The 56,747-nt window shown below is 61.0% G+C and carries 48 protein-coding genes and 1 pseudogene (2 of these 49 cut by a window edge); 21 read left to right on the forward strand and 28 right to left on the reverse strand.

From position 1 onward, the window contains the following. Nucleotides 1-393 carry the final stretch of an inositol 2-dehydrogenase gene (gene iolG / locus EFD56_RS00815; protein WP_004669196.1) on the forward strand. The gene continues 600 nt to the left of window position 1, outside the view, so 393 of the gene's 993 nt are visible here — the last part of the coding sequence; its start codon lies off the left edge, out of view; the stop codon is at nt 391-393. A 100-nt stretch (nt 394-493) separates the two neighbouring features. Continuing rightward, nucleotides 494-796, forward strand: a complete 303-nt coding sequence (locus EFD56_RS00820; RefSeq protein WP_049772086.1) for a MurR/RpiR family transcriptional regulator — start codon at nt 494-496, stop codon at nt 794-796. 86 nt (nt 797-882) lie between these two features. Here the strand turns inward: EFD56_RS00820 and EFD56_RS00825 are convergent, their stop codons facing one another. Continuing rightward, entirely contained in the window at nt 883-1,518 is a 636-nt protein-coding gene (locus EFD56_RS00825; protein ID WP_010020762.1) for a TetR/AcrR family transcriptional regulator, read from the reverse strand. 108 nt (nt 1,519-1,626) lie between these two features. On the opposite strand from EFD56_RS00825, the gene EFD56_RS00830 reads away from it, so the two are divergent. Continuing rightward, nucleotides 1,627-4,092, forward strand: coding sequence for a beta-glucosidase (locus tag EFD56_RS00830; protein WP_004669190.1), 2,466 nt, complete (start codon nt 1,627-1,629; stop codon nt 4,090-4,092). A 291-nt stretch (nt 4,093-4,383) separates the two neighbouring features. Continuing rightward, nucleotides 4,384-4,854: an Hsp20 family protein gene (locus EFD56_RS00835; RefSeq protein ID WP_010025597.1), complete on the forward strand. Its 471-nt coding sequence runs from the start codon at nt 4,384-4,386 to the stop codon at nt 4,852-4,854. 226 nt (nt 4,855-5,080) lie between these two features. Here EFD56_RS00835 and EFD56_RS00840 read toward each other — a convergent pair whose 3' ends face one another. Together EFD56_RS00840 and EFD56_RS00845 are read right to left on the reverse strand one after the other, a co-directional pair. Further along, a complete protein-coding gene (locus EFD56_RS00840) occupies nt 5,081-5,617 on the reverse strand; it encodes an OmpA family protein (protein ID WP_004669180.1) in 537 nt (178 codons plus the stop codon). A gap of 14 nt (nt 5,618-5,631) precedes the next feature. Continuing rightward, nucleotides 5,632-6,306, reverse strand: coding sequence for a L,D-transpeptidase (locus EFD56_RS00845; protein WP_004669178.1), 675 nt, complete (start codon nt 6,304-6,306; stop codon nt 5,632-5,634). A gap of 655 nt (nt 6,307-6,961) precedes the next feature. Here EFD56_RS00845 and EFD56_RS00850 point away from each other — a divergent pair. Together EFD56_RS00850 and fhuF are read left to right on the forward strand one after the other, a co-directional pair. Continuing rightward, nucleotides 6,962-9,136 (forward strand): TonB-dependent siderophore receptor, encoded by a 2,175-nt coding sequence (locus EFD56_RS00850; RefSeq protein ID WP_012490165.1) that lies wholly within the window; start codon nt 6,962-6,964, stop codon nt 9,134-9,136. Nucleotides 9,137-9,140: 4 nt separating this feature from the next. After that, on the forward strand, nt 9,141-9,926 hold the full coding sequence (gene fhuF / locus EFD56_RS00855) for a siderophore-iron reductase FhuF (RefSeq protein ID WP_004669166.1): 786 nt from the start codon (nt 9,141-9,143) through the stop codon (nt 9,924-9,926). Between the two features lie 12 nt (nt 9,927-9,938). On the opposite strand, the pseudogene EFD56_RS00860 reads toward fhuF, so the two are convergent. Beyond that, nucleotides 9,939-10,855: pseudogene (locus EFD56_RS00860) on the reverse strand (cupin domain-containing protein). Nucleotides 10,856-10,950: 95 nt separating this feature from the next. Between EFD56_RS00860 and EFD56_RS00865 the strand changes: the two are divergent. Then, nucleotides 10,951-11,700: an SDR family oxidoreductase gene (locus tag EFD56_RS00865; RefSeq protein WP_004669160.1), complete on the forward strand. Its 750-nt coding sequence runs from the start codon at nt 10,951-10,953 to the stop codon at nt 11,698-11,700. A gap of 13 nt (nt 11,701-11,713) precedes the next feature. On the opposite strand, the gene fhuB is transcribed toward EFD56_RS00865, so the two are convergent. The 3 genes from fhuB to EFD56_RS00880 are packed head-to-tail and all read right to left on the reverse strand — an operon-like array spanning nt 11,714 to nt 15,032. Next, nucleotides 11,714-13,678, reverse strand: coding sequence for a Fe(3+)-hydroxamate ABC transporter permease FhuB (gene fhuB / locus EFD56_RS00870; RefSeq protein ID WP_126904430.1), 1,965 nt, complete (start codon nt 13,676-13,678; stop codon nt 11,714-11,716). Then, nucleotides 13,675-14,508, reverse strand: a complete 834-nt coding sequence (locus tag EFD56_RS00875) for an iron-siderophore ABC transporter substrate-binding protein (protein WP_037146423.1) — start codon at nt 14,506-14,508, stop codon at nt 13,675-13,677. Before EFD56_RS00875 ends, fhuB begins: the two co-directional genes overlap by 4 nt. 32 nt (nt 14,509-14,540) lie before the next feature. Then, nucleotides 14,541-15,032 (reverse strand): GNAT family N-acetyltransferase, encoded by a 492-nt coding sequence (locus tag EFD56_RS00880; protein ID WP_010014252.1) that lies wholly within the window; start codon nt 15,030-15,032, stop codon nt 14,541-14,543. Between the two features lie 164 nt (nt 15,033-15,196). Here EFD56_RS00880 and EFD56_RS00885 point away from each other — a divergent pair, with 164 nt between their 5' ends. Beyond that, complete coding sequence (locus tag EFD56_RS00885; RefSeq protein WP_126904431.1) at nt 15,197-15,853, forward strand: sigma-70 family RNA polymerase sigma factor; 657 nt, start codon at nt 15,197-15,199, stop codon at nt 15,851-15,853. Here the strand turns inward: EFD56_RS00885 and EFD56_RS00890 are convergent. The 3 genes from EFD56_RS00890 to EFD56_RS00900 are packed head-to-tail and all read right to left on the reverse strand — an operon-like array spanning nt 15,744 to nt 19,343. Then, nucleotides 15,744-16,931 (reverse strand): PLP-dependent transferase, encoded by a 1,188-nt coding sequence (locus tag EFD56_RS00890; RefSeq protein WP_037146419.1) that lies wholly within the window; start codon nt 16,929-16,931, stop codon nt 15,744-15,746. The two genes, EFD56_RS00885 and EFD56_RS00890, sit on opposite strands and share 110 nt — an antisense overlap. A 10-nt stretch (nt 16,932-16,941) precedes the next feature. Continuing rightward, the gene (locus EFD56_RS00895; RefSeq protein WP_085744586.1) at nt 16,942-18,360 is read right to left on the reverse strand and encodes an MATE family efflux transporter; all 1,419 of its coding nucleotides are present in this window, start codon (nt 18,358-18,360) and stop codon (nt 16,942-16,944) included. Continuing rightward, nucleotides 18,357-19,343 (reverse strand): GNAT family N-acetyltransferase, encoded by a 987-nt coding sequence (locus EFD56_RS00900; protein WP_170967824.1) that lies wholly within the window; start codon nt 19,341-19,343, stop codon nt 18,357-18,359. Before EFD56_RS00900 ends, EFD56_RS00895 begins: the two co-directional genes overlap by 4 nt. A 194-nt stretch (nt 19,344-19,537) precedes the next feature. Between EFD56_RS00900 and EFD56_RS00905 the strand changes: the two genes are divergently transcribed. From EFD56_RS00905 to EFD56_RS00915, 3 genes are read left to right on the forward strand one after another with little or no spacing between them, the layout of a single operon-like run. Continuing rightward, nucleotides 19,538-19,756, forward strand: a complete 219-nt coding sequence (locus tag EFD56_RS00905; protein WP_126904432.1) for an MbtH family protein — start codon at nt 19,538-19,540, stop codon at nt 19,754-19,756. An 18-nt stretch (nt 19,757-19,774) separates the two neighbouring features. Continuing rightward, nucleotides 19,775-23,767, forward strand: a complete 3,993-nt coding sequence (locus EFD56_RS00910; RefSeq protein ID WP_126904433.1) for a non-ribosomal peptide synthetase — start codon at nt 19,775-19,777, stop codon at nt 23,765-23,767. Continuing rightward, nucleotides 23,764-25,122, forward strand: a complete 1,359-nt coding sequence (locus EFD56_RS00915) for a lysine N(6)-hydroxylase/L-ornithine N(5)-oxygenase family protein (RefSeq protein ID WP_126904434.1) — start codon at nt 23,764-23,766, stop codon at nt 25,120-25,122. The genes EFD56_RS00910 and EFD56_RS00915 overlap by 4 nt, the downstream gene beginning before the upstream one ends. Here EFD56_RS00915 and EFD56_RS00920 read toward each other — a convergent pair. The 4 genes from EFD56_RS00920 to EFD56_RS00935 are packed head-to-tail and all read right to left on the reverse strand — an operon-like array spanning nt 25,095 to nt 28,931. Then, a complete protein-coding gene (locus EFD56_RS00920) occupies nt 25,095-25,814 on the reverse strand; it encodes a 4'-phosphopantetheinyl transferase family protein (RefSeq protein WP_126904435.1) in 720 nt (239 codons plus the stop codon). The genes EFD56_RS00915 and EFD56_RS00920 overlap by 28 nt on opposite strands. Nucleotides 25,815-25,859: 45 nt before the next feature. Then, the gene (locus EFD56_RS00925; protein WP_010021888.1) at nt 25,860-26,657 is read right to left on the reverse strand and encodes an ABC transporter ATP-binding protein; all 798 of its coding nucleotides are present in this window, start codon (nt 26,655-26,657) and stop codon (nt 25,860-25,862) included. A gap of 10 nt (nt 26,658-26,667) precedes the next feature. Beyond that, the gene (gene ntrB, locus EFD56_RS00930) at nt 26,668-27,561 is read right to left on the reverse strand and encodes a nitrate ABC transporter permease (protein ID WP_004669136.1); all 894 of its coding nucleotides are present in this window, start codon (nt 27,559-27,561) and stop codon (nt 26,668-26,670) included. Nucleotides 27,562-27,617: 56 nt separating this feature from the next. Then, nucleotides 27,618-28,931, reverse strand: a complete 1,314-nt coding sequence (locus EFD56_RS00935) for a CmpA/NrtA family ABC transporter substrate-binding protein (RefSeq protein WP_012490150.1) — start codon at nt 28,929-28,931, stop codon at nt 27,618-27,620. 697 nt (nt 28,932-29,628) lie between these two features. Between EFD56_RS00935 and EFD56_RS00940 the strand changes: the two genes are divergently transcribed. Both EFD56_RS00940 and EFD56_RS00945 read left to right on the forward strand, forming a co-directional pair. Continuing rightward, nucleotides 29,629-31,506: a HAMP domain-containing methyl-accepting chemotaxis protein gene (locus EFD56_RS00940; RefSeq protein WP_012490148.1), complete on the forward strand. Its 1,878-nt coding sequence runs from the start codon at nt 29,629-29,631 to the stop codon at nt 31,504-31,506. Nucleotides 31,507-31,740: 234 nt separating this feature from the next. Next, nucleotides 31,741-33,504 (forward strand): putative bifunctional diguanylate cyclase/phosphodiesterase, encoded by a 1,764-nt coding sequence (locus tag EFD56_RS00945; protein WP_012490146.1) that lies wholly within the window; start codon nt 31,741-31,743, stop codon nt 33,502-33,504. A 37-nt stretch (nt 33,505-33,541) separates the two neighbouring features. Here EFD56_RS00945 and EFD56_RS00950 read toward each other — a convergent pair whose 3' ends face one another. The 9 genes from EFD56_RS00950 to EFD56_RS00990 form a co-directional block, all read right to left on the reverse strand. Continuing rightward, nucleotides 33,542-35,197 carry an alpha-keto acid decarboxylase family protein gene (locus EFD56_RS00950; protein ID WP_012490145.1) on the reverse strand — a complete coding sequence of 552 codons (1,656 nt, stop codon included), beginning with the start codon at nt 35,195-35,197 and terminating at the stop codon, nt 33,542-33,544. A 38-nt stretch (nt 35,198-35,235) separates the two neighbouring features. Further along, nucleotides 35,236-36,060 carry an MBL fold metallo-hydrolase gene (locus EFD56_RS00955; RefSeq protein WP_012490144.1) on the reverse strand — a complete coding sequence of 275 codons (825 nt, stop codon included), beginning with the start codon at nt 36,058-36,060 and terminating at the stop codon, nt 35,236-35,238. Nucleotides 36,061-36,186: 126 nt separating this feature from the next. Then, nucleotides 36,187-37,215 carry a sugar phosphate isomerase/epimerase family protein gene (locus EFD56_RS00960; RefSeq protein WP_184347199.1) on the reverse strand — a complete coding sequence of 343 codons (1,029 nt, stop codon included), beginning with the start codon at nt 37,213-37,215 and terminating at the stop codon, nt 36,187-36,189. Between the two features lie 128 nt (nt 37,216-37,343). After that, a complete protein-coding gene (gene iolE, locus EFD56_RS00965) occupies nt 37,344-38,282 on the reverse strand; it encodes a myo-inosose-2 dehydratase (RefSeq protein ID WP_126904437.1) in 939 nt (312 codons plus the stop codon). Next, the gene (locus EFD56_RS00970; protein ID WP_037146400.1) at nt 38,248-38,805 is read right to left on the reverse strand and encodes a hypothetical protein; all 558 of its coding nucleotides are present in this window, start codon (nt 38,803-38,805) and stop codon (nt 38,248-38,250) included. Before EFD56_RS00970 ends, iolE begins: the two co-directional genes overlap by 35 nt. Continuing rightward, nucleotides 38,802-39,920: a ferritin-like domain-containing protein gene (locus EFD56_RS00975; protein ID WP_037114274.1), complete on the reverse strand. Its 1,119-nt coding sequence runs from the start codon at nt 39,918-39,920 to the stop codon at nt 38,802-38,804. The genes EFD56_RS00970 and EFD56_RS00975 overlap by 4 nt, the downstream gene beginning before the upstream one ends. 94 nt (nt 39,921-40,014) lie before the next feature. After that, the gene (locus EFD56_RS00980; protein WP_037146398.1) at nt 40,015-41,886 is read right to left on the reverse strand and encodes a GMC oxidoreductase; all 1,872 of its coding nucleotides are present in this window, start codon (nt 41,884-41,886) and stop codon (nt 40,015-40,017) included. Nucleotides 41,887-41,979: 93 nt separating this feature from the next. Continuing rightward, entirely contained in the window at nt 41,980-43,407 is a 1,428-nt protein-coding gene (locus EFD56_RS00985; protein ID WP_012490138.1) for a glycoside hydrolase family 15 protein, read from the reverse strand. 263 nt (nt 43,408-43,670) lie between these two features. Then, nucleotides 43,671-44,015, reverse strand: a complete 345-nt coding sequence (locus EFD56_RS00990) for a helix-turn-helix domain-containing protein (protein ID WP_012490137.1) — start codon at nt 44,013-44,015, stop codon at nt 43,671-43,673. A gap of 179 nt (nt 44,016-44,194) precedes the next feature. Here EFD56_RS00990 and EFD56_RS00995 point away from each other — a divergent pair, with 179 nt between their 5' ends. Continuing rightward, nucleotides 44,195-44,833, forward strand: coding sequence for an acyl-homoserine-lactone synthase (locus EFD56_RS00995; protein ID WP_037146396.1), 639 nt, complete (start codon nt 44,195-44,197; stop codon nt 44,831-44,833). A 157-nt stretch (nt 44,834-44,990) separates the two neighbouring features. Beyond that, on the forward strand, nt 44,991-45,716 hold the full coding sequence (locus tag EFD56_RS01000) for a helix-turn-helix transcriptional regulator (RefSeq protein WP_004672081.1): 726 nt from the start codon (nt 44,991-44,993) through the stop codon (nt 45,714-45,716). 16 nt (nt 45,717-45,732) lie between these two features. On the opposite strand, the gene EFD56_RS01005 is transcribed toward EFD56_RS01000, so the two are convergent. Beyond that, the gene (locus tag EFD56_RS01005; protein WP_010021586.1) at nt 45,733-46,197 is read right to left on the reverse strand and encodes an Lrp/AsnC family transcriptional regulator; all 465 of its coding nucleotides are present in this window, start codon (nt 46,195-46,197) and stop codon (nt 45,733-45,735) included. A gap of 125 nt (nt 46,198-46,322) precedes the next feature. Here EFD56_RS01005 and alr point away from each other — a divergent pair, with 125 nt between their 5' ends. The 3 genes from alr to EFD56_RS01020 all read left to right on the forward strand — a co-directional run bounded on the left by alr (nt 46,323) and on the right by EFD56_RS01020 (nt 49,856). Continuing rightward, on the forward strand, nt 46,323-47,456 hold the full coding sequence (alr, locus tag EFD56_RS01010; protein WP_012490136.1) for an alanine racemase: 1,134 nt from the start codon (nt 46,323-46,325) through the stop codon (nt 47,454-47,456). A 30-nt stretch (nt 47,457-47,486) separates the two neighbouring features. Then, the gene (locus tag EFD56_RS01015; protein ID WP_004672077.1) at nt 47,487-48,755 is read left to right on the forward strand and encodes a D-amino acid dehydrogenase; all 1,269 of its coding nucleotides are present in this window, start codon (nt 47,487-47,489) and stop codon (nt 48,753-48,755) included. An 81-nt stretch (nt 48,756-48,836) separates the two neighbouring features. After that, nucleotides 48,837-49,856 (forward strand): helix-turn-helix transcriptional regulator, encoded by a 1,020-nt coding sequence (locus tag EFD56_RS01020; protein WP_004672075.1) that lies wholly within the window; start codon nt 48,837-48,839, stop codon nt 49,854-49,856. Between the two features lie 245 nt (nt 49,857-50,101). On the opposite strand, the gene aptA is transcribed toward EFD56_RS01020, so the two are convergent. Next, nucleotides 50,102-51,436, reverse strand: a complete 1,335-nt coding sequence (aptA, locus tag EFD56_RS01025) for an omega-aminotransferase AptA (protein WP_012490134.1) — start codon at nt 51,434-51,436, stop codon at nt 50,102-50,104. Nucleotides 51,437-51,578: 142 nt separating this feature from the next. On the opposite strand from aptA, the gene EFD56_RS01030 reads away from it, so the two are divergent. Beyond that, nucleotides 51,579-52,127: a cupin domain-containing protein gene (locus EFD56_RS01030; RefSeq protein WP_037114264.1), complete on the forward strand. Its 549-nt coding sequence runs from the start codon at nt 51,579-51,581 to the stop codon at nt 52,125-52,127. Nucleotides 52,128-52,216: 89 nt separating this feature from the next. Here EFD56_RS01030 and EFD56_RS01035 read toward each other — a convergent pair whose 3' ends face one another. The 3 genes from EFD56_RS01035 to EFD56_RS01045 form a co-directional block, all read right to left on the reverse strand. Next, the gene (locus EFD56_RS01035) at nt 52,217-53,404 is read right to left on the reverse strand and encodes a hypothetical protein (RefSeq protein ID WP_126904438.1); all 1,188 of its coding nucleotides are present in this window, start codon (nt 53,402-53,404) and stop codon (nt 52,217-52,219) included. 373 nt (nt 53,405-53,777) lie between these two features. Next, on the reverse strand, nt 53,778-54,563 hold the full coding sequence (locus EFD56_RS01040; protein WP_086003895.1) for a pyrroline-5-carboxylate reductase: 786 nt from the start codon (nt 54,561-54,563) through the stop codon (nt 53,778-53,780). Between the two features lie 2 nt (nt 54,564-54,565). After that, entirely contained in the window at nt 54,566-55,285 is a 720-nt protein-coding gene (locus EFD56_RS01045) for a GntR family transcriptional regulator (protein ID WP_037146392.1), read from the reverse strand. 200 nt (nt 55,286-55,485) lie between these two features. On the opposite strand from EFD56_RS01045, the gene EFD56_RS01050 reads away from it, so the two are divergent. Both EFD56_RS01050 and EFD56_RS01055 read left to right on the forward strand, forming a co-directional pair. After that, nucleotides 55,486-56,316, forward strand: coding sequence for a substrate-binding periplasmic protein (locus EFD56_RS01050; RefSeq protein WP_010008725.1), 831 nt, complete (start codon nt 55,486-55,488; stop codon nt 56,314-56,316). A 64-nt stretch (nt 56,317-56,380) separates the two neighbouring features. Continuing rightward, nucleotides 56,381-56,747 carry the start of an amino acid ABC transporter ATP-binding protein gene (locus EFD56_RS01055; protein WP_012490129.1) on the forward strand. Its footprint extends 416 nt past the window's final position, so only the first 367 of its 783 coding nucleotides appear in the window; the start codon lies at nt 56,381-56,383; its stop codon lies off the right edge, out of view.

Here is a 56,747-nt window from a genome sequence, read left to right on the forward strand (position 1 = left end):
ATCGGGGCCGAGGGCGATGTGGATACCGCCGCCGTGCAGATGCAGACGGCGTCAGGCCGCATTGCCGTGATCACCAATTCGCGCCGGGCGACCTATGGCTACGACCAGCGTATCGAAGTCCATGGAGCTGCCGGTATGCTTGCGGCGAAGAATATCCATGCGACGAGCGTCGAGCTTTCCAATGCAAACGGCGTCAGCGGCGATCCTGTTCAATATTTCTTTCTCGAACGCTATGCACAGGCTTACGCCAACGAGATCAACGCCTTCATCGAAGCGATCGACAGTGGCAACTCCTCGCCGAGGCCAGGGGGGCTCGATGGCCTTCAGGCTCAGAAATTGGCAGAGGCCGCCACTGTGAGCTGGCAGACAGGCAGGCCAGTTGCCGTCAATTGACGTCATGGCGATGCAGTCCGGTCCACACCGCTTGCTGCATCGCCCATCCCCTAAATGCGACGACTTATCCTTCGCGAATGCATCTGCCACGGAGGCGCCAATGTCAGCCATGCGTCCTTTGAGAGATCAACGTCCTCAAAATTTTCAGGAACTGAAACAGTTCATCGCTGAGGGACGAATCTTCCTCCCGCACCAGGTGGAACAGGTGGCCAGGCGGATGCTTGAGCAGCCGGACATGATTGCTTTCGAGAGCGCTGCCGCAGTCGCAAAAAACTGCGGCGTTTCGCAAACAACAGTGATGCGACTGAGCAGCCTTCTCGGAATTGGATCGTACCGAGGGTTGAAGAAACTCTGTGCCAGCTATGTTCGAGAACGCTCCAAAGGCATATCGCACCCTCATTGAGTCCCTCCGCCGCCGTCGTGCAACAATTGATCCCGTGCCCTTCAACGGGAGAAGATGACGCCCGCGCCTCCGAACCGCTAGCCATTTCAACCCTCCAGACCGAGGCTCGTCTGCAGGCGGCTGATATAGGCTTCCAGGCCGCCGACCATATCGAAGCGATCGGGGTCACGCAGCCAGAGCATCTGCAGGCCGTCCATCACCGCGATCAGTTCGGCCGCCATCGCTTCGCCGTCAATGCCGGCATTGATCGAGCCGTCGGCGACAGCCCGCTCGAAGGTCGCGGCGATATGCTTCTGCATTTCCGCGGTGCGATCGAAAAACCACGCCTTGGCGGGGTGGTCCTTCATCAGGCTCTCGGCATTCAGGATGGCAAAGGCCCTGATGACCTCGATCATTCCGGCGTTGCGGCGGAAGATTTCGACCATGCCCCTGAGCAGGCCGCGAAGATCGGCGCGATAGTGGCCGATGAAATCGGCGCTATCGAGATCGCGCTTGGCAAGAATGGCGAGCAGCAGATCGACCTTGGTCGGGAAGTGATGCAGCAGGCCGGGCAGCGACAGGCCAACATCGCAGGCAATATCGCCGATCGCCGCGTTCTGATAGCCGTCTTCGGCAAAGCGCCGCATCGCCGCCGCGAGAATCTCCATGCGGCGTGTCTCCCCCTTGCGGGAGCGGCGGCGGCGCTTTTCCTCCGCGACATTCTGTTCCGACAATTCTGCCATCGTTCCCCGGTACTTTCCCATCCTCTCTTCCATACATCAGCTTTGCCCGATTGACATCTTAAAAATACCGAGTAATCGGTAGGTTTAAGGGCTTGCTTGGAGGTTTGCATGATCGATTCCATTCTCGACCAGATGACGCTGGAGGAGCAGGTCTCGCTTTTGTCGGGCGCCGATTTCTGGACGACGGTTCCAGTCGAGCGTCTCGGCGTGCCCAAGATCAAGGTGACGGACGGTCCGAATGGAGCGCGCGGCGCCGGCTCGCTGGTCGCGGGCGTCAAGGCGACCTGCTTTCCCGTCGCCATTGCGCTCGGGGCCAGCTGGAATCCCGGGCTCGTCAGGCAGATGGGCGCGGCACTTGCCCGCCAGGCAAAGAGCAAGGGTGCCGCCGTGCTGCTCGCGCCCACGGTCAATATTCATCGCTCCGGCCTCAACGGCCGCAATTTCGAATGTTATTCCGAAGATCCGATGCTGACCGCGGAACTGGCTGTCGCTTATATCGAGGGCGTGCAGGGCGAGGGGGTGGCGGCGACGGTCAAGCATTTCGCCGGCAATGAATCGGAGATCGAGCGGCAGACCATGTCTTCCGATATCGACGAGCGGACGCTGCGCGAAATCTACCTCCCGCCCTTCGAGCAAGCCGTCCGTCGCGCCGGCGTCATGGCCGTCATGTCCTCCTATAACCGCCTGAACGGCACCTATACGAGCGAGCATCACTGGCTCTTGACCAAGGTGCTGCGCGAGGAGTGGGGCTTCGACGGCATCGTAATGTCAGACTGGTTCGGCTCTCACTCGACGGCTGAGACAATCAATGCCGGCCTCGATCTCGAAATGCCGGGCCCCGCGCGCGATCGCGGCGACAAACTGGTCGCTGCCGTGCTCGAGGGCAAGGTCGATGCCGCGACGGTGCGCGCTGCGGCGCGGCGCATATTGGTTTTGCTGGAGCGGGTCGGCGCGTTCAAGGAGAAACCCGATCTCACCGAGCGGGCGGTCGACCTTCCGGAAGACCGGGCGCTGATCCGGCGTCTCGGCGCGGAAGGCGCAGTGCTTCTGAAGAACGACGGCATCCTGCCAATTGCCAAGGCCTCGCTCGACCGCATCGCTGTTATCGGCCCCAATGCGGCCAGCGCCCGCGTCATGGGCGGCGGCAGCGCGCAGATCGCGGCGCATTATACGGTGAGCCCGCTCGAAGGCATTCGCGCCGCTCTCTCCAATGCCAACAGCATCAGCCATGCCGTCGGCTGCCGCCATAATCGGCTGATCGATGTGTTCAAGGGAAAGATCGCGGTCGAGTATTTCAAGGGGCGCGGCTGCAAGGGCGATCCGCAGCACGTCGAAACGGTCGACAAGGGCGAATTCTTCTGGTTCGAACTGCCGTCGGGCGAACTCGACCCAGCAGACTTCTCGGCCCGGATGACGATGCGATTCGTGCCGGAGGAGAGCGGCGAGCATGTGTTCGGCATGACTAATGCCGGCCTGGCGCGGCTGTTCGTCGACGGAATGCTGATGGTAGACGGCCATGACGGCTGGACGCGCGGCGAGAACTATTTCGGTACCGCGAATGACGAACAGCGCGGCACGGTCACGCTTGATGCCGGCCGGTCATATGAGATCACCGTCGAGTATGAACCATGCAAGGCGACAGAGGAGGGCATCAACCTCATCGCCGTCCGCTTCGGTGTCGAAAAGCCGCTCAGCGAGGCCGACATCGAGTCGGCCGTCGAGACCGCCCGTAATGCCGATGTGGCGCTTCTCTTTGTCGGCCGCGACGGCGAATGGGATACGGAGGGACTGGACCTGCCGGACATGCGGCTGCCGGACCGGCAGGAGGAACTGATCGAGCGGGTTGCGGCCGCCAACGCCAACACGGTGGTGGTGCTCCAGACCGGCGGCCCGGTGGAAATGCCCTGGCTCGGCAAGGTTCGCGCCGTGCTTGAGATGTGGTATCCGGGGCAGGAACTCGGCAATGCCGTCGCCGATGTGCTATTCGGCGACGTCGAGCCGACCGGACGCCTGCCGCAGACCTTCCCAAAGGCGCTTGCCGATAATGCCGCCATCACCGGTGACCCCGCCGTCTATCCCGGCAAGGATGGGCATGTACGTTATGCCGAAGGCGTCTTCGTCGGTTACCGTCACCACGACAGCCGCGCCGTCGCTCCGCTCTTCCCTTTCGGCTTCGGCCTTGGCTATACGCGCTTCCGTTGGAGCGAACCGCGGGTGTCGGCCAGCGAAATGGATGCTGACGGGGTGACCATCAGTGTCGACTTGACCAATATAGGCGATCGGCCTGGATCGGAGCTGGTTCAGCTTTATGTGCGTTCGCCCAAATCCAAAGTGGAACGGCCAGACAAGGAACTGCGCGCCTTCGCCAAGCTTTCGCTGCAGCCTGGCGAAACGGGCACGGCGGTCATGAAGGTCGTGCCGCGCGACCTCGCTTACTTTGACCCTGAGGCTGGTACCTTCCAGGCAGAGCCGGGTGACTATCAGCTGATTATTGCAGCCAATGCCGCAGATATAAAATCCGTGATCGAACTGCGGTCACCGGCCAGCTATCTGTTGCCGCCGTCGTACGCGTGATTGCCTAGCGTGGTGATGCCTCTGCTTGTCATCGGATCTTCTCCAAAAATCTTCCAGCAGTCGAAGAACATCATCAGGTGCCAAACGATTTAGGTGAACAAAAACAGACTTCAAAACGTCGTGGGCTCGCCCGAAATACGTGCAGAAATTTTTTCGACGCATCTCTTGAATCGAAAAAACAGGCAAACCAGATCATGTTCGTCGGCAGCGCAAAAGCGGGCCGGCAGCCCGCGTGGAGACATCGGTTTGCGACGCGTCTCCACCCCATGTTGCTTTACGGAGGATATGGCTATGAGAAACGAACTTGACTTTGCTCCCCTTTACCGGTCCAGCATCGGCTTCGACCGTGTCTTCAATCTGCTGAACAATGCGCAGCGGCTGCAAGCGATCGATGCGTGGCCGCCCTATGACATCGTCAAGACGGGCGAAGATGACTATCGCATTCAGATGGCGGTTGCCGGTTTCGCCGAGGCCGACCTCGAAATAACGCAGGAGCGGAACGTCCTTTTGGTGAAAGGGCAGAAGAACGAAGCGAAAGACGGCGAGTACCTGCATCGCGGCATCGCCGGGCGCACATTTGAGCGCCGCTTCGAGCTCGCGGATCACGTCAGGGTCGAGAATGCCTCGCTGATGAATGGTATTCTCTCGATCGCGCTGAAGCGTGAAGTGCCTGAGGCCATGAAGCCGCGCAAGATCGCCATTGGAGACGGCTTCTCTCAGCAGGCGCCTCTTCAGATCGATGCCGAACGTCAGGTGGCTTAAGGAGAGCTTCTTCATGAAGTCCCGGATAAAGCCGTTTATCGTGCAGATAAAGAAACGTCGCGGAAGCATCGCGAAGGATGCGGGAAAGCCTCTGCTTTTGAAGCAACTAGGCAAGCTCCGCACCGCGACCTCGGTTCTTGAAGCACGATCCTGAACAGGAATTGAACATCAAAAGGGCCGGCGCCGCGTGCCGGCCCTCAATCGTCGAAGCAGCAGGTTCCTGCGATCAGGCCGCGTCCGGTTCAGTTCGCAGATTGGTGACGACGCGCCGGTTCTGCACCTTGCAGGAGCGGTCCGTGCAGTCGCGAACCTCGCGGTCGTTTCCATAACCCTTCGCCCACATGCGCTTCGGGTCCACCCCCTTCGAGGCAAGATAGGCCATCGCCGCGTCGGCGCGCTTCTGCGACAGTGTCTGCATTTTCGATGGGGAGCCGGAATCGTCGGCAAATCCCTGCAGCTTGAGCAGCCAGGTCGGGTTTCTGTTGAGCCAGGCGGCCTGGTTATCCAGAGTTGCCATGGCGACGGAATCGAGGGTGGCGGAATCCTGCTTGAAGTAGATCCGCCGGCCGACATTGAGGATGAAATCCTCTTCGCTGCCGGCCGCGACGTTTTCGAACCCCGGCGCCGGATCATTGGTCTGGCCGGTCATCGGCGCCGCAGTCGGTTCTTCCAGGGCGGCGATCTCAGTGGTGGAGCAGGCGGCAAGCGCCAGGAGCATGGCCGCGGCGAGAAGGCGGCTCGTATATCCGGTTATAGCAGACATCAGGGTAAGGTTCCTTATTCGACCGGAGTTGTTTGGCTGACTTGCGTGGTGCTTTCGGCCTGATCGGCAATGTGCGGCAGCACCTGCACCGCCGTGCCGATCGGGCAGCGCTGATAGAGATCGATGGCGTCCTCGTTGAACATGCGGATGCAGCCGCTGGAGGCGTCCTTGCCGATGCTCCAGGGCTCCAGCGTGCCGTGGAAGCGATAGCCGGTGTCGACGCCGTCACGATGCAGATACATGGCGCGAGGCCCGAGCGGATTTTTCGGTGAACCGCCATCGACGAATTCCGGCAGTTCAGGATGGCGCTTGCGCATCTCCGGCGGTGGCGTCCAGCGCGGCCAGAGCGATTTGGCGTCGATCGTGGCGCGACCGAACCATTTGAAACCTTCACGGCCGACGCCGACGCCGTATCGAATGGCTGTCTTGTTCTCCATGATCACGTAGAGGAAATGGTGCCTTGTATCGACGACAACGGTGCCGATCGGCTCACTGCTGAAGTATTTGACGACCTGGCGGTGCCACTTTTTGTCGATTTTGGCGAAATTGGTGCTGCGATACGTGACGCCGTTATCGACTGCCGTGCCGTCAAAAAAAGAAGATGCGGCGGCGAGCGTCGGTTTGCGAACGGCGCCTGCACCAAGCAATGCCAGTCCACCAACCACAATATTCCTGCGAGTCCACACCATCGGCCAAATCCCCCCTGAAAGCCAATTAGCGAAATGTCAGTAAATCAGATTTTTCATTTGCCTCAATAGAAAACTCCTCAGCTTTTTCAGGGGCCGATAACGCGTTGGGGATCGATCGCATCGTTATCTCCCGATCGTTACTCGGCGAAGGATGATGATTTACTCAGAAACACACGAGTCTCCGGCGCCGAGGGTTGGGGCAGCTCGCTCCCGTATCGAGATGTTTGGGCGGCCCCACGGCTTGTCTCTGCCCATCTGCAGGTCCTGATATTCCGACGGCAGATCGGTTGTATCAAAAGAATTGTCTATCCCAGGCGGCACCTGTTGCATAGGTTTCATGCGACTCTCTTAGCGGGATCTTCCTATTTACCGGATTTCATCATGCCGCCGATAGCCGTTGCCGCCTTGATAGCCGCCGTCTTCTGGCGCTTCGCAATCCGACGCTACCAGGGCGTCGGCGGCTGACATGCCGCAGCTGGATCATTGGCCATCGCGGGAATGCGCTCTCAGATCTTGAGGCTGCGTGCAACCTGTTCGGGAATACCGGGCGTGCATAAATTATCGATTAAAAGATGACAAAAAAAATCATCTTATGTTGACAAGGCCCATTGCGCTCCATAGGTTCCGCCCGCATCCGTGACGCAGGGACAGAGCAATGCCGCATGTTTTTTTGAATGTTTCTAAGAATCTACCAAAAATCTATAGAGATAGCCTCGCGGCTACGACAGCGATCCTGCTGATCGGTATTTCAGCATCGCCGGCTTCCGCTCAGAGCGCCACCGACGGCGACACGGCGACGACCCTGGAACCGATCGTCATTCAAGGTGCATCCTCTGATAGCAAGACCGACAGGACGTCGGTTACCGCCAAAAACAGCGCGGGGGCGACCAAGATCAGCACGCCGCTGGTCGAGACGCCGCGTTCGATATCGGTCACCACCGAGAAGGAAATCGAGCAGCGCGGCGCGCAAAGCATCATCGAGGCGGTGCGTTATACCTCAGGCGTGACGACAGGGCCGAACGGCTTCGATCCGCGTTTCGACCAGATCTACATTCGCGGCTTCAACATCACGACAGTCGGAGACTTTCGTGACAGCCTGCGTCAGCCCTACATGAATTACGGCATGTTCCGCACCGATCCCTATCAGCTGCAGCGCGTCGAGGTGATCAAGGGACCGGTTTCCGTTCTCTACGGTGCGGGATCGCCGGGCGGCCTCGTCAACAAGATATCGAAGCTTCCAACCGAGGAACCGATCCGTGAGGTGGGCATTACCTACGGCACCAAGGACCGGCTGCAGGGGATGTTCGATTTCGGCGGGCCGATCAGCGAAGGCAACGACGATTTCCTCTATCGGATCGTCGGTCTCGCCCGTCGCGGCGACACCAATTTCGATATTGCCGACGACCGCTATTTCCTGGCGCCGTCCTTCACCTGGAAGCCCGACGAGGGCACGACGTTCACGGTGTACGGTCTGGCGCAGTCTGACGAGACCGACTCCAACGTCGGCGCGATCACGACCTTGGACGGGAAGATCCACGAGCTCAGGGAGAGCGATCCCGACTACGACTACCAGAAGGTCAAGCAGCAGCAGGTCGGCTATCAGTTCGAGCATGAATTCGACAACGGCCTGACCTTCCGGCAGAACCTGCGTTATTCGCATCTCGACCTGCAGGCCCGCTATCTCGGTGTGACCGGCTGGACCGGGACCGTCGCGCATCGCGGCACGAATGCGATCCGCGACGAAATGAATGTCTTCCAGGTCGACAATCAGCTCGAGGCGAAGTTTGACACGGGTCCGTTGGCCCATACGATGCTGTTCGGGCTCGATTACACCAATCTCCAGTCAAGCTTTGGCTACGGCGCCGGCGCGTCCGATCCGGCGTTCGACTTCGATATCGCCAATCCGACCTATGGTGTCTCGGGCGCCACGCCGGACTATAGTATCCTGGCTTCCGATGCCGACATGCGGCAGGTCGGCATTTATGCGATGGACCAGATCGAGGTCGGGAATTGGCGGTTCAACCTCGGCGGCCGGCAGACCTGGGTGAACCAGACGCGCGATGCGACTTTGCCCGCGGTCAGCTCGGAGGAGGTCGATAAGAACGCCTTCTCCTGGCAAGCCGGTGCCCTCTATCTCTTCGACAACGGCATTGCTCCCTTCGTCTCCTACGCCACCTCGTTCGATCCGGTGACCAACCGTTCGACCTCAGGCAAGATCCTGGCGCCGACAGAGGGTGAACAGTACGAGGTCGGCGTGAAATACCAGCCGCCGGGCTCCGACATCCTGCTGTCGGCCGTTGCCTATCACATCGTTGAAAAGAACAAGCCGGTGCTGGTCGATCCGCTGTTGTTTGCCTATGGATCGATCGGTGAGGTGACCGGGAAGGGTATCGAACTCGAAGCCCGCGCGGCGGTAGCCGATGGTTGGGATCTTATTGCGGCCTACACCTACAACCAGTCAGAAGTGACGGGAGGCGGTGAAAACGAGGGCAATACGCCAGCCCTGACACCCTCGCATGTCGCCAGCCTCTGGGCCAACTATACGTTCCAGGAAACCAACCCCTTCCATGGCCTGTCTGTCGGCACGGGTGTCCGTTATGTCAGTGAGAACTGGACGGATACGGCCAATACGTCGAAGAACCCCTCGAGCTTCTACATCGACGCGTCCGCCGCTTATGACTTCGGCGCGGTCGACAAGAAATACGAAGGCCTGACAGCGGCCTTCAATATCCGCAACATTGCCGATGAGCGCGACACCGTCTGCAACGAGGGCTTCTGCTACCTCGGCCAGGGCCGCAACATGACGGCAACCCTGAAGTATCGGTGGTAACGGCATGGCGGCAGAGATGAACGGGGCGGCCTCACGCCCTTCGATTGCCGACCATCCTGTCGCCCGACAGGCCGTCGACCTCGACGGCCTGGTGGGCGATGGCCCGTTCGCCTATTGCCGCGGCAAGCTGCTTGCTTCTGCGCCGCCGACCGGGATTGTCATTCCCTGCAGGGACCTTGGCGACCGGGAGGTGTTTGACGGCATCATCGCGCGCTATGCGCAGAAATTTCCGGGCAGCGACCGCCGTGCGATCGTCTCCATGTGGACGCTCTATTATTTCAGCATGCTGACGATCGCTCCGAGCGTCCATATGTTTGTAAACCGCATTGCGCTGCCATTGGACATCGACGGGCTGTCGCTGGTCTGCGATGGTGAGACAGGCGAGCCGGAAGCATTCGTGATGTCCGGCAGCCCCGAGCTTGCCACCGATCCGGCTGCCGAGCTTCACCGGCTGATGCTCGGCCATGCCGAGCCCGTGATCGCGGCGATTGCGGCCAATGCCGGCGTGGCGCCGAAGCTGCTCTGGAACAATGCCGCGGCATATCTTTCCTGGATCCTGAAAGAGATCGCCCACCGCCACGAGCCCGCTCTCGTCGAAGGCGGTCTGGCGCTGCTTGACGAAGCCGCATGGCCATGCGGCCGGCGCAATCCGATGTTCGGCATGATCCGCATGGCGCGCCAGCAATGCGGCTTCGAATTTGCTCGCCGCAAAGTCTGCTGCCTGCGCTATAACCTGCCGGGCGTTGGCGGCTGCGGTGAAGCCTGTCCGCTGCCGGACGGGCGGCATTGACGCCGCTCGGAGTCATGCGGCGGCGTTTGAAATGGTTTTTGACTGCTCGGCATATCTTGAGGGCGGTAATCCGGCAAAGCGTGTAAATGCCGTGCTGAACGCGCTTGCGGAGCCATATCCGACGCGCTCGGCGATCTCCTGAATGCCGATATCCTCCTGCCTTAGCAGGTTTTTGGCGAGCGCCATGCGCCACGATATGAGATATTCTATCGGCGCGAGGCCCACAGCGCGACGAAAGCGATTGAAAAACGCCGACCGCGACAGGGCAGCCTCGCCGGCAAGCTGCTGCACCGTCCATTCCTTGGAGGGATTTTCATGCAGCCGACGGATAGCCACAGCAAGGCGTGGATCGCCTAGGCCACGCAGAATTCCAAGCGGCGCCTTCTCCCCAGCATTCGAGCGCAGCGCCTCGACAAGCAATACTTCCAGCAGTCGCGCCAGGATCATGTTCTTTCCCGGCCGCTCGGCGCGGGCTTCGTCAGTGACGAGCTGAACGATCACGGACAGTCTGCTGTCGCCGCGGATATGGATGATCCGCGGCAGCAGGGAAACCAGCAAAGCCGCATCGGGCGAGCCGAAAGCGAAGTGGCCGACCAGCAATCGTGCATTCGGAGCCCCTTCGGGATCGCCGTGGCGCGTTTCTACAGGAAGCATGGTGACGGTGAGGGGATCGATGCCGGGCGACAATCCGTCGTCGAGGCTCGACATCGTGAAGGCATGGGCGGCCGGGATCAGGATGAAGTCGCCTTCGCGCAGCGTGAGCTGCTTGTCCTCCGCGCTCAGCCGCGCAGAACCCTCCAGGACGACGCAGTAGAAAGGCTGGCCCGTTTCCTGGCCTCAACGCGCCACGTCCCTGCGCCGCTGACGAACTTCGAATAGCGCGCCGCCGGCTGCAGCAGCGTGACCATTTCAGCCAGAGGGTCGCTCATCGATACGCCTGATAATGAAACGTGGACGATGCATGATATTCAGTAGCGATATCGCCGTCTACATCTATCGCCGTCAGCATGGATAGGAGACAGATATGAAGACGGTTCTCGTTACAGGATGCTCGTCGGGGTTCGGGCTGGAAATTGCCAGGTTCTTTCTCGCGCATGGCTGGAAGGTGATCGCCACCATGCGAACGCGGCGCCAAGACCTTCTGCCGATCTCGGACCATCTCAAGATCGTTGCGCTGGATGTCACGAGCCCTGAAAGCATCCGCGCTGCGGTTGAGACCGCTGGTCCTGTGGATGTGCTGGTCAACAACGCCGGCATCGGCTGGCTCAACGCCGTTGAGGGAACGCCAATGGAGATCGCTCGCGATGTTTTTGAGACGAACACTCTCGGAACGATCGCGATGACGCAAGCGGTTCTGCCGCAGATGCGGGAGCGGCGGGAGGGGGTCATCGTCAACATCACGTCGAGCGTGACGCTCAAGCCGCTCCCGCTCCTCTCGGTCTATACGGCCAGCAAAGCCGCGGTGAACGCCTTCACCGAGTCTGCCGCGCTCGAGCTAGAGCCATTCAATGTGCGCGTGAGGATCGTGCTCCCGGGGCGCGCGCCGGAGACGCGGTTCGGCGATACCGCGCGCTCACGGCTTCAACAACAGGGCGGCTTCCCGGAGGCTTATTCGTCGGTCGTCGCAGACGTATTCGCGTCCTGGGAGCAGCAATCGGCGACCGCTCTGACGCAGCCCGTCGACGTCGTCGAGGCAGTATGGCGCGCTGCGACCGATCCTTCCTCTCCGTTGCGCATCCCTGCAGGCGTCGACGCCGAAGCATTGACGGTATGAAGGCGGCGGCCCCTTAAGGTCGCCGGCGCAGAACGTACAGCAGCATCGGCGCCCCGACCAGGGCCGAGATCAATCCCGCAGGGACCTGGTAGGGGAAGGCGATCATGCGGCCGGCCCAGTCGGCGATGACGAGCAAGGTCGCGCCGATCAGCGCGGCGGCGAGGAGCTGGATGGAGGGACGGCGAAGTCCAAGCCCATGGGCAAGGTGCGGCGCCATCAGTCCGACGAAGCTCAAAGGGCCGACGACGAGCGTGGCGGCAGCTGTCATGATCGCCGAGAGCCCGAAGAGGACGCCGCGCGCCGGAGCAATCCTGAGGCCAAGTTCGCTCGCCGTCTCCGAGCCGAGCTGCAGCAGGGCAAGCCAGCGGCTTGCAAGAAAGGCCGCGATGATACCGGCGAGCGCAATCAGCATGGCGCTGGCCGCAACGTTGTTATCAACGAAATAGGTCGAGCCCGCCATCCAGCGGATCAGCGCCAGGCCGCGCGGATCGCCGCTTGCCGCGAGAACGCCGATCCCGGCGTCGAGGATCGCGCCGAAGGCGATGCCGGCGAGCAGCACGCGGTTCGGGCCGAAGCCCGAACGAGCGCTCAGGAGAAAGATCAGCAGCAGCACGGCAAGCGCGCCGCCGCCGGCAAAGGCAAGCTGGATGGTCAGCCCCGGTGCGGCGAAGGCGAACATGGCGGCGGCGACGCCGAGCGTTGCTCCCGCCGAAACGCCGAGCACTTCGGGACTTGCCATTTCATTTCCGGTCAGCCGCTGCAAGACCAGCCCCGTCACGCCGAGCACGGTTCCGGCGCCGAACGCAGCGGCGACGCGCGGCAGGCGAAGGGGAAGGATCTCATCCCACGCGGCGGCCGGCAGCCAGGCCCAGCTTCCGTCCGGCGCACGGCCGAAGAAGACCGCCGCCGTTGCCAAAGCGGCAACCGCGAGGAGCAGCAGGACAAGCGATGTGGTTCTGCTGCCGACTGCAATCTTTGGCGAGGCCATGCCGGGCAGGGCGCGGGTGGCGGTGGCAAGGCGAGGCAGGAGCGCAATGAGGATCGGTCCGCCGAGCAATGCGGTCACCGCCCCGGTCGGCACGAAATCGCCGGGAGCAAGCAGCTCGATCGCCTCATCGGTCAGAAGGAGCAGACTGGCGCCGGCAACGGGCGACCAGATCAATTGGCTGACGACGCGCCGTGCACCTGCCAGCCGGACGATCTGCGGGGCGACCAGACCGATGAAGCCGATGACGCCGACGGCACTGGTGACCAGCGCGCTCAGCGCAATCGCGATCGCCAGGATGAAGCCGCGCGCCCATTTGATCGGCAGGCCGAGGCTCGTCGCGCCGGCATCGCCGAGCTGGGTCAGCGCCAGCGGCCGCGTGGCGAGAAGGGCAAGAGCGGCGAGCAGCGCCACCTTCGGCAGCAGCGAAATCGGGATCGCCCAGCTTTGCTGCGAAAGCGATCCGGCGCCCCAGATGAAGATCCCGGAAAGATATTGCTCGTTCGTCAAGATCAGGATGGCGGCCGCGGCCCCGCACCAGAGACCGATGATCATGCCGGACAGGATGAGGGAAAAGGGCGAGAAGCCATGCCGGGCGCTGATCGAGAAGATCGCGAAGGCGGCAGCGGCACTTCCGGCAAGCGCCACCGCGTCGCGGCCCCATCCCGTCAGCGACGGGAAGGCAAGCATGAAGGAGACCAGCGCCAGATTGGCCCCGGCCGAAACGCCGAGCGTCGTCGGCGAAGCGAGCGGATTGCGCAGCACCTGCTGCAGGATCGTGCCCGACAGCGCGAGGGCGGCGCCGGTGATCAGGGCCGTGGCCATGCGCGGGAGCGTCGAATAGAGAAGGAGAAGGTGCTGGGCATCGTAACCGCCTGATGTCTCCAGATGCGGCAGCGCCGGCAGCACGTCGAGGAGAGCCAGGCCGAGGCCCGAAAACAGCAGCAGCGCCGCGAGTGCGGGCGCGCCGAAGCGGGAAATTTGCGCTGTCATCGGGCGGCAGTCTCCAGAACATCGACCATCAGGGTCGAAAAGCGCAGCGCTTCCTGGACCATTCCAAACATCAGCACGCCTGGAACGACCGAGATCTTCTGCCGCCGGACGAAGGGAAGGCTGGTCCAGAGCGGGCTTTCGGAAAGCCGGGTCAGGACATCGGGCGGCAGCAGCGGCGACACGACGACGAGGTGCGCCTGTTCGCCGAGTTCGGCGAGCTGCTCCAGGCCGATCGTCTGAAATCCCCAGTAGCTCGCCTCGCCCTTCCAGGCATTATCGAGGCCGATGCGGTTCATGGCGCCGCCGTAAAGTCCGGGGCCGCCATAGATGCGCGCATGCCTCTGGTCGATGAAATTGATGACGGCGACCGGCGGCGCCGACAGGCTTTTTATCCGGTTGCGCAGCCGATCGAACGTGGCGTCGGCGCGAGCGAGAAATGCTTCCGCTTCCTGACGTCGCCCGATCATGGCGCCGAGACGCAGCGTTTCGGCGTAGGAGCGGCCGAGCGCCTCGCCATTCTCGGCATAGACGGTGAAGGTTTCCACGGGCGCGATCCGCGACAGTTTCTCATCCATGGCTGCAAGAAAGGGTGTGCTGAGGATGAGCGATGGCCGCAGGCTGGTCAGGACTTCGAGATTGATCTCGGCGGTGGTGCCGATATCGACGACGCCTGATGGCATCGCCGGCTCGACCACCCATTCCGGCCAGTTTCTCAAGGATGCGATTGCGCGCGGGACGCTGCCGAGGGCCAGCATTGTCGACGCCAATCCGTAGTCGAGCGAAACGACGCCTCCGTCGTCAGCCTGTGCGATGGCGGGAGCACCGGTCATTGCCAGGGCGCCAAGAAGAAAATCTCGTCGTCTCAAAGCGTAGTCTCGCCTGGCTGCATCCCCGCGAGCGGCTTGACCATGAACAGGCACGGATGATCTTCATGCCAGAGTTTCGGAAACACCTCCGCCCTGACGAAGCCCGTCCGGTCATAAAAGCGCCGCGTCGCCTCGAATTGCGGCTCGTCGCGGCCGCGCGGCGCAAGCGTCTTGACCGTCAGCAGCCGGGCGCCGGAAGCGTAGGCGAAGCGTTCGGCCACATCGACGAGATGACGCCCGGCGCCGCGGCCGTGATAGTCGGGCCGGGTCGCGATCAGCGCGATCTCGACGGCATCAGGCAGGTGCGGCTTCAAGGCGATCATGGCGGTGACGACATCCGCTTCGACATACCCGAACACCGGCAGTTCCTCGACTGCCCGGGCGCTTGCCTCGATGACTCCGGGTTCCGAAAACCAGTCGGGCAAAGCCCCCATGATCGATCGGCAGAGCTCCGCCTTGCCGGTCAGAACCTCGACTGTCCGTCCCATTTTTTTCTCGCCTCCGCTCGGTCGATTTAAACTTGACTCCTGTTATCACCTTAAATTAGACACTGCAATCACATCGTGTACCTTTGTTCAAAAAGGAACACCGAGGCCGAACCGACCAGCAACGACAGAGCCTGATTTTCCATTTGTAAAAAGGGTACAGGACAATGCGAGCATCGCATCGTGATGTGAACGGAAATGCCGTGGTCAACGCCATGATCGAAAACAAGGATAGGCTCCTGAAGACGATCGAAAGCGTTGTTAAATCAAGGTCATATTCTGAAGATATATTTCAGGACGGCGTGATCAAAGCTTACGGGGTCAAAACCGACGACATCCGTTGCCCGATCGGTTACGCATTTCGGATGGTCTATAATCTCGCCCTCGACGAGAGCCGCCGACGGCGCCAGCGGGTGAACAACTACTGGTCGATCGACCAGGTCCAGGAAATGACGGCGCCCATCCCCACCGTGCTCGATCAGCTGGTCGCCGCCGAGACCCTTCGTGATGTGCTTGCCTCGCTCGAGGCCCTGCCGAAGCGCACCAACGACGCCTTCATCCGCCATCGCCTGAACGGCGTGCCCCAGAAGGATATCGCAGCCGAACTCGGTGTCTCCCGGACACTCGTCAATTTCATGATCAAGGCGGCGGAGCAGCATTGCCATTTGGCAATGGCCGAGCCTGCCCACCCCGATCACGAGCGCCCGCGGGATATCACCGCTTCGCGGCGTGCAGCGCCTGCTGCAAATCGTTCCACAGCAATTCCGGCTCTTCCAGCCCAACAGCGAAACGGATCGTCTGCTCGCTCACGCCGAACCGGATGAAAGTGGTCATCCGGTCGGGGATCTGCAGTGCGACCTTGGCCGGAACGACCAGCGTTTCCGGTCCTCCCCAGCTGACCCCGAGGCGGATCTCGCGAAGCGCGTTGACGAAGCGCGCGACATCGATATCGGGCGTCAGGTCGAAGGCGAAGAGCCCGGCGTAACCCGAGAGCGTCGCTCGCCCGGGATGATCCTGAAAGGCCGGGTGGCGGACACGCGCGATGTCGGGATGCTGCTTCAGCCGATCGGCGAGCAGAAGCCCGCTGCGCTCATGCTCCTTGAGGCGTACCCGCAGCGTGCGCATGCCGCGCAGCAGCAGCCAGGCCTCGAAGGGCGCGAGCTTGGCGCCCACATAGGGATAGGAGGTCGAGTTGATCTTCGCGATCGCCTCCTTCGACCCGACGACGACGCCGGCGACCGTATCGCTATGGCCGCCGAGATATTTCGAGGCGGCGTGGATGACGATATCGACGCCATGCTGGATCGGCTTCTGAAAGAGCGGCGTCGCCCAGCTATTGTCGATGATCGTCGTCACGCCGGCCTCTTTCGCCATGGCCGACAGCGCCACGATGTCCTGAAGCTCGAAGATGAAGGAAGACGGGTTTTCGAGATAGAGCAGCTTGGCGCCCGGCAGCGTCTTGCGCACCTCTTCATGATCGGAGGGATCGACGAAATCGACGGTGACGCCGAGCCGGCCGAGCAGCTTCACCAGAAGGCGGTAGACGTCATTATAGAGGTGGCGGACGGCAACGACCCGGTCGCCCGCTTCCACCAGACTGAGAATGGTTGCGGTGATGGCGGCCGTTCCGCTGGAGAAGGCGCGCCCGTCTTCGGCGCCTTCGAGGCGGGCGACCAGAAGCTCGAATTCGCGGACGGTCGGATTGTCGCCGCGCGAATAGATGAAGTTGCGCGTCCGGCCGGCGAAGACATCCTCCATTGCCTCGTAGCTGTCATAGGTGAAGAGCGACGTCTGGAAGATCGGCGGCGAGACGGCGTTGAAGGCGGCCGGGTCGACGGGCGTGAAGAGATCGTCGGCGGCCGCATGGGCGCCAAGGTCGCGGGGGCTGAACGACTGGTTCATGATAATCCTCTCATGGACAAAAGCTGGGATGGGGACGGAGAGCGGTCGGATCGTCGGCCGAGCGCTGCCGGAGTGCGCTGAGCGACCTTGCCAGGCAGACGCATGACAGCAGGCCGGTGAGCGCCGAGGACAGGAACATGGCGGCGAGCAGGCCGGAAAAGCCGAAGCAGGGCGGCAGGAGCGAGAGCAGCGGAAAGAGAAGATATCCGTTCTGCGCCAGGCCGACGGCAAGCGCGGCTTTCGGCCTGCCCTGCGCCTGGAAGAGGATCAGCACGGTTTGCCGGAGGCCGAACAGCAGGAAGGGAAGATGGGTTGCGACGATCGCCTGGCCGGCGATCGAAAGCACGGCGGCTTCGTCGGTGAAGAACGCGGCAAGGCGCTCGGAAAAAATGATCGCTGCCAGCCCGTAGACGCCGCCGACCGCGCTCGTGACCACGGAAAGCATGCGGGCTGCCGCCAGCACGCGCGATATATCCCCGCGCCCCCAGGCAAAGCTCAGGATGGACTGCGCCCCGAGCGAAATGCCGATGACCGGCAAAGCGCCGACCGCAAGCAGCCGCAAGGCGATGCCGACGCCGGCGATGCCGTCTTCACCGTGATAGGTGCCGGCGACCGACAGCATCGCGGCAATCGCGCCCGCCGTCGCAAGGCTCGTCAGCGTCGTCGGTGCGCCCACAGCAAGCACCGGCTTGAGATGCCTGATATCGGCGAACCGCCAGGAGAACGTCAGCCGAATCGTCCCGAGACGTCTCGCATGGTAGGCGCCGTAGATCGAGAGCGCCACGAGCTGAGAGAGGATGGTTGCCATCGCCACGCCCTGCAGACCGAGACCGAAGCCGAAGATCATGATCGGGTCGAGGATGATGTTCAGCGCGAAGCAGGCGACGAGCGTCCACATGCTGAAGCGGGCGTTGCCCTCGGCGATCGCCAGGAAATCGAGAATGATCTGCGCCATCGTCAGCGGTATCGAGATCGCGATGATGAGGAGATAACGCTGCGCCAGCGGCTCGATCGCCGGCGTGGCGCCGAACAGCAGGGCAGAGGGAAAGGCGACGATCGCAACCGCGCTTACCGCGCCGAAGGCGACGCCGGCGGCAAGGCTGACCGAGGCAAGGGTGCTCGCCCGCGACCGGTCACCGGCGCCGAGCGCGCGCCCGACCTCGGTCGCGACACCGACGCCGATGCCTTCACCGAAAGCGGCGACGAGCATGAGGACCGGCAGCACGATCATGATGGCGGCGATCTGGTCTTCGCCGATCATGCCGACGAAGACCATGTTGATCGTGTGATGCGCGGCATTGATCGACAGGCCGAACATGGCGGGCAGCCCGAGCCGCAGCAGCAGCCGGAACAGGTGCGGGCTGGCAAGATCTTCCGGCGCAAGCCGCCGTTTCCGCAGACTGCCGCTCATTTCGCTCATGTCGTTCATGATGCGGGCACCCAGAGACGATCGCCGAAGAAGCGCTCGCGGCTCAGCATGACGAGCAGCGCCCGCTTATGCGGAAAATCGAAATGCTTGATCTTGGCGAAGCCCGAGCGGTCGAGATTGCGGATCTGCTGCTCGTGGCTGGCGCGCGGCTCGCCGACGATGCGTTGCGTGCGGGGATCGTCGAGGAAGATGAAATGCATCAGCGAGGGAAGCCAGGCGCTGATCCATTTCTTGCCGCGATAATCAGGCTCGCCGATCGCCACATGCCAGCCGCGATCATAATCGTCGGCATCGTAGAAGGGCCCGAGCCGGTTTTCCTTGGCCCAATAGACCTCGAAATAGCCGAAGGGGATATCAGCGAAACTGCCGATCAGCGGCAGCACATGCGGATCGGCGATCCGTTCTTCGAGGATCTCGCGGTGCTTGTCGAGCGAGCCCGCATCCTCCCAGATCGTGTTGACCTGCTCGTCGTTCATCCAGCGGTGGAAGGCGGCAAGATCGGTCTCGGGATCGGCCACCCGGAAGCTGATGTCCCGCTCCAGCCAGGGAATGAATCGCTGGTAGACGGTGCCCTTCGGCTTTGCCGGCCGGCGCGGATGATAGCGGCCGGCGGTCATCTCTTGCACGGGCGGCAGCGGATAGGTCAGCTGCGGCAGCCATAGCGACGGCCATTGCCACAGGATCGCGGAATCGAGCTTTCCCGCGCTCGAAATATGCGGCGGTAAGCTCGCCTGATGCCCCTCGAAACGGACCGACTTGATCGACCGATCCTCCGCCGTCACCGCTTCGGCCGCCGCCATCAGAAGCTCCGCCGATTGCGTGGGATCACCGTGGTAGAAGGTGATTGTTGCGACGCCGGCCTCGGCCTCATGGGCGGCTTCGTGGTGCCCGTGCGCGGTCTTCAGGTGGACGATATTCGGGGCGAGCCTGATGTAGCTCCGCGACTGCAGAGTCCGCCTCTGTTTGGCGGCGTCGAAATCCATGATGTTCTCCTTGATCGGCAGGACTTTTGATGCCGCGAGCATGAAGCCCGCTCCTGTGGCGATTTGGTAGAATGACGATCCATCTCCTGCCCGATTTAGGGTTGGACGAAGAAAAAAATTCTCATCAATTTTCTAAACCGGAGCCGTCAGGATCCGTCATTTGCGCATGACGTCAATCTCTGCAGGAGCTTCGAATGGACAATCTTGAGCCCCGCGACGATCTCTGGATCGTCGTCATCGACACCGAGCACCACTATTCGGTCTGGCCGCAGGACAAGCGGATTCCGGTGAGCTGGGAGGCCGCGGGCTTTGCCGGTTCGCGCCAGGAATGCCTCGCCCATATCCGCGACGTCTGGACCGATCCCCGCCCGCTCTCCCTGCGCTCGGCCATGGCCGGCGATGCGCGTCTCTGAAAACCTCTGGATGGCAAGATGAACAAGCAGATCACCAATTTCGCCGATGCCCGCCCGACCGACGCAGTGGACGCCGTCTTCGAGAGTTTTCCGCTGACCATTGCGCAGAAGCGCATCTGGTCGCTGGAGCAGATCGGCAATTACACCGTCTTTCCCGATCAGGTCATCGGGTTGCGGCTGAGTGCCGCGATCGACATCGAGACGATTGCCGGCGCCTGCCGGGCGCTCGTGGCGGACAATCCGTCGCTTGCCTTCCGCTTCCGCCGGCTGGCGGGCGGCCGCATCGAGCAATATCGCGGCGCGTCGAGCGAAGTGCCGGTCGAGATCCTCGGAAAGGATGGCGCGGCTCTCTCCGAGCTCGATGCCTTGGCCGCACGGAAAGCCTTCCGCGACAAGCGCTTCGATCTCCTGGAGGGGCCGGGCGCACGCATCCAGATCATCCGGCTTGCCGAGGGGCAATCGCTGCTGACGATCGTGCTGCATCCGATCATCTGCGACGACCGCGAAACATCCGTCCTGGCGAGGTCGCTGGCCCGCATTCTCGATGGCGAACCGGCCGGCGACGTGCAGCCGTTGGAAATCGCCGCCGGAACGCGGGAGGCCGATTGGCTGGAGACGGATGAGGCGCGGCAGGCGCTTGCCTATTGGCGCGATGCGATCGGCCTCGACTATGCCGCCTCGACCTTTCCGACCCGCTTCAACAGCGGCGGGCTGGCAGGCGTGGCGCGCGCGGAGCATCGGTTTTCGATCGAGCCCGAGCTCTGGGGCAAACTCGAACGGCATGCGGGGCGCAAGGGCGTTCAGGTCGAGCGCGTGCTGCATGCCGCTTTCTGCGCCCTGCTGGCGCGCTACAGCGGCAACTATTCCCTGCTGACCGGCCTCCTCGTCGCGCGGCCGCGCACCAAACATTTCGCCAGCCGCGGCCGCGCCGAACAGGTTCTTCCCCTCGTGCTTTCGCTGACCTCCAGGCACTCGCTCGACGACGTCGTCGCGGCGATCTCGTCGGTGACGGAGGAGGGGCTTGCCCGCCTCGTGCCGCTGGAGCGCATCACGCAGGAACTGGTCGTCGACGAGGCCGCCGCGCAAGAAGCCGTGGTCAAGGCTCTGTTCGAATTCCGCGAGCCTTATCCGGTCCCAAGGCAGGCGACGAACCTGGAACCTTCGGGCGCACGTGCCGACAGCGAGCTTTCCCTGGTGATCGAGGCGCGTGCCGATGGCGCCGCATACGGGCTGATCGACTATGCCGGGGATCTCTATGACGGCGCCCTGATCGCCCGTGTCGCCCGGCATTTTTGCCTGGTGCTGGAGCAGATCGTCGCGAAGCCCGATCTCAGGATCAAGGATATCGAACTCGTGGGCAGCGACGAGCTCGACTGGTTGTCTGCACCCTATGAGGATGACGTCGTCAACGACGACAGGCCGGTGCATGAATTGATCGCCGCCCATTCGCGCCGGACGCCCGAGAACACCGCGATCGTCTATGGCGACGAGGAGTGGAGCCATGGCTGGCTGGAGGCGAGCACCAACCGCCTCGGGCATCGGCTGCGGCAGCTCGGCGTTCGCGCCGAAGTGACGGTCGCGATCTTCATCAAGCGTTCGCCCGAGGCGATCGTCGGCATCCTCGCCACCCTGAAGGCCGGCGGCGCCTATATTCCTGTTGAGCCCGGCCATCCGCCGGTGCGCAACCACCACATCCTACGTGATGGCGACGTCAAGATCGTGCTCACCCATAGCTGGCTGCGCCACCGCCTGCCGGAAGAGCTCGACGCGACCGTCCTCGAACTCGACAAGCTCGATCTCGACGGCGAGCCGGATACGCCGCTCTGTGTTCCGACGCACAAGGACCAGCTCGCCTATGTCATGTACACCTCGGGGTCGACAGGATTGCCGAAGGGTGTCGCCGTCGAGCACGGGCCGCTGACCCACCATCTGCAGAATACCTCGCGCGTCTACGGCATGAGCTCGGAATCCCGCGAGCTGCCCTTCCTGCCCTTCAGTTCGGACGGCGGCCATGAGCGGTGGATGAACCCGCTGATGGAAGGCGGCAGCATCATTCTTCCCGACCAGCCGCTGTGGACGCCGGAGGAGACGCTGACGGCGATGCGCAAGCATGGCGCCAACAATGCGAGCATTCCGACGACCTATCTGCAGCAGCTCGCGGAATGGGCTGACATTACCGACGGCGCGCCGCCGATGCGCCTCTATTCCTTCGGCGGCGAGGGGCTGGCGCAATCGACCTTCGATCTTCTGTCGCGGGCGCTGAAATCGGAGTGGCTCATCAACGGCTATGGTCCCACGGAAACAATCATGACGCCGATGGTCTGGAAGGTGAGGGCCGGCACCAAGTTCCAGGGCGTCTATGCGCCGCTCGGCCGCGCTGTCGGGCTCAGGCGCGTCTATGTGCTCGATCCCGACCTCAACCTGTGCCCGATCGGCGTGACCGGCGAGCTCTATATCGGCGGCGAGGGCATCGCGCGCGGCTATCTCGGCAAAGCAGATACGACGGCCGACCGCTTCATTCCCGACCCGTTCTCGAAGGAGGGCGGCCGGCTTTATCGCTCCGGTGATCTCACGCGCTGGCGTGAGGACGGAACGGTCGAATTCGTCGGCCGCGTCGACCATCAGGTGAAGCTGCGTGGTTACCGCATCGAGCTCGGTGAGATCGAGGCCGCGCTGCTCCAGCAGCCCGGCGTCGGCGAGGCCTTGGTCGTGCTGCGCGATGACGATGCCGGCGGCGAAAAGGCGCTGGTCGCCTATGTCGTGCCGAAGAAGGACGAAAGGCTTGACGTCGAGACGGTGCGCGCCGGCCTCGAACGCAGCCTGCCATCCTACATGGTGCCGGCCTCCGTGGTCGAACTGGAGAAGATGCCGACCAATCCGAACAGCAAGCTCGACCGCTTCGCGCTGCCCGCACCCCAGCCGGTCAAACGCGCCATCGTCGAGCCGGCGACGGCGCTGGAAGAGGAGGTGCTGGATGTCTGGCGCCAGGTTCTCAAGCTGGAAGCGATCAGCGTCGAGGATAATTTCTTCGCCATCGGCGGCAATTCGCTGGGCGCGATCCGCATCCTCACGCAGCTCAGGCAGCGCCGGCCGAAGGTTCCGCTGACTGTCGCCGATATCTTCAACAACCCGACCATCCGCGCCTTTGCCGGCGTGATGGAGCAGGGGGAGGAGCGCGATCTCTCCGAGGTGATCGTGCTGCGCGCCTCCGGCGCCAAGCCGCGACTCTATTGCTTCCCGGGGCTTCTGGTCAGCACCCGCGAATATGTGAAGCTCGTCGATTATCTCGGCGCCGACCAGCCGGCGACCGGCTTCATTTGCCATTCGCTGTCGGAAAAGAAGGAAGTCGGCGCGCCGATCGAAGAGATCATCGAGCCCTATGTCGATTATATCAGGACCCATAGCAGAGGCGCGCCCTGCACTTTCCTCGGCTGGTCCTGGGGCGGGCTTCTCGCCTATGAGGCCGCCCGCACCCTCGGCAACGAAGTCGATGTCAGGATGATGGCGATGGTCGACGTTTGCGATCTCGGCTCGGAATTCGCGATCGGCGCCAAGCCGCGCTTCCGCCCCGGCGAGCGCGACACGCTGCATCGCGACGTGCAGGCATGGCTGCAGAAAACGGCGATGCGGCCCGAATGGGACCGGCTGCTGTCGACCATGGACGCCGGTACCTATGAGCAGTTCCTGCGCTTCGTCGGCGACGAGAAGGATCCGCTTCCGACAGACGGGCCTGATATCAGCAGCCGCGAGCATACGTTCTGGGTGCTGATCGACAACGCCCTGATCTTCCGCAAGCATCGGCTCGTTCCCCATGACGTGCCGATCTATCCCTGGGCGGCCGACGACAGCCTCAACCGCGGCCTCAACCTGATCGATTGGCGCCGCCTGTCGCCACGGGCGCGGGCTGCCGAAATCATCACCGGCACCAACCATCTGCACATGATCGGGTCTCCCGCCTTCCATTCAAGGCTTGCCCTGCGTCTCAAGGAAACAGAGAAGGATAACGCATGACCGTCGCTTTTACCCGCAGGGACGCCCTCAACGAGCCGCTCGATCTTGCCGGGATCGGCATCGGTCCCTCCAATCTGAGCCTCGCCTGCCTGCTGGAATCCGTGCCCGAGGTCCGCAGCCGCTTCTTCGAGCGGCGCGGCGCCTTCGACTGGCATCCCGGCATGATGATGCCCGGCGTCGAGCTGCAGTCGTCCTACCTGAAGGACCTCGTCACCCCGGTCCTGCCGACGAGCCGCTGGTCCTTCGTCTCCTATCTGGTGGCGCATAAGAGGCTCTACGCCTTCCTGAACGCCAATTACGACGCCGTGCCCCGGCAGGAATTCGCGCGTTATCTCGCCTGGGTCGCCAATGGCGTCGACGGTTTGCGTTACGCAACTGACATCCACGACGTGGAGCACCGCGACGACCGTTTCGTCCTGCGCTTCGACAACGGCCAGGAGGAAGCGAAGAACCTGGTGATCGGCACGGGATCTTCGCCCTTCGTGCCCGATTGGGCGAAATCCTTCCTGGGCGCCGATTGCTTCCACAACAGCGAGGCCAAGTCGCGCCTCAAGGATCTTCGCGCCGCCCGCATCGTCGTGGTCGGCGGCGGCCAGAGCGGCGGCGAGGTGGTCGAAGCGCTGCTTGGCACTCCTGATGCGATGAAGGAGCTGATCTGGATCAGCCGGCGCCATAATTTCGAGCCGATCAACGACACGCCGTTTTCGAACCAGGTCTTCTCGCCGGAATATGTGCAGGCCTATCTCAAGCTCAGCGGCGAGCAGAAACAGGCGGCGCTGAAGAACTCGATCCTGACCAGCGACGGCCTGTCGATTTCGACGATCCACTCGATCTACCGCCGCCTCTACGCGCTGCGCTACCTCGATCAGAGCACCCTCACCGCATCCCTGTCGCCGAACCGCGACGTGATCCAGATGGAGCGGGACGGCAATGCCTATCGGCTGATCGTCCGCAACCACTTCGACGGCGGGATCGAGGTGCTGCATGCCGATGCGGTGGTGCTTGCAACCGGCTACAGGTTCCGTTTGCCGGATGCGCTCGGCTCGCTCAGCGAAAGGATAAGCCTCGACAGAAACGGCTATCCCACCTTGAACGACGACTACACGATGCAGTGGGCAGGTCCGCGGACCAACCGGCTGTTTGCGCAGAATGCCGGCCGATACTCGCACGGCATCGCCGACTCGCAGCTCAGCCTCATGGCCTGGCGCAGCGCCAAGATCGTCAACACGCTTCTCGGCCGGCAGCATTTTGATGCCGAGCCCGACAATGCGCAGCTGGTCTGGGCGACGGAGGCCGCTTCCGCCATGCCGCATCAGCTGCGGGCCGGCTATTCGGACGGCCTGCTCTCGTCCTGAAACATCCGGAGACGAATGCCGGGAGCGCCGGATTGGCAGCGGACGGCCAGCGCGACGACGTGCCGGCTGCCGCTCTCGAGCAGACGGTGATGCCATTGCCGGCCGGGTTCGGCGCTCTGAACGAGGACAGGAATGCCATCCTGCCAGGAAAAGGCGACGCTGCGGGGATCCTGGCGCAAGCCCACCCCGAGCGCCTTGAGTTGACTCTCCTTGAGCGTCCAAAGGGCAACGGCCGCACGCGGCCGTTCGCCCGCAGGCAATTGATCGAGCCAACGCCGTTCGTCCGGACTGCAATAGCTCTCCAGCGCCGCTGCTTCGATTTCGGCATCGGCGCGTTCGCAGTCGATCCCGACGCGCTCGCATTCTGAAGTGATCGCGACCGCCACCAGCCCGTCGGCATTGGAAAGGCTGAACTGCAGCCTGTCGCGGCCCTCGACCGTCAGCTTGCCGTACGCATCCGCCAGCAACACGACCTTGTCAGGCTGCGTTTCGGTATGCGCGCTCAGCAGTTGCCGCAGCAGATAGCGGCCGGCAATGAACGAGGTCCGGTCGCGTCCGAAGCGATAGGTCGCGGCGCGCTCCCGCTCATTCGGTGAAAGCGACCGTATCCAGCGCTCACTATCGCTCCCGTTCTTCGCATATTGCCAGAGCACGATATCGATGGCGGCCGGTTCATTGTCTGATTGCTGCATCAGGCCAGTATGCGTAACGCGCCCCGATTGGCAATCGCCGCGGGTCTATTCCGCGGCTTCGATGAAGCGGTGGCGTTCGTAGAGGAACTTCAGCACGGCTTCACGGCATTTCAGATATGTCCGGTCGGAGGCGAGTTCGATGCGGTTGCGGGGGCGCGGCATAGTGACGTCGAGGACTTCGCCGATGCGGGCCGCCGGGCCGTTGGTCATCATCACGATGCGGTCGGAGAGCAGCACCGCTTCATCGACATCATGGGTGATCATCACCATCGTGTTGCCAAGCCGGGCATGAATTTCCATCACCGCATCCTGAAGATGGGCGCGGGTCAGCGCGTCGAGCGCGCCGAAAGGCTCATCGAGCAGCAGGATCTTCGGCTCCATGGCAAGCGCGCGGGCAATGCCGACGCGCTGCTTCATGCCGCCCGATATTTCCGCGGGCCGCTTGTCCCTCGCATGCGCCATTTGTACGAGGTCAAGGTTGGCCATGACCCAGTCATGCCGCTCGGCCTTGGTCTTCGTTCGGCTGAAGACCTTGGAGACGGCGAGATTTACGTTCTCATAGACCGTCAGCCAGGGCAGCAGCGAATGGTTCTGGAAGACGACGGCGCGTTCCGGGCCCGGCTCGTTGACCTCGCGATTTTCCAGGAGCACGGCGCCTGAAGACACCGGCGTCAGGCCGGCGATGAGATTGAGCAATGTGGACTTGCCGCAGCCGGAATGGCCGATGATCGAGACGAATTCGCCCTCGGATATGGTCAGGTTGATATCCTTCAGGACTTCGGCGCGCACGCCGCCGCGATCGAAATGCTTGTCGATATGATCGAGCTTGAGATAGGCGTTCATCGTACGGTCCTCAATTGGCCATGGCGCCGCGGGTGACGAGTTTGCCGAGCGCGGCCACCAGCTTGTCGAGAGCAAAACCGACGATGCCGATATAGGCGAGCGCGACGATGATGTCGGGAAGGCGCGACGAGTTCCACGCGTCCCAGATGAAGAAGCCGATGCCGACGCCGCCGGTCAGCATTTCGGCCGCGACGATGGCGAGCCAGGACAGCCCGACGCCGATCCTGAGGCCGGTGAAGATGTAAGGGGCTGCCGACGGCAGCATGATCTTCCAGAAAAATTCGAGCTGGTTGAGCCGCAGCACCTCGGCGACGTTGCGATAATCCTGCGGAATATTGCGGACGCCGACGGCGGTATTGATGATCACAGGCCAGATCGAGGTGATGAAGATGACGAAGATCGCCGAAGGATTGGAATCCTGGAAGGCGGCGAGCGACAGCGGCAGCCAGGCGAGCGGCGGCACCGTGCGCAGCACCTGGAAGATCGGATCGAGGCCGCGCATCGCCCAGACCGATTGGCCGATGATCGCCCCGACGATGACGCCGGCGACGGCGGCAAGACCGAAGCCATAGGCGACGCGCTGCAGCGAAACCAGCACGCGCCAGCCGAGCCCGATATCCTGGGAACCGTAGTTGAAGAACGGGAAGGCGATGAGGTCGTAGCTATCCTGCCAGACCTGATGCGGCGAAGGCAGAGAGGCGTCCGCCGATGAACAGAGCGCCTGCCAGAGGAGGAGGATGAGCGCCAGCACGACGGCGGGCGGGACGACATTTTGAAGTGCGGTCAGAGCCGCACGGCGAAAATCGATCGGCGATCCTTGCTTGCCGGAGAATGACAGAATTTTCGCTGCCGGCTTGGCGGGTGCGACGATCGCGGGGGTTTCTTTGTTTGCCAGGGCGGACATCAGCGCGCTCCTCACGTGAATGGAAGGCCGGCGCGCCGCGCGCGCCGGAGGCGAGATCAGGAGACGGCCTTGATCGACAGGCTGTCGAGATAGGCGGAGGGATTTTCAGGATCGAAGACCTTGCCGTCGAAGAAGGTCTCCTTGCCGCGCGACGAGGAAGCGGGAATGTCGGCTGCGGCGACACCCAGATCCTTGGCGGCCTCGCGCCAGATGTCCTCGCGGTTCACCTGGTTGACCAGCGCCTTGACGTCGGTTGTAGCAGGCAGATTTCCCCAGCGGATATTTTCCGTCATGAACCAGGTGTCGTGGCTCTTGAACGGATAGGAGGCGCCGTCCTTCCAGAACTTCATATAGAGGTCGGTAGCCTTGGCCTCGCGGCCGTTGCCATAGTTGACGTCGCCCTTCAGGCGGCCGAGCACGTCCTTGGTCGGAACGTTGAACCACTGGCGCTTGCCGAGGATCTCGGCCATCTCGGCCTTGTTATCCATGCTCTCGCACCATTGCTGCGCCTCCATGACGGCCATCAGCAGGGCCTTGGCGGCATTCGGGTTCTTTTCGATCCAGTCGGCGCGCAGGCCGAGCGCCTTTTCGGGGTGGCCTTTCCAGAGCTCGCCGGTGGTCGCCGCGGTGAAGCCGATGCCCTGGTTGACGAGCTGCTCGTTCCACGGCTCGCCCACACAGAAGACATCCATGTTGCCGACCTTCATGTTGGCGACCATCTGCGGCGGCGGCACGACGATTGTGGACACATCCTTGTTCGGATCGATACCGCCGGCGGCGAGCCAGTAGCGGATCCAGAGGTCGTGGGTGCCGCCCGGGAAGGTCATGGCGGCCTTGACCTCCTTGCCCTCCGCCTTCTTTTTCTCGAAGGCGGCTTTCAGCTTGGAAGCATCGAGCTGCACGCCGGTTTCGGCATATTCCTTGGCGACCGAGATGCCCTGGCTGTCGAGATTGAGCCGGGCAAGGATCGCCATCGGCACCGGCTTGTTGTTCTGCGTCACCTTGCCTGTCTGCATGAGGTAGGGAAGCGGCGAGAGGATGTGGGCGCCATCGATGCCGTTGGCTGCGCCGCCGAGCACCAGATTGTCGCGCGTCGCGCCCCAGGAGGCCTGCTTGGCGACATCGGTTTCCGGCAGGCCATGCTTGTCGAAAAGGCCTTTTTCCTTGGCGATGATCAACGGCGCGGAGTCTGTCAGGGCAATAAAGCCGAGCTTGACGCCCTTCACTTCAGGACCCGTCCCGGCTGCAAAGGCGCCGGAGGGAAAGGCAGTCTTGACGGCGCCGATCAGGGCGGCTGCCGCAGTCGTCTTGAGCATGCTGCGGCGGGTGATGCCGGTTGTCGAAATGCCAGTAGTCGAAATCTTTTTCATCTGCAGGTTCCCCTCTGCTTGCTGAGTTCGGACGCAAAAAAACGCCGCCGGCATCTGCGTTCGGAATGGGAGATCCCGCACAGCAGAAACCTTGCGACGTCGGTGTCGAAGTCGGCGCCTATGCCGCGCCTCTCTGCTCAGTCGCCGTTGACTGGGCGTTTGGGGACTTGCAACCAGCGTGCCAATTCGCAGGAAGGCGAGTAACTGCAGGCAGCAAAACAAGAAAATCGGTAATTTGAGCAATGATTATTTATTGGGCACTTGTAGAATATGATCATCATTTGTGCGAGTGCGAATGCGTAGCGCACGTGCTAAGCGCCATATTTGTGCAGTGCACATAACTTGGCCACACCTAATTAGGTGGCTCGACCCTATGGGAGGCTGCACGCTCACGTTCATCGGCTGAAGGCATCAAACGGGGCGGTTGCGTTCCAATGCTCTCAATCTGACGAATCGCGACGCAGTGGGAGCCTGAAGGCGTCCCATTGCGCTGATTTTCGCGCCCGGAAAAGTCGTAATTCTTGTTATTTTCCAGTAACTTTTAGTGGAGCTGGCTTGAGATTGATCGCGGAAGTAATTGCGGTGACCGGAGATTTCGAAACCCGAACGAATCTCTTGGTTTAGTTAACACTAAATTGTCGAATCCGATGGGAGATTTTGCCTTAACCGGCAGCGACCGTCCCAAGAGGAGACCCGCATGAAACGCCCGAGCATCAAGCAAGCACTCATCCTAAAGCTATCCATCATCAGCATGTTCATACTTGGTCTGTCCTACGTCTCGCTGGACACCATTTCCTCGCTTCGCGCAAATGCTGAGCAGGTCGGTACCTTCTGGGTGCATCGGCTGGTGACAGCGCGTGAGATCAAAGCAAACTTTCTTGATCTGAAACTTGCCCACGCCCGGTACTTGCTCGAAGACACCGCGGAGAACGACAAAACCGAAAAGCAAGCGATCGAAGCTGCAGCCGCTGGGCTCGAGACGGTCGTCGGCGAATACGAAAAGGGCGTGCGCACGGAGCGCGGGCGCCAGTTGATCAATCAGATAAAGCCGGAAATCGACAAATATCGCGCGTTGGCGGAGCAAATGATTGCGCTCGAAGATAGCGGCAAGACAGCTGAGGCAGTCCGGCTGTTCAAGGAGAAGATGGAGCCGCAGGCCGAGTTGGTGAACAATGGGGTAGCGGATCTGGTGGCATTCATTCTCAGCCAGACCGAAGGCTTCGTGGCGGCAAGTGATGCTTCCGCGAAATCCGCTTTCATGCTGACTGCTGCGATCGCCTCGCTGGCCTTGCTCGTGGCTATCGCGGGTATCGTCTTTGGGATTTCCGGCATTGCCAATCCGATCCGCAATACGGCGTCCGCCATGAAACGGTTGTCGGCTGGAGATCTCGACAGCGATATTCCTTATGCCGGCCGTGCGGACGAAATCGGTGAAATGGCCGGCGCAGTTGAAGTGTTTCGCCAGAATGCTCTCAACGTTGTCAGGCTTGAGAAGGAAGCTGCCGAATCCCGCAGTGAGAGCGAGGCGGCGCGCGCCGCAGCCCAGCAGCGTGCCGAACGCGAAGCCGAGCAGCTGCGCTTTGCAACGACTACCTTGGGCGGAGGTCTCCGGCGCCTTGCCGCGGGCGACATATCCTTCCAGCTCTCGGAGCGATTTGCCGCTGAATACGAAGCATTGCGCGACGATTTCAATACTTCGCTGCGGCAATTGGGCGCGACGATCGGCGCCGTGCTTCAGACGGTGCACAGCATAGACAATGGCACCGGTGAAATAGCATCCGGTGCCCAGGACCTATCGAAGCGCACGGAACAACAGGCCGCTTCCCTCGAGGAGACCGCCGCCGCGTTGGACGAGATTACCTCGAATGTCGCGATGGCGACGAAACGCACCGAGGAGGCGCGCAATATCTCTGTGGAAGCCAATGTCAGCGCCCAGCGCTCGGCAAACATCGTGTCGGAGGCGGAGCAGGCCATGCGACGCATCGAGGACAGTTCGCAGCAGATTTCGAATATCATTGGCGTCATCGACGAAATTGCTTTCCAGACGAACCTTCTGGCGCTCAACGCCGGTGTCGAGGCAGCGCGCGCAGGTGAGGCAGGAAAGGGTTTTGCGGTCGTCGCACAGGAAGTCCGCGAGCTCGCCCAGCGTGCCGCGCAGGCGGCCAAGGAAATCAAAGGTCTCATTCAGAAGTCGTCGACCGAAGTCGAGCACGGGGTCAAACTTGTTCTCGAAACCGGGACGTCACTGAAATCGATCGGCGAACGCGTTGCCGAAATTAATCGAGCCATGGAGGCGATCGCCACCTCGGCGCGCGAGCAGGCGACCGGGCTTTCCGAAATCAACACCGCCATCAATCACATGGATCAGGCAACTCAGCAGAATGCGGCGATGGTCGAGCAGTCCACGGCCGCCGCCTCTTCACTAGCCTCAGAAGCAAGCCGCCTGCGCGAACTGGTCAATCAGTTCCAGTTGGATGGTGACAGAGGTCCAGCGAATGTCCAGTCCAATACTCGCTCGTTGGAAAGCCGCATGCCGTCGCAAGTGGTCGCTCTGCGGCCCGCGATGCGAAGGTAAACTTGCCGCCGTGGTCAGTCTTGTCAGTTTGAAGGGAAGACTCCCTGATGAGAATAATGGCGCCGCAGCTTCAGGCTGTGCTGCTGTGGACAAAGAGGTTCCGGAGGAAGCTCTTTGTCCACAGCCTGCCCTGGTCCGACGCCGGACATTGCCCGGCATTCGGCGAATTTGGGATCTGCAGCGGTCGGATCACGCCGGCGGGTTGCTCTCGATTAGCACTCTTTAAAATGTTCGATGCGACATTCGGGCGAACGAAATAGCGAGATCGCCTTGAGCAACAAACGATCCAGGACGAATGTCGAGCTTGAGAACCTGCTTCGCCAGCTTGGGCTGGCCCTTGAAGCGTCCGGGATCGGGATCTGGCAGCACAACATCGCAAGAAATCAGACGCGATGGGATGAACAGCTCAAATTGATCTATGGCGTTCCGAAAGCGCCGCTCGATGTCATCTGGCTGGACAGTATCCATCCTGACGACCTGGTGGCGACAAACGAAATATTTCTGCGCGCGATCGAAACCAAATCGGATTATGCATCCGAGTTTCGCATTATTCGGCCGGATGGCGCGACCCGCTATCTGCGTTCGCGCGCTCGTTATTTCGTCGATGCCGCCGGCGATCCATGCTTTGTGGGCGCCGAATGGGATGTGACGGACGACGTGCTTCTCAACAAGGAGCTGGAGCGGAGCCGGACGGAGGCGCGCTTCGCGGCCGATCACGATCACCTCACCGGCCTGTTGAACCGGCGCAGCTTCGATTTCGCCCTGTCCGAACTTGCCAGGCAGGAGAGCGTCAAGGTTGCGCTTCTTCATATAGACGTGGACCATTTCAAGGAGATCAATGACCGCTTCGGACATGCGGTCGGCGACCTCGTTCTCTGTCACGTCAGTAAAATTCTGCTGGAGGCCATTTCAGCCGGTGACGTCGCGGCACGGCTCGGCGGCGACGAATTCGCTGTCGTCATCACCGAGGACGAGTGTGACAGGACGATAGCTGTGCTCGATCATATTCAGAGACGTCTGGAAAGCCCACTTCCTGTCGGCGATCAGACGCTCATCGTGCGGTGCTCGATTGGCGTTGCCAGCGCCATGAGCGCCGATTTCGCCAGACTGCTCTCCCAATCCGATCTGGCGCTGTACCATGCCAAACGCAACGGCCGGAATCGGGCCGAGATTTTTTCCGACGAAATGGCGTCGACGCTGGCGAACGAAAGGCAGCTGGCCCAGGATCTGCGGTCCGGGCTGGCGCTCGGCCAGATCCGCCCATTCTACCAGGTGCAGGTCGACGCCAGATCTTTCCGGGTGAACGGTGTCGAAGCTCTGGCGCGGTGGCATCATCCCACTCGAGGAATTCTCGCCCCGGCGCATTTCCTGTCCATCGCCTCGTCGAATGGACTGGTTGCAGAGCTTGACGACGTCGTTCTGAAGGCTGTCCTGTCGGATATGAAATCATCCGCGCTGCTCGAAGGCATCCGCGTGTCTGTCAATCTGTCCGCCGATCGTCTCGATGATCCCGAGCTGGCGGCGAAGCTCGACGGCTATGACATCCCGTCCGGTCGATTGAGCTTCGAGCTGATCGAGACAATATTCTTGGACAGCCTGAGTGACCAGGTGCGGCAGAACATCGAGGCGATCAAGTCTTTCGGTATCGACATCGAAATCGACGATCTCGGGTCCGGGCATGCTTCCTTGCTGGGTTTGCTCGAGCTGCGGCCGGATCGGGTCAAGATCGATCGCCAGCTGGTGACGCCGATCCTGCAATCGGTGCCCAGCCGCCGGCTGGTCGGCTCATTGGTCGACATAGCGCGGGCGCTGGATATGGAAGTGATCGCCGAAGGCGTCGAAACGCTCGAGCATGCCAACGTGCTGGCCGCCCTCGGCGTCCACACCCTCCAGGGTTATGCGTTCGGACGACCGCACTCGTTTGCCGACCTGTCGGCGCGATTGGAGCAGGAGACATTCGATTGCCAGTGGGCCGACGTTGTTGGGGCCAGTCGCTAACGAGTGGTTCTGCGCTTTGCTTAAAAGCGGAGCCGCTCTAGCTTGCTTTCCAGTTCGCATTATTGGGAATTGACCGCTGAGGCACGACGACCTGGATGATGGACGGACTGTTCAGGTTTTCTTTTGCGGCGTTTATGGCGTCCTGCAGTTCGCCATAGGTGTCCACTTTCCAGCCCCGGCAGCCAAAGACCTCTGCCAACTTGCTGTAATTCCATCGGTGCAGGATGCAGGAATTGTAGAACGGCGTGTTGCCATGGAAAACCGATGCATCGGCAAGCCATTGCTCCACGCCGTAGATGCCGTTGTCCATCACGAAGATGATCGGGTTGAGATTGAAGCGGGTTTGTGTCGAGAGGCATTGAGCGGTCATCTGAAACCCGCCATCTCCGGCAAAGACCAGCAGCCTCTGTTTAGCTTGTTTCGCCAGCGAAACCCCAGTCGCGGCCGGGCCGATATAACCGATCGCCGAATAGGATGATTGGACGATGAAACCGCGGCGAACCCCCACTTCAAGAAGCAGGCTCCCGAAATAATTCAAGCTGGCGTCGGCACCAACGATGGTATTTCCGTCGATCTGCTGCTGAATGAAATCGTAGAAGCCCTGATAGGTTATTTCGCCCGCCGGATCCACAATCGGCGCTTGTCGGGCCGTTTTCGCCGGAAGGCTTTGGGCTTTGCATGTCAGCCTTTTGTCGATCAAGCCGTTGACGAGATCCGCCAGCGAAACCTGTGAGTTGAAGATCGTGCCATATTTCACCGTATCCCAGGAGGCGAATGCGGTTTTGTCGAGGTCGATGGGCCAGCCCAAATCGTTGATATCAGTCAACCAGACGCCCAGCGCCAAAACGAAGTCGGAGTCTTTGACCAGAGACTGGACATAGGGTGACGACGATTTCCCATCGAACACGCCGGCAAATTGGACATCGTCTTCCGACAGGATGGCCTTGCTCAGAAGCTCGGTCACGTAGGGAATTTTGAGGTCCCGAATGAGCCGCTCCGCCTGGTCGTGAAGACCGAACCGGTCGATTTCGACGCCGATCCAGATCAGCGGTTTGGTGGCATTCTGCAATTTATCGCTGATTTGCGCGATCGACTGATTGAGACTGTCCTCGTCGGATATGTCAGGCGCCGCTTTCAATGAAGTCGACGGGCGCGCGCATTCCAGGTCGACCATATCCTCCAGCAACTCGATATAAACCGGACGTCTTTCCGTGATGCACTGTGTCAGCGCATAATCTATGAGCATTGGCGCAAGATGAGGACTGTCGATGCGAACAGTCGCGGCCGTGATGTATTCGAACACCTGACGATCCGTTTCCCGTCCGCTGATGAAGTGATGCGAACTATAGCCGGTTTGTTCGAATCTCAGCGTTTTCTGGATGCTTGGCGCACCGTTGATCAGGACGACCGGCACTTTCTCGACGTAGGATCCGGCGATCGCATTTGTCGCACAAAGCGAGCCTGCGGAATAGGTGACGCACAGCGCGCCAATTCCTTTCAGTCTCGCATAGCCGTCGGCCGCATAACCGGCATTCAGTTCATTCACCTCTTCGATGACCTGAATATCGCTTTTCTCGACATAGCTGTTTACCCATTCGATCGAATAATCGCCCGCCACGGAAAACAGGTGTCCCAGGCCCAGTTCGCGAAGTCTGTCGACCAGATATTGTCCAACCGTGTATGTATCGCCCATGTTCCAGCGGCTCCCCTGTTGACGAGAATTGACGCATACTAGAATTCGCTCGCGTTATCGAATAAGCGCGGTATGTATATGTCGAATATTCCTGGGCATTTTCGTTCGGGAAATCTTTCCAGCAGGAAGCGCTTGAAAGCATCATTGGTGAGTCCGTTGCCGGCGGCCTCCACGGCGACGGACAAATACTCTATATTTTTGGCAACCTCGTTCTTGTCCGCCGGAAAGCCGTGACCGGGAAGGAACAGCTCATAGTCGGACAGCAGCATGCCCTGCAAAATCCCGATCCAATGCTCCATGTACTTCGTCAGATAAAGGTGCGTTCCGCTGTAGATCAGGTCTTGCGCAATAAAAACGCCCACATCCGGAAGACCGATGGTGAGGAGAAAATCGATCTCCGTATCAACGACCTCATCAAATACATATTTGACTCCGTCGATGATCTCGTGGCCGGCGCGGACGGTTTTTTCGGGAATTACCAAGCTCTTCGGAGCGAGGTTGCCCAGTTTCCAATGGTCATTCAGGGAATCCTGGCCATGCTGCCTCAGGAACTCCTTCGTTTCCGACAATGCATGAATCGGAATGTCGCTGAATGCGGCTCCCAGGCCGAACCAATGGTCGGGGTGCCTGTGCGACAGGTAGATCCGGTCGATCTCCTTGCCGATACTGTCGGCATAGGCCCTGAATTGCAGCGCATAGGGGACGAGGAATTGCCCATCGACAAGAACAAGCTTGTTCCTGCTCTCGATGATGTGCGTTGCATTGGCGATATTGTCATCCGTGAACGCTGAAATGAAAGTATGAATACGGACATCGCCTGCTCGCCTGACGATTTTAATGGGATCCGGCAATTGCGCCACCATAGGTATCTCCCTGATTGAAATGTCGTTTTCTGAGGTTTGACGTCACCCGGGCATGGCGGAGACGTGGTTCCCCAGCATTCTGGCCAGCATTCCCGGACTGTTTCCGACATGTGCGCCGGAGCGCTATCACGGCTGAGATCGACGGCCGTGGGACGCGATCTTTTCCTCCAATGTCCTCAGGGCGGCGCGCGCAACGTCGTAGGCGCTGTCGACGCCCGTCTGCGGCGCGTCCTCACCGGGCCGCCAGAAGCGTCTGCGTGTCATTCGCATCGAGCTCTCGAAGGGGGGAATCGCGTTGAAGACTTCGACGAGATAAGGGCCGGAATAGACCGGCTCAATTTCGTCCAGCATGATCTCCCAGGGAATCCAGCAGTCGCTGACAGCGCCCCGGTCCGGCGCTGAGATATGAACGTAATTCAGCCGGCTCTGCTGTACTGCCCGGGCGACATTTTTCCGGAAGGTTGCCGGCCCCTGGCTTTCCATCACGACCTGGGCTGTATCGATCGTGACGCCACAGACCGGAATGTCAGCGCTTTCGAGAAAATCCAGCGCTTCCGAGACCATTGTCGGCCCGGGCGTTTCCCAATTCTTGACGGGTTCGATGGCGAGCTTCACCCGCTTCTCGGCGGAATATTGCGCCAATTCCCGGAAGATGGAGGCGGCCGCCGCATATCGTGGCTTCATCCAATCCTGAAGCGCGTCGCTCCAGATCCCTTCACCGTCATCCGTCAGCGGAAAGACACCATAGGGGTACAGGAATGGCCCCGACATGATCGTATTCTCCCCGCCCAGCACCGAGGTGATGTCGACGCGGGATTTAAGATAGGACAAAGCCTGCCTGCGCTGTTCCTCGTAAGGCGAGGTCGGATCGAAGCTTCGCGTGGTCCCCACATTGGTTGTGAACTTCACATCCCGGAAGCCCGCCCGATCGAACGCTCGTCTGAGGCCGAAATAGCTTTCGACCTCGGCGTGATGATCGGCATGGGCCGGTCCCGGGGCGATATGCACATCGAAGCCGGTGTAGCCGATCTCGGTAAGAGCTTTCAGATGTCTGACGAGAACCTCGGTATAGCCCGCGTCATTCGGCCTCAAATCCGCTGTAAACATAAAGAAGCTGAAATATATATCTCGCCTGCGTGCCTCTTCCATCTTCATCGCTCCAGCTGTGGCTATCCAGGAATGCGTGGTTCAGGATGATGTCTCGCCCGGCATTGTGATGAGGCGAGATCCGTCCCCGCCTCCTTCACATCGCCATCCGGCTGAAACAAACGGTCGGCGCCGGGCTACCATCCAAGCAGCTTGCGCAGATATTCGCGGCCCATTTTCGCGTATTGCAGCGGATTGGCCTTGGCGGGGTCCTGCTCCGCCTCGATGCAGATCCACCCGGCGAAATCCGCCTCGGCCAACGCATCGAGGATCTCAGGAAAGGTCTCTATGGAGCCGTCGCCCGGGACGGTGAATATCCCCGCCTCGATCCCTTGCTGGAAGGACAATTCTCTGTTGTGAATGTTCTTAACAACCTCGGCGCGAATGTCTTTCAGGTGAACATGCTTGATGCGGTGGGCGTATTTTCTGGCCAGCGCTAGCGGATCGACGCCGGCAGCCGCCTGGTGCGCGGTATCGAGAAGCATGTTGACCAGGCGAGGATCCGTCTCGTCCATGAGCCGGTGGATCGCTTCCGTCTTCATCACCCCTGTTCCGAGATGCGGGTGATAGCAGAGCCGGCGGTTGCGGGCCCTGGCTTTCTCGCCGGCTGCATGCAGGCCTTCGATCAGCTGTTTCCATTGGTCCTCGGAGAATTCGGGGCAATTGGGAAACAGGGCGACCGGAAGCGGATTGACCGCTCCGCCAAACTCGGAGACGACGAGATCGGCCCTGCGCGGATCGTCGCTGCCGCCCTCCATGGCTTCGAGGAAGTCGAGCTGAGCATCGATGCTTTCAAGCGTGTGACGATTCATCGCCTTGATGGTGAAGTAGGTGCTCACCCAAGGCTCGGAAATCCGCAACCCCCTGAGTTCGAGGACGGGGCGCAAGATTTTCGGATCCGTCGGATATTTATGGCCGACGCCGCATCCGACATAGCCGGCGAGCGCCATTTCACTCAGAGCCTGCTCGTAGGGGATGCCGATGTCGATGTTGATGAAATCGTCATTCCACCAGAGCGTGGGGATGACGCCGAGCCAGACCTTAGCGGGCGTCAGTCGATGCAGATAATTCGTCATGGCGATGATCCAGTTCATTGAAGACAAGCGGAAGTGGCGTCAGGTCAGGTTTTGGAACGGGGGCCGGAGCCGGAATTTTCGGTGGAAAGGCCCAGGAGCCGAAACCCTGCCCCTTGGCGCCCGGAGGGTGGGCTCCGATTGCCTTCCAGAGCAGACCCTCGATATAGGCATCGGGAGACACGACGAAGGTGGTATTCGCAGGCCTGGGGCCAAAGCGCTCCGTCCAAGCGGAGGACAGCTCGAACCAGGTGCCGGAATACCAGAGCTTGATCAGCGCGCGGGCCACGTCTCCCAGCAATTCATTGCCGAGAATGGTCGTGCGCACGGCGTGGATACGGGCCTCGCTTTCCGATGGTGGCAGGGCGGTGAAAGCGGCCAGCAGTGCGTCGGTGATCTCGCTGCCGACCACCGTGTCGAGCGTGGCGAGATAGCGTTCTGCCAGGCCGGTTCCCAGAAGATCGAAGTAGGAGAAGGCCGTCAATTCGACCGATAGACCAAGAAATGGCTCGAAACGGCTGCTCATGCGTTCACCTCCGCCTGCCGGGTGACGGCTGGCTGTTTGATACCGCCGGGGATCTCATAGGTGGGGCTGCCATTCTTGCCGGGATGCCCCGGCAGCGGATTGCGGATGAGTTCGAGGATCATGTTGCGGAATTCGAACATCATCGGAACGGCTTCCAGCAGCAGGTTTGGCTGGCCGTTATAGGCACGCGTCAAAAGCTGGAGAAATTCGCCATAGCGCATGTTGAAGGCGATCGCCGCCTCATGCAGTTCCGAACCTTCGAGTATATCTTTTAGTTTCAGGTTCTGTTTTACAGGATAGGCGCCCTCCCAATCGACCTGCAGGTGTGGACCCGTGGGCTGGCCGGGCTGGTCGCCCTTCTGGTAGTAGCGGCCTTTGACCAGCTCCTCGAAACGATAGTAATGGGCCAGTTCGTGGTCGTCATCGTCGTAGATGCCGCCGCCGTCGCCTTCGCCCTGTTCGATGATGAGCTCGAGCGCTTCCTGGGCACTTTTCAGATCGGTCACCGCAAACAGCTCGCCGCCTCCGGAGTAATAATATTCCGAGGTGATCTGGCGCGACCTGTCGCCGGTAAAGATGGTTGTGCCCGCCCCATGCGCTTCGGCTTCCAGGTATTTGATGCCTTCCGCGATGGCCGAGTAGAACTCGCCGATACTGTAGAAATGGAGGTCCTCATGTCTTGGATGGCTGGCGAGCGCGGTGATACCAGCGGGAGTTTTGCGGTGCATCAGGCCCTTGCCGACGAGATGTTCAGGACGCTGGGCCGGCCGCTCGATTTTCAGGAAAGTCGCCAGCGCCTCATGGCCGAATGCCTGGATGCCGACCTTGAAATCGGTCTCACCGTCCGGCAGGGCGGCGGGATAGCTGGCTACGAAGTCCGGCCTGACAAGATCCGGCTTGCCGCCGATGGCATTGAGAATATTGGCCGCGATCGTCAGATGCAGCATTTCTTCCACGACGATTACGCGCAGAACCTGGGTTGCGTCCTGGTTGACGCCGGGCTTGATCGAGTAAAGCGCCGTCAGATACGGCGGAATCGTCGCATGTTCGAGCTGCATCGCCCGGTAGAGAAACTCTTTCAGCTCATCGAGCGTCTTGATACTATAGGAATCCATGCTCATGCTCCGTGAAAGATAAGTTGGGTGCACCGGCCGGCTGTCACTTGCATCGAACCCACAAGTTCGTCCCGCGCTGGATGCCGGTCTTCGTTCAATGCAGAGACTTCAGAATCTCGCGACCGCTTCGGAAGCACATGGCGGCCAGCGTCAAGGTGACATTGGCCGTGCCGATCGTCGGCATGCTGCCGCCGCCCACGAGATAGAGATTTTCGTGGTCCCAGCTGCGCTGGTTCTTGTCCACGACGGAATTGGTCTTCGTCGTTCCCATGATATGGGTGCCGGCCAGATGATTGCCGCCGCGGATCGCATAGCCTTGTCCCTCATAGGCCACATAGCCGTAATCGCTGGGGTCGTAACGGGTATGGTCCTGCGCGCCCACGCGGGTAAAGACGGTGCGCGCAAATTGGCGGCCATAGGCGGCACCCTTCATGGTATATTCCGGAACCGTGAAGGACAGGATGGGCCGCATGTTGCCCAGAGCATCGGTATATTGCGGATCGACCGTGATGCGGTTGCTTTCGACGGGCATGACCTCGATCATGAACGCCAGCAGCAACTGCCGCGAAACCTGGTCGACCATGCCGCGCCGAAGATCCGCTCCGTAGAGGTTGCGATCATCCACCAGTTCCAGAAGGTCGGAGGTCGGCGCACCCGTGGCCCAGCCCCAGCCGTCGTTATGGATATCGATGGCGAAGGCGGCCTGCTTTTCCCGGAAAGGGCCGTCCCGCAGGTCGACAATACCGCCCGTCGAACTGGTTCCGCGCATCGTGCCGCAGATCTCAGGCATCAGCGCCCAATTGAGCAGGTAGGCGTGGTCCATCAGATTGCGTCCGACAAGACCGCTGGTGCTGCGCAGGCCGGAGGCCAGCATAAGACGCGCGGTTTCGATGGCGCCTGCCGCAAGCACGAACACCTTGCCCTTGACGGTGATGGTCTCGTGAGCCGGTGAGGCCGGGTCCTTGTAAATCTTGACCTCGAGAGAGCGGACCTTCCCGCTATCCGGATCGATGTTGACCTTCGAAGCGACCGCCTGCGGCAGCAGTTCGACAAGCCGCTCGCCGCCTTTGCCGTTTGCCGCGAACGCCTTGGCAAGCGTTTTGCCGGAGTGGTAGCGCGCTTGCACGGGACAGAGCGGTACGCAGTTGGTATTGCCCTGGCACCGGCCGCCCTCTTCGACCTGATGCGTATCAACGGCGCCGATTGGACGGTAGCCCTTCCCACCGTCATAGGCCGGGTTCGGTATGCCGTTGCGACCCTGCGGATAGGGCCTGACCTTCAGGGAATAGGTCTTGTCGTAAAGTTCGACACTGGTGCCTTCGATGCCCTTGCTGACCTGCTGATCCAGATAGGAAAGCGGCAGTCCTCGCATGGGAAAGACATAGTCATCCGGGAAGGTCTGCCCGAGATATTGCTGATCTTCGACATTCGCCGATACGCCGATTTCCCGCTCGGCAAGGCGGTAATCCTCCTCGACTTCCTCAAAGCTCAGCGGCCAGTCCAGCCCGTGGCCGAAAAGCGTGCGCGTCTTGAAATCCGAGCGAAGCAGGCGCGGCGTTTTCGCCTCCCAGTGCATGGTCGTTCCGCCGAAAATACGGGTATATACCGTATCGCTGACATAAGGGCCGGATTGAACGATATAGTTCGAACTATCGGTTTCTCCCGCCTGCAGCTTGCGAAGCTGCGGGCTGCGGGGTATGGCCGCGTTCGCATTCAGCGGAAAGGGCGACTGGTTGTCCTTGGAGGCTGCCGAATAGAAAGTCGTCAGCAGATTGTCATAGCCTGCCAGAGTGACATTGGAACCCGTTCCGGCTTCAAGGATAAGGACACGTTTGCCCGCTTCCGCAGCCTGCTTGGCAATGATTGCGCCCGAAATGCCGCTGCCGACGATCACGATGTCGTAGTCGCCAGACTCTGCGACGGTCTTGGCGTCAGCTCTTATGGCCGATTCGAGGGGAAAAAGCACTTTGGTCCTCCATTAATCCCGGAAAGCCGATCAGGGCTTTGCGGATCATGCCGTTCTGGACTCAATCGAGATCAGGCCTACGGCCTTCAATCGTCATGATTTCGGGCCGCGAGAGTTTCGGGGCTTGGACTTGGCGGCCGGGGCGGCGGCGCGGGCCCTGACTGCCGAGAGGAAGGAGGCATAGCTCCAGGTCAGATTCCGGACGCTTTTCTCGTAGCCAACGGTTCCATCGAACTGTTCGCTCAGTTCATAGTGATCGCTGTGATAGACGATGGCGCGCAGCATGGCGTCAGACGAAGCCCGCAAAGCGGCCGACGCGTCGGCGGGGCTGCTGGATGCGCCAAGTCCCAGTTCTGCGAAGAAGGGTTCGGAGAATTGATCGAGGGGGAGGGCGCCGCTGGCCTCGATGGTATTGGCAAGCCGATATTGAAACTCGGCGAAGTTGGCGGTGCACAGAGCCCAGGGATGCCCGCCGGCAACAGGAGCCGCCACATCGCCATCGTAATGATCGCCTGGATAGCGCCCGAAGAGTGGTCCGAGCCCTTTGGCCGCGTCGGCGCCATTGACCGGGTAATAGTTCGAAGACGAAGGATCGGCCCACTGGCGCCGCAGGATGGCCGCCGTTGCCAGAAGCTTGGTATCGGTCGGCTCGATCCCGCCATAGCAGACCGAAGAGACGATATCGATGTTCGCGTCGTAACCGGCTTGCTCCGCGGCATCTAGAATGCTCACATAGAGCTGCCCGTTCCAGTGGGTTGCCAGCTGGCTTTCCAGCCAGGAGATGGCATCGGCCACCCCTGCAGGCACCGCAATGCCGATCGTGTTTGTCGAAATTTCCCGGAAAAAGCGCAGCTGTACGGCTCTTGCGAAAAACGAATAGCCCTCGTATTCCTCCCAGAGATTTGTGGTCTTGTTCTGGTAAACTTCGAGAAGATAAGAGAGGTTGGCCTCGACCAGTTGTTTGGCGATCGTCTGGGTGGCGCCATCCAGCTGATCGAACAAGGTCATGATCGCAATCGACTGAATGGCCGGCCCATCATTCTGCTCCGACCACGGACGAACCTCGCCGGTGATGGTGAAGCAGGCGTGGCCAAGTGTGACGGTATCGGAATTCTTCGCATTCGCCTGGCAGAGCGCGGCGAAGTTCACATAGTCGACGAGGCTCGGCAAAACCCCGCCCGGAACGGGCAGCAAGCCGGCAAGCGCGATCTCGATGGCCGTAATGGCCCCGTCGCGGACCCAGTTGAAAACATAGTCCTGGTCGACACCCGGCGTGTTTGCTGGATAGGAAGGTGCGGCGATGACGCAGCCGGGGGCGGAGAAGACGCCGGGCGATGCCGGATCCTCGATGACATAGCCATCGCTGGTGATGTTGCGCATCATCAGAAGAGAAAAATAGCGCGACAATGCGACCAGATCGGTCTGCGCGAAGGCAGGCCGCGGTTTGACTGTCGGCGCATTGGCGCCGATATGGGCCGCGTTCGCACCCGTCATTGACTGACTCCAAAGCGCAACTGTCATTGACTGACTCCAAAATCGGTTGAGACTTGCCGGGGACCAGATCGAGAAATATTCCAGACCCGGACGGGAGAAATATTGCGGTCGAATGGGCGTTCAGAGTGAACACAAAGTCTTTGCGGAGGGCAGGGTGGCTGGCTGCCTGCCGCCCTACCCTCGGTCGCCGCTGCTGAACCTTTAACTAGAAAGATCGTCGACGATCCGCCTTTTATCAACCTAAAGGTGTTGACCTCAGGTCAAAAAATCTTGGAGAATTGCGCTTGGCGTTACGGGTGTTCCGGCGGGATGGATTCGACCAGTCCGACGAGATTGGAGCGTGTGGCCGCAGACCGGTTGCGCAACGCTAGAACCATTTGCAATTCGGTGGCGGAGATCGCGCTGTTCCTATGCCAGTCCATTGTGCCGCGCCCGAGCAGCAGCCAGTCGAGGGAGACATCCAGCAGGTCGGCGAGCGCGCAGGCGCTTTCCAGCGAGGTATGACCGCCATTCTGCCAGCGTGAGACGGCGGCGACGGACACGTCCAGTTCGGCCGCCAGGGCGTGAACTTTCCGGAACTTGCCGCGGGATATCGCCTCCCGAATACGTTTGCCGCGTGCCATGTCGTGGGTCATCAAGAATCCTCCCGTTGTTGCGATAAAATTGGCAATTACCAAGAGCTTTCGGTCGACGAATATCAGCTATTTCTTATGGAAGGGGACGGCAAAGCCAAGCACCGGTCAACCTGGTGAAATATCCAGATTGCGCCCGGTAGGCCTCCTGTTGAACCGTCAGCACATCAGGAGGGACGGATATGTTGCGGATACTCACCAAAGACATGCTCGAGACCGATCGACGGGCTTTCGATGAAATGTTTCGGGCTCGCGCCGCCGTTTTTCGAGATCGTCTGGGATGGCAGGTCGATGTCCGGGATCAATGGGAGAGGGACCGATACGACGAGGCTGAGGATCCCGTCTATCTCGTCACGCAACAACCTTCCGGCACGCTGACGGGTTCGCTGCGCCTGCTGCCGACCACCGGCGCGACGATGCTCAAAAGCGAGTTCCGGCATTTCTTCGATCAGCCTATCGACGTTGATAGCCCGACGACCTGGGAATGTACCCGCTTTTGCCTTCATCCGCATGCCGGCGATATGAAGCAATCGCGCGCAGTCGCCACGGAGCTGCTCTCAGGGCTTTGCGATCTTGCGCTCGACACCGGCATCGAAAACATTGTCGGCGTCTATGACGTCGCGATGGTCGCGGTGTACCGGAGGATCGGCTGGAGGCCGACGCCGCTTGCCCGATCCCGGCCCGAGATCGGCAAGCTGTATGTTGGTCTATGGGATGTGACGGCGGACAATTGTCGGACACTTAGGGCCAACCTGTCCCGACTTCTGGAGCAAGCCTCTCCCTATCCTGCCAGATTCCTTGTCGATGGCGGCATGCGATAGGCGCCGTGTCCCAACGCCCAGCAGTGGGATAGGTCTCACCGGTCTTTAACTTGTTCTTCATATCGTGCCATGGTTGCCAAAAATATACTGTTCTCGGTAATCGTGAAATGTTACCATCGCGAGCAGTTCAAAAAATACGCAACCATGAGTCCATCTCATGCTGAGCAGTTCTCGTTTTTTCTACTGTCTGGACCGGATCTCCGCATCGCCGACATTGCAGGATCTGGAAACGACGCTGGACGAAGTCCGCCACATCTATGCGATATCGCATATGGTTCTCCATGTGACCCGCTTCGCGGGCGCCACGGACAGCAATCCCCTGCTGATGCTGACCTATCCGCCCGAGTGGGTGAAACAATATCGTGACCGGGACTACTTCAGCATCGACCCCGTCGTGCGTCTCGGCCGGCGTGGCTTCCTGCCCGTGGAATGGTCCGCATCAGGATGGGATTCAGGCCGAGCCTATGGCTTCTTCAAGGAGGCCATGGCCTTCGGTGTCGGCCGGCAAGGCGTTACCCTGCCCGTGCGCGGACCGCAGGGGGAGCGATCGCTGTTTACGGTGACCTCCAACCACCCCGACGCCTATTGGCGGCAATTCCGCATGGACAGCATGCGCGACCTGCAGTTTCTCGCCCACCATCTCCACGATCGAGCCATGGTCTTGTCGGGCATGAGAAAAGTTGCGGATTTGCCGCGATTGTCACGCCGCGAACTGCAATGCCTGGAGATGACCGCCAATGGCTTGCTGGCCAAGCAGATCTGCGCCCGCTTGTCCATTTCGGTCAGCGCAGTCCAACTCTATCTCGCCTCGGCGCGCCGGAAGCTGACCGTTGCCACGACGAGCGAAGCAGTTGCTCGGGCCACGGCGCTCGAACTGATATAAGCGTGCCGATCCCTGTTTATCGCCGGCCCTTGGTGCGTGTCGCCAGAACGTTGCGAATCGAAAAGCTGGAATGAATCCTCAGAACGCCGGGCAAGGTCGAAAGAATTTCCTTGTGGATCCGCTCGAACTCGCCCGCGCTGGCGACCTCGACGCGCAGCAAATAATCCGAACCACCGGTCATCAGAAAACATTCGCGGATTTCCGGATGCCGGCGGACCGCCGCCTCGAAGCGGTCGAGATGCTCCTCGGTCTGCCGTTCAAGCGTGATGTTGATGATAACGGCGATCATTTCATCCGCATTGCCGGTGTCCACCAGCGCCGTATAGCCGCGGATGACCCCTGATTTTTCCATGATCTTGATGCGTCTCAGGCAGGCCGAGGGTGAAAGGCCGATCTCGGCGGCGAGTTTGGCGTTGCTCATGCGCGCGTCCAGGCGCAGCAGTCTGAGAATATTGCGATCGATGAGGTCGAGGGCAGGCATGAACGTTTCCTTCAGATCATGATTTATTATGCGAATAATAGACCGCACGTGCAATAATCAACGACAGAATCATCGGCAATTTCGCTCATTATTTCATAAGCTTCTGACATTCAGATGGGGTGGACATGGATAGCGACATTTTGGGTTCCCGCGAACGCACCGTTACGATCACGCAGGGAGCCACCGGCTATCTGACGATCGATCTTGCCGCACTCGGCCGCAATTATTTGAAGCTCGCGTCGATGCTGGCGCCGGTCCGCGCGGGAGCCGTCGTCAAGGCCGACGCTTATGGTCTCGGCGCCGAACGGGTCGCCCAAACGCTCTATGATCAGGGCTGCAGGCATTTCTTCGTCGCCCAGTTCGTCGAGGCCGTGAGGCTGCGGCCAGCCCTTGCCGAGGATGCCCAGATATTCGTGCTGAACGGCTTGCAGCCAGGCAACGAGGTCGCCTGCGCCGAAAGCGGTATCATTCCGGTTCTCAATTCGCTCGCGCAGTGGCGGCAATGGTCGGCGACCGCGCGCTTGCTGACGCGCAGCCTGCCGGCCGTTCTGCAGTTTGACACCGGCATGTCGCGGCTCGGCTTTCCCTGGGAAGAGCGAGCCGAATTGGCGGCAGTCATCGGCGACGGCGCCAATGTCGAGATCCTGTTCATCATGAGCCACCTGGCCTGTGCCGACGAGCTGGATAGCGGCCAGAACGGCGACCAGCTTGCCGAGATGGCGCGCATTGCCGATGAATTTCCGGGCTTCGACATCTCCTTCGCCAATTCCGGCGGCGTCTTTCTCGGCGATGCCTATCATGGCGTGCTCGCCCGCCCGGGCATCGCCCTTTATGGCGGCGCACCGAACGCCGGCGGCACGAACCCGATGGAACCGGTCGTCAGGCTGGACGTCGCCGTCGTGCAGACGCGCACCGTACCTTCGGGCGCCAGGATCGGTTATGGCGGCGCGCATGTGACGCGCAGAGAAACCCGCCTTGCCACCATCGCCGCCGGCTATGCCGACGGCCTGCCGCGCAGTCTCGGCGATTGCGGCGCCGTCTATCACAAGGGTATCCGTCTGCCGATCGTCGGGCGCGTGTCGATGGACAGCGCGACTGTCGATATCACGGCTTTGCCCGAGGGGGCGCTGAGGCTTGGAAGCCTTGTCGAAGTGCTTGGCCCGAACCAAACGCTGGAAGACGTGGCTGGCGCTGCCGGAACGATATCTTACGAAATCCTAACTGGTCTGGGCGATCGTTACGACAGGCAATATTGCTGAGAGCCGGCCGGCATTGTTCTTGAGGAAATCATGAAAGTCATCGTTCTGGGGGCCGGCATCGTCGGCGTCACATCCGCCTATCAGCTGGCCAAATCAGGTCATGAGGTTACCGTCGTCGACCGGCAATCGGGGCCGGCGCTGGAGACGAGCTTTGCCAATGCCGGCGAGGTCTCCTTCGGTTATTGCTCGCCCTGGGCAGCCCCCGGCATTCCTGCCAAGGCCATGAAATGGCTGTTCATGAAACATGCGCCGCTCATCCTGCGCCCGAAACTCGACATGGCCATGCTTGCCTGGATGACAAGGATGCTGTCGAACTGCACCTCGGAGCGTTACGCGATCAACAAGAGCCGCATGCTGCGCCTTGCCGATTACAGTCGCATCGCGCTCGCCGAGCTTCGCGCCGAAACCGGGATTGCCTATGACGAACGCATGCAGGGAACGCTGCAGCTGTTCCGAACGCAGCAGCAGCTCGATGCCTCGGCGAAAGATGTCAAGGCGCTGGCGGCGGACGGCATTCCCTATGAGGTGCTGGACCAGGACGGCTGCATCCGCGTCGAACCGGCGCTGAGGCACGTGCGCGAAAAGATCGTCGGCGGTCTGCTGACGCCGAAGGACGAGACCGGCGACTGTTTCAAATTCACCAATGCGCTCGCCGCCCAAGCCGAAGCGCTCGGCGTCCGCTTCGCCTATGGCACGACGATCAAGGCGCTGGACGTCGAAGCCGGCCGCGTGCGCGGGGTCGTCACTGATCGCGATCCCGATCGCGAGCGCCAGCGGATGAGGGCAGAGGCCGTGGTGGTTGCGCTCGGCAGCTATTCGCCGCTGCTGCTCAAGCCGTTCGGGATCCGCCTGCCGGTCTACCCGGTCAAGGGCTATTCGCTGACCATCCCGATCACCGATGCCTCCCGTGCGCCGGAATCGACCGTCATGGACGAAACCTACAAGATCGCCATCACCCGGCTCGGCGACCGCATCCGCGTCGGCGGCATGGCCGAAATATCAGGTTATACCAACGATCTCGGCCTCGCCCGCCGCAGCACGCTGGAGCATTCGGTCACCGATCTCTTCCCCGGCGGCGATGTGTCGAAGGCCTCTTTCTGGTCAGGCCTGCGTCCGATGACGCCCGACGGTACGCCGGTCATCGGCCCAACCAAGATCGCCGGCCTTTTCCTCAATACCGGGCATGGCACCCTTGGCTGGACGATGAGCACCGGCTCGGCCCGGCTCATTGCTGATCTTGTCAGCGGCGCCAAGCCGGAAATCAATGCAAAGGACCTTGCCATCAGCCGTTACACCTGAAATCTCACGAGGTGACGTGAAACAGAAAGGTGGTTATCTGTAGGAATTGGTTATTATCCAAGGGAATTTTCGATATCCTATATGACCCTTTATTCGCATAAGCCTGCCGATACCAGTTCCGCCCGCCACTCTGCAACGCAGAGCTTCCCGTTTCGGGAAACGGCCGAAAGCGGGACGGATCCGGACGAACTTTCGGAAGCATTGTCGACGCCGAAAGCTTCGATCAAGATTACTGCCGATGGCAATATGCCGATCGCATACAGCTGCAATTTCATCTCGCTGGGAGATGTGAGCGTTGGCGATTGCGCTTATGAGGGCACGATCTTCTCCAAGCGGGAAGGGATCAGCGAAAAGATGGCTATATTTCTGCCGACGGAAGGGAATATGTCTTTCGGGGGAAGGCAGGGGCCGATCTATTCGGTCCCCGGCCGCGGTACAATCCTGGAGCCCGGCCGTGCCAGGGGCACCGCCATTTTCGGCACACGCCGTCATCTCTGCCTGTTCATCGATCAGGCGAGCATCTCCAGGCGCCTCACGCATATGCTGGAGCGGACGATCAGCGCCGATCTCGATATTCATCCCGATATCGATCTGACGGCCGGTGCGGGACTCGCCTTGCAGAAAATCGTCGCCAACCTTCACGGCGGTCTTACCGGCAACGGGCCGTTGCGCCGCTCGCCGCTCGCCGTCAGTTCGCTTAGCGACGCGGCGATCTATCTGCTTCTGGAGAGTTGTCCCAATCGCTATTCGGATGAGCTCGGGGCGAGCGCGCCGATGCCGGCTCCTCGGCACGTGAAATGGGCCATCGATTTCATGCACGAACATATCGCCGAACCGATCTCGCTCAGCGAGATTGCGGCGGCGGCCAAGGTGAGCACCCGGACTTTACAGCAAGGCTTCCGGCAGTTCAGGAACACCACCCCGATCGCCTACCTGCACGAAATCCGGATGGTCGCCGCTCATCGCGATCTGCTCGAAGCCGGCTCGAAGCAGGCCGTCGCCGATATCGCGCTCAGATGGGGCTTTACGCATCTCGGACGTTTTGCCGCCGAACATAAGAAGCGGTTCGGCCAGCTGCCGTCGCAGACCTTGAAGGTCTGATCTAGGCAAGCCTGCCCATGGCCGGCCGCATATTCTGCGGTTGGTCATGGGCGTGATCCGGGCTTCGCGTCAGCCGGCTGCGATGATCGTCAACGTGCGGGCGGTCCGAGAGCGGCGGGCGGCGTCAGAATTCTTCCCACTCGCTGCTTGTAATGGCGCCGCTGCCATGGTCTCGCCGGTCTGGCAGACCAAGGGTACGTCGGCCATTCCCCGTTTTATGGCGAGATACTTCGATGTCGGGCAGCCTAGGCTGCGCGCTTCAAGGCGTCCCCAAGCGTCGAGACGAGCGTGTCGATCTGGCCCTTCTCGATGATCAGCGGTGGAGAGAGGGCGATGATGTCGCCGGTCACGCGGATCAGCAGTCCCTTGTTGAAGCAGTCGACGAAGACGTCGTAGGCGCGTGTTCCGGGAGCGCCATCACGCGGCGCCAGTTCGATTGCGCCGACCAGGCCGAGGTTGCGGATGTCGACGACAGCAGGCAGGCCCGCTAGCGAATGGAGGGCGTCCTGCCAGTAGACGGCCAGGTCGGCTGCGCGGGTCAGCAGCCCTTCCTCATCGTAAATTTCGAGCGTGGCGAGGCCGGCGGCGCAGGCGACCGGATGGCCGGAATAGGTATAGCCGTGGAAGAGCTCGATCGCATTTTCCGGGCCGACCATCAGCCCGTCATAGACCTTGCGGCTGGCAAAGACCGCGCCCATGGGAACAGCGCCGTTGGTCAGGCCCTTCGCCGTGGTGACGAGATCGGGTACGACGCCGAAGTAATCCACCGCGAAAGGTGTGCCGAGGCGGCCGAAGCCGGTGATGACCTCATCAAAAATCAGCAGGATGCCGTACTTGTCCGCGGTGGCGCGCAGCTTTTCCAGATAACCCTTCGGCGGCAGGACAACACCGGCCGATCCCGACATCGGCTCGACGATGACGGCTGCGATGGTTTCGGCGCCGTGCAACTGCACCAGGCGCTCGAGATCGTCCGCGAGTTCGACGCCATGCGCGGGAAGCCCCTTCGAAAAGGCATTGCGCCCGATATCAAGCGTATGGCGCATGTGATCGGCCGGGATCTGCGGGAAGACGCGCCGATTGTTGACGAGGCCGCCGACGGAAATGCCGCCGAAGCCGACGCCGTGATAGCCTTTTTCGCGGCCGATGATCCGGGTGCGCGTGCCCTGGCCGATCGCGCGCTGATAGGCGATGGCCATCTTCAACGCCGTGTCGACCGATTCCGAGCCGGAGCCGGTGAAGAAGACCCGGTCGAGCTTGGCGTCAGCCCCGCCCGGCGCGTTCGCAGCAAGCTTGGCGGCGAAGTCGAAGGCGATCGGATGCCCCATCTGGAAGGTCGGCGCATAGTCGAGCGTGGCGAGCTGCCGCTCGACCGCCTGGGCGATCTTCCTGCGGCCGTGGCCGGCGTTGCAACACCAGAGGCCGGCCGTGCCGTCCAGCACCCGGTTTCCATCGACGTCGGTGTAATACATCCCTTCGGCAGCAGCCAGCAGGCGCGGCGCGGCCTTGAATTGCCGGTTGGCGGTGAACGGCATCCAGAAATTTTCGAGTACGGGCGCGTTCGTCTTGCTGATCTGATCCATCCTGGCCTCCTTTGAAATCGCCCGGAGAATGGCAATTTCCATCCTTCAAACAAGTCCTTTTCTTTTCCGATGCAAGTTATTGAAATTGAACAATGAAGAAGATAGAGTTTGCGATATTCTGGACAACGCAAACGGATCCATCATGTCAGTCGATATCGGCAGCCGCCTTCGCCACTTGCGCATTGCCCACAAGCTTTCCCAGCGTGAGCTCGCCAAACGCACTGGCGTGCCGAACTCGACGATCTCACTGATCGAATCGAACGCCTCCAATCCTTCGGTCGGCGCTCTGAAACGGATCCTCGATGGCATTCCGATCGGGCTGGCGGAATTCTTCGCCTTCGAACCGGAGCGTCCGAAAAAGGCCTTCTACGCCGCCGAGGAGCTGGTGGAGATCGGCAAGGGCGCCATTTCCTACAAGCAAGTCGGCGAAACCCTGTTTGGGCGCAGTCTGCAGATCTTGAAGGAATGCTACCAGCCGGGGGGCGACACCGGAAAAATTCCCCTTGTTCACGAAGGGGAGGAGGGTGGGGTCGTGCTCTCGGGAAGGCTCGAGGTCACGGTCGACGACGAGCGGCGTATCCTTGGGCCGGGGGATGCTTATTATTTCGAAAGCCGGCGCCCGCATCGGTTCCGCTGCGTCGGACCGGTGCCCTGCGAGGTTATCAGCGCCTGCACGCCGCCGACCTTTTAGTGGGATTTCGCAAAAGCGCGCGGTGATTGCGGAAAGATGATCCCGGAGGCGGACCGATAAACGATCCGCCTCCGGCGGTTGATCTTGACTTAGTCGTTCGCCGAAACCTTGACGCCGAGCACCGTTGGAATGGTGTTCGGCGCACCCATGGCTGCACCGACAATCATCGGCACGGGAACCGGCTTTTCCGGAGCGGCGCTGATCGTCAGGCTCTTCGGCCCGTCGAGATAGGTATTGAGGGCCGCCGATATCTGGTTTTGCAGTTCCGGCATGTTGAGTTGCGCCATCACCATCGGAATGAGCGCCTTCAGCGATTGTGCCAGTTCGTTACCCGTGACGCCCTGCTTCGCGCCGGCATAGTCGAGCGCCTTTTTGGTGATCGAGGCGTCGTCGAAGCGGATCGAGGCGCTGTTGAACGTCAGCTGCTGCATCAGCCCCATCATCGCAAGTCCGGCGGCCTGATTGGCCTCTTCCTTGTTCGGATTGGCTTCGGCTGTCTTGACCGCCTCCTGCAGCGATTTGATGAAGCCGAGCGTATAACCGGAGAAGTCGACGGCGAAGTTCAGCCGGCCCACATTCTTGAAATCGAAAGCATATTCGTCGAGGACAACCTTGCCGCTTTCGACTTCCCAGCTTCCCTTCATCGTCATGGTGCCGTCGAGCGTCGTCAGTCCGAGCTTCTCGATGGCCTCCTTCGCAGCCGCATCCTCGACTTGCGACAGGTCGGCCTTGAATCCGGCGACGTTGGCGTCGTAGGCAAAGCCGCTGTCCTGGCGCCCCATGTTTGCTTCGACGCCTTCGATCGCAAGCACATCCTTGCCCTTGATGTTGAGCGCGATCGGCCCGGTGCTGGCGGTTTCATAGAGGAGGATATCGTCCAGCGTCTCGCCGGTCGCATTGGCGGGAATCGTCAGGCCGGTGAACAGAATCGCCTTGGCGGAAAAGCGTCCTCCCTCCTGGCTGATATCGATATCCGGGAAGGAAAGGGTCTTGGCGTAATAGGCGCCGCCTTCTTTTTCCTCGACGCCCTCGAAGGTGAGGTCGCCGATCTTCAGCGTGTCGCCGGGCAGGTTCGCAAATCCCACCTGGACGCCTGTTGCCTTCACCGTGTCGCCGTCGACTTCGGCCTTCTCGAAGGTGATGACCGTGCCGCCGGCGTTGGTTGCGGCGCTAAGCTTCTTCATCATATCCGTGCCGTCGAGGGCCAGCGCCGGGCCAGCCAGTGTCAGGAACGCGGTGCTTGCCATCATCAGGTGAAAATTGCGCAGATGCTTCATGGAGATGTCCTTGTGTTGAAAGTAGATGCGGGGGAATAATGGAATATGCGCCGGCGGCGCTCTGCTCGCAGTGCGGCGGGGACGTCACAGTTCGTCAGATCAGCTAATTGGAGGGAATGCGATCGCGATCGGCCGGAACCGGCAGGCCGGAGAAATTCGGCCACCCTGCCGCCGGCGGCCGGGCGAGGATATTTTCTCTAGCAAAAGTAGTTTCGTGACTCATCGTGAGAGCTAAATTGCATTTCTTCGATTATTGCAACCGCGATTTTCGACGGCGGAGCGGAATCAAACGCGCTTGCCGGCGATGCCGATGCATTCGAGGATCGTCGTGCGGCAAACACCCGCCTCCCTCGGCGGGCGGGCTGCGCGCGCTTCAGTTGCTGCGGCCCTCGATTCGGGCGAGCACGCCGTCGAGCGCTGCGGTCAGCGCAGCGAGGCCGCCCTTCTTGTCAACGTCGGAGAGAACCTGCTCGTTCAGTCCGCCCTTGGTGGCGAATTCGCGGCTTAGCGCGCTGAACGGCTCGGTGCCTGGGCTGTTGGCCTTCTGCGCCAGGCTTGCGAAAAGCGGCGCGATGTAGGCATTTGCTTTAGGCCTTTCGAGGCCGCTTTTTTCCAGCCAGCCGGCCAAGGTTTCCATTATGCCGAAATAGGTCGACATCACAGAGCTGGCCGCTGCGAGAAGATCGTATTCCTTTTTCGACTGGCACTGGACGGCGGTTCCGAGCGTATCGAACAGCGCCGCGACGACGGCATCGGGCGGGAGGATGGCGGTGACGCCTCGCCGCTGTGCGACGAAGGGCAGGGGGATGGCCTGGACGAGGTGCACGTCTGCACCGATCCAATCGAGAAGCGCCTGACGCTCCGTCGCTGCAACGAGGCTGACGACCATCTGGCCCTTCCGGAAGGAAAGCGCCCGCACCACCTCCTCGGCGATCTGCGGCCGGATCGCCAGGAACACCATGTCGCTGCGATCAACGACAATCTGGTTGTCGCCGGCAATCCTGACGGCGGCGAACTCCTCTGCCAATGTCGCGGCAATGTGCGCGCTCCGCGGCGAAACGTGGACCTCGGAGGCGTAGGCCGGTGCGGCCAGAAGCCCGCGAACCATTGCTTCGGTGATCGCGCCGGTGCCGACGAATCCAATGCTGTTGATCATCACTGTTACTCCGCAGCCCGCAGCGGTCCCAGCGCGACATCCGTCGTGTAGTTCTCGCGCATGAAGTTGATGAAATTGTCCTGGAACTGGCGCGTATGGGCGTGGGCGAGCTCGTCGGCCAAATCAACGTTCTTGTCCCTGATGGCATCGAGCATCAGCGTGTGCTCATCGGTCAGCAGATAGCCCTCATGCGTCCGCTCCAGATATTCGAAATGCAGGTGCAGCATGCGCTGGCCCTGCGACAAAAGCTTCTCGTAGAACGAGGCGAGATACTGGTTTTTTCCGGCATGGGCGATCGCCATGTGGAATTCCTTGTTGGCTTCCGACATGGCGAGGTGATTGCCTGTCCTGACCGCCGCCTCGAACGATTTCAACCGCTTGGCGATGATCTTCAGGTCGGCCTCGGTTCTGAGTGCCGCGGCCAGCCGCGTATTCATGCGCTGGGCGATGTCGAGCGCCTCGACATATTTCGGAAAGGTCGCCACTTCGATCGGCGCGACGATCGTGCTGCGGTTGGAAAGCGTCACCACCAGCTCGTCGGCACCGAGTCGGATCAGCGCTTCGCGCACCGGCGAGCGCGACATGTCGAAGCGTTCGGCGAGCGTCATCTCGTCGAGAAGCTGACCGGGCGGCAGAGCGAGCGACAGGATCTCGTTGCGCAGCGTTTCATAGACGCTCTTCCAGCCGGTCCCGCGGATGCGTTTCACTTCCGATTCTTCAGACACTTAAGTCCCTTTCTCTCTACGACAGGTCCATTGGGCCAGAAAAACAGCGTGTCGGCAATGTAATTTTTCCGCTTGACTTTGTCGACACGCTGTTGACATATTCTTGCCTGTCGACACGCAGCCGACACGAAAACAACAGAAACGGCCAGAGCCGACGAGTGGAACCGCGCGCTTCGCGCACAACAAAAGAGGAATGCCCAATGCTTTCTTTGATAACGTCCGCCCTGCGGGCGCTGCCCGCGCTCGCCCTGATGGCAGGTCTTTCCGCAACCGCCGCCCACGCCCAGACCGCCGAGGGATATTGGCAGGGCGTGCAGAAGGCAGGCGCTTTGCGTTGTGGCGCGGCTGTAGCGCCGCCCTATGTCATGCGCGATCCGGCGACGGGCGAGTACACCGGCTTCTTCGCCGATCTCTGCAAGGAGTTTGCCGACGTCCTCAAGGTGAAGCCTGAATTCGTCGATACCACCTGGGACAATATCGTCGCCGGTCTGCAGGCGGGCAAATGGGATCTGTCGCTCGCGCTTAACCGGACGCCGGCGCGCGCCATGGCCGTGCAGTTCTCGATCCCGGCGATGGAGTACCAGATCTCGCTCGCCTACAATAAAAACAATCCGAAGATCGCGGCCGGCGTCGCTTCGGTGGCCGATATAGACAAGGCGGGCGTAACTCTTGCGGTCATGTCAGGCACGGCCCAAGACAAGGCCATTTCCGCGGCGGTCAAGAACGCCACGATCATGCGCCTGCCCGGCAACGACGAGACCCGCCTGGCGGTCACCTCGAAGCGCGCCGACATCCTGGTCGACGCCTCCGACACCAACCAGCTCTTCACCCAGTCGAACCCGGATTGGGCGGTTGCGCTCAACCCGACGCCGGCCCTTGCCAAACAGGGTGTCGCTTTCGGCCTGCCGCATCAGCTTTCGGCCGCCGACGTCGAAGTGATCAATATCTTCCTCGAAGAGAGGGTCGCCACCGGCCATGTCGACGAGCTGATCCGCAAAGCCGTCGACGAAGTCCTCAAGGGCGCGAAGTAACCTCGCTGGGGCCGGTGCGACGATCGTCCCGGCCCTTTCAAGCTTCGATCATCGGAGATTGGCCATGACCACGTCCTTCAGCCTTCCCCTCGTGAAAATGCAGGCGCTCCACAAAAGCTATGGGGGCGGCGCAATCCAGGTGCTGAAAGGCATCGATATCGAAATGAAGCCCGGCGAACGCGTCGTCGTCATCGGTCCGAGCGGCGGCGGCAAAAGCACGCTGCTTCGGGTGATGATGGGCCTGGAGCAGATCGACAGCGGCTCGATCAGTTTCGATGGCAAGGCCTATATTTCTTCCGACGGCGCTGCCAGGAAGACCCAGATCGACACCCATGTCCGTCGCTCGATCGGCATGGTCTTTCAGCACTATACGCTGTTTCCGCATCTGAGCGTCATTCAGAACCTGATCCTCGCACCCTGCAAAGTGCGCG

This window comes from Rhizobium phaseoli (assembly GCF_003985125.1).
Classification (GTDB): domain Bacteria; phylum Pseudomonadota; class Alphaproteobacteria; order Rhizobiales; family Rhizobiaceae; genus Rhizobium; species Rhizobium phaseoli.

Excerpts from the sequence above, each read along its gene's own strand:
- EFD56_RS00820 (WP_049772086.1), top strand. The coding sequence starts at position 494 with ATGTCAGCCATGCGTCCTTTGAGAGATCAACGTCCTCAAAATTTTCAG.
- EFD56_RS00825 (WP_010020762.1), bottom strand. The coding sequence starts at position 1,518 with ATGGCAGAATTGTCGGAACAGAATGTCGCGGAGGAAAAGCGCCGCCGC.
- EFD56_RS00830 (WP_004669190.1), top strand. The coding sequence starts at position 1,627 with ATGATCGATTCCATTCTCGACCAGATGACGCTGGAGGAGCAGGTCTCG.
- EFD56_RS00835 (WP_010025597.1), top strand. The coding sequence starts at position 4,384 with ATGAGAAACGAACTTGACTTTGCTCCCCTTTACCGGTCCAGCATCGGC.
- EFD56_RS00840 (WP_004669180.1), bottom strand. The coding sequence starts at position 5,617 with ATGTCTGCTATAACCGGATATACGAGCCGCCTTCTCGCCGCGGCCATG.
- EFD56_RS00845 (WP_004669178.1), bottom strand. The coding sequence starts at position 6,306 with ATGGTGTGGACTCGCAGGAATATTGTGGTTGGTGGACTGGCATTGCTT.
- EFD56_RS00850 (WP_012490165.1), top strand. The coding sequence starts at position 6,962 with ATGCCGCATGTTTTTTTGAATGTTTCTAAGAATCTACCAAAAATCTAT.
- fhuF (WP_004669166.1), top strand. The coding sequence starts at position 9,141 with ATGGCGGCAGAGATGAACGGGGCGGCCTCACGCCCTTCGATTGCCGAC.
- EFD56_RS00865 (WP_004669160.1), top strand. The coding sequence starts at position 10,951 with ATGAAGACGGTTCTCGTTACAGGATGCTCGTCGGGGTTCGGGCTGGAA.
- fhuB (WP_126904430.1), bottom strand. The coding sequence starts at position 13,678 with ATGACAGCGCAAATTTCCCGCTTCGGCGCGCCCGCACTCGCGGCGCTG.
- EFD56_RS00875 (WP_037146423.1), bottom strand. The coding sequence starts at position 14,508 with ATGACCGGTGCTCCCGCCATCGCACAGGCTGACGACGGAGGCGTCGTT.
- EFD56_RS00880 (WP_010014252.1), bottom strand. The coding sequence starts at position 15,032 with ATGGGACGGACAGTCGAGGTTCTGACCGGCAAGGCGGAGCTCTGCCGA.
- EFD56_RS00885 (WP_126904431.1), top strand. The coding sequence starts at position 15,197 with ATGCGAGCATCGCATCGTGATGTGAACGGAAATGCCGTGGTCAACGCC.
- EFD56_RS00890 (WP_037146419.1), bottom strand. The coding sequence starts at position 16,931 with ATGAACCAGTCGTTCAGCCCCCGCGACCTTGGCGCCCATGCGGCCGCC.
- EFD56_RS00895 (WP_085744586.1), bottom strand. The coding sequence starts at position 18,360 with ATGAACGACATGAGCGAAATGAGCGGCAGTCTGCGGAAACGGCGGCTT.
- EFD56_RS00900 (WP_170967824.1), bottom strand. The coding sequence starts at position 19,343 with ATGGATTTCGACGCCGCCAAACAGAGGCGGACTCTGCAGTCGCGGAGC.
- EFD56_RS00905 (WP_126904432.1), top strand. The coding sequence starts at position 19,538 with ATGGACAATCTTGAGCCCCGCGACGATCTCTGGATCGTCGTCATCGAC.
- EFD56_RS00910 (WP_126904433.1), top strand. The coding sequence starts at position 19,775 with ATGAACAAGCAGATCACCAATTTCGCCGATGCCCGCCCGACCGACGCA.
- EFD56_RS00915 (WP_126904434.1), top strand. The coding sequence starts at position 23,764 with ATGACCGTCGCTTTTACCCGCAGGGACGCCCTCAACGAGCCGCTCGAT.
- EFD56_RS00920 (WP_126904435.1), bottom strand. The coding sequence starts at position 25,814 with ATGCAGCAATCAGACAATGAACCGGCCGCCATCGATATCGTGCTCTGG.
- EFD56_RS00925 (WP_010021888.1), bottom strand. The coding sequence starts at position 26,657 with ATGAACGCCTATCTCAAGCTCGATCATATCGACAAGCATTTCGATCGC.
- ntrB (WP_004669136.1), bottom strand. The coding sequence starts at position 27,561 with ATGTCCGCCCTGGCAAACAAAGAAACCCCCGCGATCGTCGCACCCGCC.
- EFD56_RS00935 (WP_012490150.1), bottom strand. The coding sequence starts at position 28,931 with ATGAAAAAGATTTCGACTACTGGCATTTCGACAACCGGCATCACCCGC.
- EFD56_RS00940 (WP_012490148.1), top strand. The coding sequence starts at position 29,629 with ATGAAACGCCCGAGCATCAAGCAAGCACTCATCCTAAAGCTATCCATC.
- EFD56_RS00945 (WP_012490146.1), top strand. The coding sequence starts at position 31,741 with ATGCGACATTCGGGCGAACGAAATAGCGAGATCGCCTTGAGCAACAAA.
- EFD56_RS00950 (WP_012490145.1), bottom strand. The coding sequence starts at position 35,197 with ATGGGCGATACATACACGGTTGGACAATATCTGGTCGACAGACTTCGC.
- EFD56_RS00955 (WP_012490144.1), bottom strand. The coding sequence starts at position 36,060 with ATGGTGGCGCAATTGCCGGATCCCATTAAAATCGTCAGGCGAGCAGGC.
- EFD56_RS00960 (WP_184347199.1), bottom strand. The coding sequence starts at position 37,215 with ATGAAGATGGAAGAGGCACGCAGGCGAGATATATATTTCAGCTTCTTT.
- iolE (WP_126904437.1), bottom strand. The coding sequence starts at position 38,282 with ATGACGAATTATCTGCATCGACTGACGCCCGCTAAGGTCTGGCTCGGC.
- EFD56_RS00970 (WP_037146400.1), bottom strand. The coding sequence starts at position 38,805 with ATGAGCAGCCGTTTCGAGCCATTTCTTGGTCTATCGGTCGAATTGACG.
- EFD56_RS00975 (WP_037114274.1), bottom strand. The coding sequence starts at position 39,920 with ATGGATTCCTATAGTATCAAGACGCTCGATGAGCTGAAAGAGTTTCTC.
- EFD56_RS00985 (WP_012490138.1), bottom strand. The coding sequence starts at position 43,407 with ATGACAGTTGCGCTTTGGAGTCAGTCAATGACGGGTGCGAACGCGGCC.
- EFD56_RS00990 (WP_012490137.1), bottom strand. The coding sequence starts at position 44,015 with ATGACCCACGACATGGCACGCGGCAAACGTATTCGGGAGGCGATATCC.
- EFD56_RS00995 (WP_037146396.1), top strand. The coding sequence starts at position 44,195 with ATGTTGCGGATACTCACCAAAGACATGCTCGAGACCGATCGACGGGCT.
- EFD56_RS01000 (WP_004672081.1), top strand. The coding sequence starts at position 44,991 with ATGCTGAGCAGTTCTCGTTTTTTCTACTGTCTGGACCGGATCTCCGCA.
- EFD56_RS01005 (WP_010021586.1), bottom strand. The coding sequence starts at position 46,197 with ATGCCTGCCCTCGACCTCATCGATCGCAATATTCTCAGACTGCTGCGC.
- alr (WP_012490136.1), top strand. The coding sequence starts at position 46,323 with ATGGATAGCGACATTTTGGGTTCCCGCGAACGCACCGTTACGATCACG.
- EFD56_RS01015 (WP_004672077.1), top strand. The coding sequence starts at position 47,487 with ATGAAAGTCATCGTTCTGGGGGCCGGCATCGTCGGCGTCACATCCGCC.
- EFD56_RS01020 (WP_004672075.1), top strand. The coding sequence starts at position 48,837 with ATGACCCTTTATTCGCATAAGCCTGCCGATACCAGTTCCGCCCGCCAC.
- aptA (WP_012490134.1), bottom strand. The coding sequence starts at position 51,436 with ATGGATCAGATCAGCAAGACGAACGCGCCCGTACTCGAAAATTTCTGG.
- EFD56_RS01030 (WP_037114264.1), top strand. The coding sequence starts at position 51,579 with ATGTCAGTCGATATCGGCAGCCGCCTTCGCCACTTGCGCATTGCCCAC.
- EFD56_RS01035 (WP_126904438.1), bottom strand. The coding sequence starts at position 53,404 with ATGAAGCATCTGCGCAATTTTCACCTGATGATGGCAAGCACCGCGTTC.
- EFD56_RS01050 (WP_010008725.1), top strand. The coding sequence starts at position 55,486 with ATGCTTTCTTTGATAACGTCCGCCCTGCGGGCGCTGCCCGCGCTCGCC.